Origin of the sequence: Sphaerospermopsis aphanizomenoides BCCUSP55 (assembly GCF_001586785.1) — a bacterium.
Taxonomy (GTDB): Bacteria; Cyanobacteriota; Cyanobacteriia; order Cyanobacteriales; family Nostocaceae; genus Sphaerospermopsis_A; species Sphaerospermopsis_A aphanizomenoides_A.
Genome location: NZ_LUFH02000005.1, coordinates 1 through 57,671, shown reverse-complemented (window position 1 = coordinate 57,671; position 57,671 = coordinate 1). Strand labels below are relative to the sequence as shown.

The 57,671-nt window shown below is 39.0% G+C and carries 51 protein-coding genes and 1 pseudogene; 22 read left to right on the top strand and 30 right to left on the bottom strand.

The genetic code is table 11. The annotated features are described in order from the left end of the window. Positions 1 to 5: 5 nt before the first annotated feature. Together A0J48_RS02320 and A0J48_RS02315 are read right to left on the bottom strand one after the other, a co-directional pair. Entirely contained in the window at positions 6 to 1,754 is a 1,749-nt protein-coding gene (locus tag A0J48_RS02320; RefSeq protein WP_200319953.1) for an FAD-dependent oxidoreductase, read from the bottom strand. 189 nt (positions 1,755 to 1,943) lie between these two features. Further along, complete coding sequence (locus A0J48_RS02315; protein WP_200319951.1) at positions 1,944 to 2,918, bottom strand: BPSS1187 family protein; 975 nt, start codon at positions 2,916 to 2,918, stop codon at positions 1,944 to 1,946. Between the two features lie 571 nt (positions 2,919 to 3,489). Here A0J48_RS02315 and A0J48_RS02310 point away from each other — a divergent pair. Continuing rightward, positions 3,490 to 4,158, top strand: coding sequence for an ATP-dependent Zn protease (locus A0J48_RS02310; protein ID WP_200319949.1), 669 nt, complete (start codon positions 3,490 to 3,492; stop codon positions 4,156 to 4,158). A 19-nt stretch (positions 4,159 to 4,177) separates the two neighbouring features. On the opposite strand, the gene A0J48_RS02305 is transcribed toward A0J48_RS02310, so the two are convergent. The 7 genes and pseudogenes from A0J48_RS02305 to A0J48_RS02275 all read right to left on the bottom strand — a co-directional run bounded on the left by A0J48_RS02305 (position 4,178) and on the right by A0J48_RS02275 (position 10,878). Beyond that, positions 4,178 to 4,672 (bottom strand): hypothetical protein, encoded by a 495-nt coding sequence (locus A0J48_RS02305; RefSeq protein WP_200319948.1) that lies wholly within the window; start codon positions 4,670 to 4,672, stop codon positions 4,178 to 4,180. A 50-nt stretch (positions 4,673 to 4,722) separates the two neighbouring features. Next, a complete protein-coding gene (locus A0J48_RS02300; RefSeq protein WP_200319946.1) occupies positions 4,723 to 5,892 on the bottom strand; it encodes a cysteine desulfurase family protein in 1,170 nt (389 codons plus the stop codon). Between the two features lie 211 nt (positions 5,893 to 6,103). Beyond that, positions 6,104 to 6,268, bottom strand: a pseudogene (locus tag A0J48_RS02295) (MarR family winged helix-turn-helix transcriptional regulator); the annotation flags it as partial. Further along, on the bottom strand, positions 6,235 to 7,089 hold the full coding sequence (locus A0J48_RS02290; RefSeq protein ID WP_200319944.1) for an ABC transporter permease: 855 nt from the start codon (positions 7,087 to 7,089) through the stop codon (positions 6,235 to 6,237). The gene A0J48_RS02290 and the pseudogene A0J48_RS02295, both read right to left, overlap by 34 nt. Then, a complete protein-coding gene (locus A0J48_RS02285; RefSeq protein WP_200319942.1) occupies positions 7,046 to 7,900 on the bottom strand; it encodes an ABC transporter ATP-binding protein in 855 nt (284 codons plus the stop codon). The genes A0J48_RS02290 and A0J48_RS02285 overlap by 44 nt, the downstream gene beginning before the upstream one ends. A 228-nt stretch (positions 7,901 to 8,128) precedes the next feature. Then, positions 8,129 to 10,303, bottom strand: a complete 2,175-nt coding sequence (locus A0J48_RS02280) for a sensor histidine kinase (RefSeq protein WP_200319940.1) — start codon at positions 10,301 to 10,303, stop codon at positions 8,129 to 8,131. Positions 10,304 to 10,347: 44 nt separating this feature from the next. Next, the gene (locus tag A0J48_RS02275) at positions 10,348 to 10,878 is read right to left on the bottom strand and encodes an MgtC/SapB family protein (RefSeq protein WP_200319939.1); all 531 of its coding nucleotides are present in this window, start codon (positions 10,876 to 10,878) and stop codon (positions 10,348 to 10,350) included. Positions 10,879 to 11,520: 642 nt separating this feature from the next. Here A0J48_RS02275 and A0J48_RS02270 point away from each other — a divergent pair. Next, positions 11,521 to 12,294: a sulfite exporter TauE/SafE family protein gene (locus A0J48_RS02270; RefSeq protein WP_200319937.1), complete on the top strand. Its 774-nt coding sequence runs from the start codon at positions 11,521 to 11,523 to the stop codon at positions 12,292 to 12,294. Positions 12,295 to 12,340: 46 nt separating this feature from the next. On the opposite strand, the gene bcp is transcribed toward A0J48_RS02270, so the two are convergent. Then, positions 12,341 to 12,823 (bottom strand): thioredoxin-dependent thiol peroxidase, encoded by a 483-nt coding sequence (gene bcp, locus A0J48_RS02265; protein ID WP_200319935.1) that lies wholly within the window; start codon positions 12,821 to 12,823, stop codon positions 12,341 to 12,343. 163 nt (positions 12,824 to 12,986) lie between these two features. On the opposite strand from bcp, the gene A0J48_RS02260 reads away from it, so the two are divergent. The 3 genes from A0J48_RS02260 (at position 12,987) to A0J48_RS02250 (ending at position 15,835) form a co-directional block, all read left to right on the top strand. Beyond that, on the top strand, positions 12,987 to 13,826 hold the full coding sequence (locus tag A0J48_RS02260; RefSeq protein WP_200319933.1) for an FAD-binding domain-containing protein: 840 nt from the start codon (positions 12,987 to 12,989) through the stop codon (positions 13,824 to 13,826). Positions 13,827 to 13,962: 136 nt separating this feature from the next. Next, positions 13,963 to 14,379 (top strand): hypothetical protein, encoded by a 417-nt coding sequence (locus tag A0J48_RS02255; protein WP_200319931.1) that lies wholly within the window; start codon positions 13,963 to 13,965, stop codon positions 14,377 to 14,379. A gap of 61 nt (positions 14,380 to 14,440) precedes the next feature. Beyond that, positions 14,441 to 15,835 carry a TldD/PmbA family protein gene (locus tag A0J48_RS02250; protein WP_200319929.1) on the top strand — a complete coding sequence of 465 codons (1,395 nt, stop codon included), beginning with the start codon at positions 14,441 to 14,443 and terminating at the stop codon, positions 15,833 to 15,835. Between the two features lie 166 nt (positions 15,836 to 16,001). Here the strand turns inward: A0J48_RS02250 and coaE are convergent, their stop codons facing one another. The 6 genes from coaE to A0J48_RS02220 all read right to left on the bottom strand — a co-directional run bounded on the left by coaE (position 16,002) and on the right by A0J48_RS02220 (position 20,881). Next, positions 16,002 to 16,586: a dephospho-CoA kinase gene (coaE, locus tag A0J48_RS02245; RefSeq protein WP_200319927.1), complete on the bottom strand. Its 585-nt coding sequence runs from the start codon at positions 16,584 to 16,586 to the stop codon at positions 16,002 to 16,004. 60 nt (positions 16,587 to 16,646) lie between these two features. After that, a complete protein-coding gene (locus tag A0J48_RS02240; protein WP_325078191.1) occupies positions 16,647 to 17,495 on the bottom strand; it encodes a uroporphyrinogen-III synthase in 849 nt (282 codons plus the stop codon). 157 nt (positions 17,496 to 17,652) lie between these two features. Further along, positions 17,653 to 18,363, bottom strand: coding sequence for a uroporphyrinogen-III C-methyltransferase (gene cobA, locus A0J48_RS02235; protein ID WP_200319925.1), 711 nt, complete (start codon positions 18,361 to 18,363; stop codon positions 17,653 to 17,655). A gap of 116 nt (positions 18,364 to 18,479) precedes the next feature. Then, positions 18,480 to 18,944, bottom strand: a complete 465-nt coding sequence (locus A0J48_RS02230) for a tetratricopeptide repeat protein (protein ID WP_200319923.1) — start codon at positions 18,942 to 18,944, stop codon at positions 18,480 to 18,482. A gap of 15 nt (positions 18,945 to 18,959) precedes the next feature. Continuing rightward, the gene (locus A0J48_RS02225; protein ID WP_200319921.1) at positions 18,960 to 19,901 is read right to left on the bottom strand and encodes a homogentisate phytyltransferase; all 942 of its coding nucleotides are present in this window, start codon (positions 19,899 to 19,901) and stop codon (positions 18,960 to 18,962) included. 137 nt (positions 19,902 to 20,038) lie between these two features. Then, positions 20,039 to 20,881 carry a methyltransferase domain-containing protein gene (locus A0J48_RS02220; RefSeq protein WP_200319919.1) on the bottom strand — a complete coding sequence of 281 codons (843 nt, stop codon included), beginning with the start codon at positions 20,879 to 20,881 and terminating at the stop codon, positions 20,039 to 20,041. A gap of 127 nt (positions 20,882 to 21,008) precedes the next feature. On the opposite strand from A0J48_RS02220, the gene A0J48_RS02215 reads away from it, so the two are divergent. Next, positions 21,009 to 22,343 (top strand): TrkH family potassium uptake protein, encoded by a 1,335-nt coding sequence (locus A0J48_RS02215; protein ID WP_200319917.1) that lies wholly within the window; start codon positions 21,009 to 21,011, stop codon positions 22,341 to 22,343. Between the two features lie 225 nt (positions 22,344 to 22,568). Beyond that, a complete protein-coding gene (locus A0J48_RS02210) occupies positions 22,569 to 23,264 on the top strand; it encodes a potassium channel family protein (RefSeq protein ID WP_200319915.1) in 696 nt (231 codons plus the stop codon). Between the two features lie 246 nt (positions 23,265 to 23,510). Here A0J48_RS02210 and A0J48_RS02205 read toward each other — a convergent pair whose 3' ends face one another. From A0J48_RS02205 to A0J48_RS02195, 3 genes are all read right to left on the bottom strand, one after another. Further along, positions 23,511 to 24,644 carry a tetratricopeptide repeat protein gene (locus tag A0J48_RS02205; RefSeq protein ID WP_200319913.1) on the bottom strand — a complete coding sequence of 378 codons (1,134 nt, stop codon included), beginning with the start codon at positions 24,642 to 24,644 and terminating at the stop codon, positions 23,511 to 23,513. Positions 24,645 to 24,824: 180 nt separating this feature from the next. Next, the gene (gene queA / locus A0J48_RS02200; RefSeq protein ID WP_200319911.1) at positions 24,825 to 25,940 is read right to left on the bottom strand and encodes a tRNA preQ1(34) S-adenosylmethionine ribosyltransferase-isomerase QueA; all 1,116 of its coding nucleotides are present in this window, start codon (positions 25,938 to 25,940) and stop codon (positions 24,825 to 24,827) included. Next, positions 25,928 to 26,356 carry a hypothetical protein gene (locus tag A0J48_RS02195; RefSeq protein WP_234300671.1) on the bottom strand — a complete coding sequence of 143 codons (429 nt, stop codon included), beginning with the start codon at positions 26,354 to 26,356 and terminating at the stop codon, positions 25,928 to 25,930. Before A0J48_RS02195 ends, queA begins: the two co-directional genes overlap by 13 nt. Positions 26,357 to 26,492: 136 nt before the next feature. On the opposite strand from A0J48_RS02195, the gene A0J48_RS02190 reads away from it, so the two are divergent. After that, a complete protein-coding gene (locus A0J48_RS02190) occupies positions 26,493 to 26,882 on the top strand; it encodes a hypothetical protein (RefSeq protein ID WP_200319909.1) in 390 nt (129 codons plus the stop codon). Positions 26,883 to 26,953: 71 nt separating this feature from the next. Here A0J48_RS02190 and A0J48_RS02185 read toward each other — a convergent pair whose 3' ends face one another. After that, positions 26,954 to 27,451, bottom strand: coding sequence for a YraN family protein (locus tag A0J48_RS02185; protein ID WP_200319907.1), 498 nt, complete (start codon positions 27,449 to 27,451; stop codon positions 26,954 to 26,956). A 23-nt stretch (positions 27,452 to 27,474) separates the two neighbouring features. Between A0J48_RS02185 and A0J48_RS02180 the strand changes: the two genes are divergently transcribed. Both A0J48_RS02180 and A0J48_RS02175 read left to right on the top strand, forming a co-directional pair. After that, positions 27,475 to 27,978: a pentapeptide repeat-containing protein gene (locus A0J48_RS02180; protein WP_200319906.1), complete on the top strand. Its 504-nt coding sequence runs from the start codon at positions 27,475 to 27,477 to the stop codon at positions 27,976 to 27,978. A gap of 609 nt (positions 27,979 to 28,587) precedes the next feature. Continuing rightward, positions 28,588 to 28,938, top strand: coding sequence for a hypothetical protein (locus tag A0J48_RS02175; protein WP_200319904.1), 351 nt, complete (start codon positions 28,588 to 28,590; stop codon positions 28,936 to 28,938). Between the two features lie 75 nt (positions 28,939 to 29,013). Here A0J48_RS02175 and A0J48_RS02170 read toward each other — a convergent pair whose 3' ends face one another. Continuing rightward, a complete protein-coding gene (locus A0J48_RS02170; RefSeq protein ID WP_200319902.1) occupies positions 29,014 to 30,000 on the bottom strand; it encodes a cyanophycin synthetase in 987 nt (328 codons plus the stop codon). 585 nt (positions 30,001 to 30,585) lie between these two features. On the opposite strand from A0J48_RS02170, the gene A0J48_RS02165 reads away from it, so the two are divergent. Then, positions 30,586 to 30,822 carry a hypothetical protein gene (locus A0J48_RS02165; RefSeq protein WP_200319900.1) on the top strand — a complete coding sequence of 79 codons (237 nt, stop codon included), beginning with the start codon at positions 30,586 to 30,588 and terminating at the stop codon, positions 30,820 to 30,822. A 74-nt stretch (positions 30,823 to 30,896) separates the two neighbouring features. On the opposite strand, the gene A0J48_RS02160 is transcribed toward A0J48_RS02165, so the two are convergent. Then, positions 30,897 to 31,571 carry a 5'-methylthioadenosine/S-adenosylhomocysteine nucleosidase family protein gene (locus A0J48_RS02160; protein ID WP_200319898.1) on the bottom strand — a complete coding sequence of 225 codons (675 nt, stop codon included), beginning with the start codon at positions 31,569 to 31,571 and terminating at the stop codon, positions 30,897 to 30,899. Between the two features lie 336 nt (positions 31,572 to 31,907). On the opposite strand from A0J48_RS02160, the gene A0J48_RS02155 reads away from it, so the two are divergent. Then, positions 31,908 to 33,623, top strand: a complete 1,716-nt coding sequence (locus A0J48_RS02155) for an asparagine synthetase B family protein (RefSeq protein WP_200319896.1) — start codon at positions 31,908 to 31,910, stop codon at positions 33,621 to 33,623. Positions 33,624 to 33,884: 261 nt separating this feature from the next. Here A0J48_RS02155 and A0J48_RS02150 read toward each other — a convergent pair whose 3' ends face one another. The 6 genes from A0J48_RS02150 to A0J48_RS02125 form a co-directional block, all read right to left on the bottom strand. Then, positions 33,885 to 36,122, bottom strand: coding sequence for a CHASE2 domain-containing protein (locus A0J48_RS02150; protein WP_200319894.1), 2,238 nt, complete (start codon positions 36,120 to 36,122; stop codon positions 33,885 to 33,887). Positions 36,123 to 36,127: 5 nt separating this feature from the next. After that, complete coding sequence (locus A0J48_RS02145) at positions 36,128 to 36,877, bottom strand: DUF928 domain-containing protein (RefSeq protein ID WP_200319892.1); 750 nt, start codon at positions 36,875 to 36,877, stop codon at positions 36,128 to 36,130. Positions 36,878 to 37,211: 334 nt separating this feature from the next. Beyond that, positions 37,212 to 38,357 (bottom strand): tetratricopeptide repeat protein, encoded by a 1,146-nt coding sequence (locus A0J48_RS02140; protein ID WP_200319890.1) that lies wholly within the window; start codon positions 38,355 to 38,357, stop codon positions 37,212 to 37,214. A gap of 92 nt (positions 38,358 to 38,449) precedes the next feature. Continuing rightward, entirely contained in the window at positions 38,450 to 41,527 is a 3,078-nt protein-coding gene (locus tag A0J48_RS02135; RefSeq protein ID WP_200319888.1) for a plasmid replication protein, CyRepA1 family, read from the bottom strand. A 345-nt stretch (positions 41,528 to 41,872) separates the two neighbouring features. Beyond that, positions 41,873 to 42,586 (bottom strand): rubrerythrin family protein, encoded by a 714-nt coding sequence (locus A0J48_RS02130; protein WP_200319886.1) that lies wholly within the window; start codon positions 42,584 to 42,586, stop codon positions 41,873 to 41,875. 224 nt (positions 42,587 to 42,810) lie between these two features. Beyond that, positions 42,811 to 43,896, bottom strand: coding sequence for an alkene reductase (locus A0J48_RS02125; protein ID WP_200319884.1), 1,086 nt, complete (start codon positions 43,894 to 43,896; stop codon positions 42,811 to 42,813). Between the two features lie 178 nt (positions 43,897 to 44,074). On the opposite strand from A0J48_RS02125, the gene A0J48_RS02120 reads away from it, so the two are divergent. The 3 genes from A0J48_RS02120 to A0J48_RS02110 are packed head-to-tail and all read left to right on the top strand — an operon-like array spanning position 44,075 to position 46,640. Continuing rightward, positions 44,075 to 45,076 carry a GDP-mannose 4,6-dehydratase gene (locus A0J48_RS02120; RefSeq protein ID WP_200319882.1) on the top strand — a complete coding sequence of 334 codons (1,002 nt, stop codon included), beginning with the start codon at positions 44,075 to 44,077 and terminating at the stop codon, positions 45,074 to 45,076. Positions 45,077 to 45,085: 9 nt separating this feature from the next. Next, positions 45,086 to 46,234: a glycosyltransferase gene (locus A0J48_RS02115; protein ID WP_200319881.1), complete on the top strand. Its 1,149-nt coding sequence runs from the start codon at positions 45,086 to 45,088 to the stop codon at positions 46,232 to 46,234. Between the two features lie 34 nt (positions 46,235 to 46,268). After that, the gene (locus tag A0J48_RS02110; protein ID WP_200319879.1) at positions 46,269 to 46,640 is read left to right on the top strand and encodes a hypothetical protein; all 372 of its coding nucleotides are present in this window, start codon (positions 46,269 to 46,271) and stop codon (positions 46,638 to 46,640) included. A gap of 76 nt (positions 46,641 to 46,716) precedes the next feature. Here the strand turns inward: A0J48_RS02110 and A0J48_RS02105 are convergent, their stop codons facing one another. Then, the gene (locus A0J48_RS02105) at positions 46,717 to 47,148 is read right to left on the bottom strand and encodes a hypothetical protein (protein ID WP_200319877.1); all 432 of its coding nucleotides are present in this window, start codon (positions 47,146 to 47,148) and stop codon (positions 46,717 to 46,719) included. Between the two features lie 399 nt (positions 47,149 to 47,547). Between A0J48_RS02105 and A0J48_RS02100 the strand changes: the two genes are divergently transcribed. The 5 genes from A0J48_RS02100 to A0J48_RS02080 all read left to right on the top strand — a co-directional run bounded on the left by A0J48_RS02100 (position 47,548) and on the right by A0J48_RS02080 (position 54,372). Next, on the top strand, positions 47,548 to 47,892 hold the full coding sequence (locus A0J48_RS02100) for a hypothetical protein (protein ID WP_200319875.1): 345 nt from the start codon (positions 47,548 to 47,550) through the stop codon (positions 47,890 to 47,892). Positions 47,893 to 48,059: 167 nt separating this feature from the next. Then, positions 48,060 to 50,177 (top strand): pentapeptide repeat-containing protein, encoded by a 2,118-nt coding sequence (locus A0J48_RS02095; protein ID WP_200319873.1) that lies wholly within the window; start codon positions 48,060 to 48,062, stop codon positions 50,175 to 50,177. Between the two features lie 249 nt (positions 50,178 to 50,426). Continuing rightward, on the top strand, positions 50,427 to 50,930 hold the full coding sequence (locus A0J48_RS02090) for a hypothetical protein (RefSeq protein ID WP_200319871.1): 504 nt from the start codon (positions 50,427 to 50,429) through the stop codon (positions 50,928 to 50,930). A 231-nt stretch (positions 50,931 to 51,161) separates the two neighbouring features. Next, positions 51,162 to 53,870, top strand: a complete 2,709-nt coding sequence (locus A0J48_RS02085) for a pentapeptide repeat-containing protein (RefSeq protein ID WP_200319869.1) — start codon at positions 51,162 to 51,164, stop codon at positions 53,868 to 53,870. A gap of 82 nt (positions 53,871 to 53,952) precedes the next feature. Continuing rightward, complete coding sequence (locus tag A0J48_RS02080) at positions 53,953 to 54,372, top strand: DUF1636 domain-containing protein (RefSeq protein WP_200319867.1); 420 nt, start codon at positions 53,953 to 53,955, stop codon at positions 54,370 to 54,372. 158 nt (positions 54,373 to 54,530) lie between these two features. Here the strand turns inward: A0J48_RS02080 and A0J48_RS02075 are convergent, their stop codons facing one another. Further along, positions 54,531 to 55,517, bottom strand: a complete 987-nt coding sequence (locus A0J48_RS02075) for a GntR family transcriptional regulator (RefSeq protein ID WP_200319865.1) — start codon at positions 55,515 to 55,517, stop codon at positions 54,531 to 54,533. A 290-nt stretch (positions 55,518 to 55,807) separates the two neighbouring features. Here A0J48_RS02075 and A0J48_RS02070 point away from each other — a divergent pair, with 290 nt between their 5' ends. Together A0J48_RS02070 and A0J48_RS02065 are read left to right on the top strand one after the other, a co-directional pair. Next, entirely contained in the window at positions 55,808 to 56,557 is a 750-nt protein-coding gene (locus A0J48_RS02070) for a dienelactone hydrolase family protein (RefSeq protein ID WP_200319863.1), read from the top strand. 138 nt (positions 56,558 to 56,695) lie between these two features. Beyond that, a complete protein-coding gene (locus A0J48_RS02065) occupies positions 56,696 to 57,598 on the top strand; it encodes a S1 RNA-binding domain-containing protein (protein WP_200319861.1) in 903 nt (300 codons plus the stop codon). Positions 57,599 to 57,671 lie beyond the last annotated feature (73 nt).

Below are 57,671 nucleotides of genomic sequence, written 5' to 3'. Positions count from 1 at the left end.
AAAAATTAATTTGATACTTCGTCGATATGTTCGACAAGTAGCCAGTTACCAGATGAATTGGCACGACCCCTGACAACAAGCTTTTGATTTTGGGTCAAGACTTGCAATTGCTCATCAGCAGATGATCCCAATGCGACTATCTGCCAAATTTTCGGTGATAATTCAGTTGAGTTTGTGATAGTAAATCTATAGTCTTGTTGGTCTAGGCGATTAAAAATGCCTATGAAACAATCAAGATGAGAGTAATCACACTGATCAACCGATAAACAAGGACAATTTCCACTGATGGGATAAGTTTCTGGATGATCTAAATAATGAATTTGCCAGTCTAACCACTGTGGATGATTAATTGGTAAATTGAACAAAGGAACAATTGCTGTGGGCGATTGCTCATCTGTTAATAAAGTTGTTTGCAACATCCTCACTGGCAAATCCCTGGGCTGACAGTTTAACTCACAACACAGAGCAGCTGCCATACCCGCTGCTTGACCAATACCCATGACTACAGGTTGTAGTCTAGTTGCTCCATTGGCAATGTGAGATACAGAAATATTCTTCTCACAAACTAGTAAACCATCTGTAGATTGAGGAATTAAACAGCGATAGGGAACAGTGAAGGGAGTTCCAGTCCAACGTCCCCCCCAGCGAATAGATTTAGGTTGCAGTGAGAACTTGACACCAGGATAATGATGGTCATTGGCATAGTTACCAATAGCGATCGCATCTTCAAACTTAGCTGCAACTTTACCACCTGCTAATGGTAGGATATCCTGCTCACAGACAGTAATGAGTCCCTCTAAGCGCCGACTTTCCCGATAATAGGGATGAAGTGCAAAAGCTGGAGAGAGACTAGGAAAAACTCCTTCTGCTAAACCGTAGCGTCTACCAAGTTGAGTTTGGATAAAATGGGCAAAGTTTTGACTATGCCAGAAACATTCTTGGTTAAACTCACGTCTTGGTATATCTGACTCTATCAAACGCTCGGCGTTTTGGCCGTAGTCATTGCCACAAATCGGCCAATTGATCATAAACCAATTTGCGGGTAATCGTCCATAGTTTAAAAATTGTTCTGCTCCATAATCATCCCAAGCCCCCGTAAATAAGGATGGATCATAATTAGGTGCTGGCGGAATTGCTGAGGCGGTACTTTCTCCGAAATCTTGCATTACCACCACCCAAGTTGGTGCTTGTACGGCATATTTGGCGGTGAGCGAATTAAAACTTTCCGGGGCGCTAGGTTCTTTCCACTCTGATTTTAGCTCCCAACCCCATCTGTAGGGGACTTCTCCTAAAGCCAACAAATCTCCTAATTCTGTACCATCAAGGATAATTTTGGCGTTGACAGTGAAATCTGCAAAGCGTACACCTGTAATGCAGTCTCCTGTCCGTAACACTTCTAACGGTACTTTCCCAGAAATCCATTGCAGATTCGGTAATTCCTTCACCCAGTCTGCAAAAATTTCTGCACCTATATGGGGTTGATAACTAAAAAAGCTCACCCAACTATGATCTAATCCTCCTGGTTGACGGTGGCGTAACTCTTGTAAAAAATCCCCCCATAAGCCAGTTTGAAAAGATTGTAATTCATTGCCATCCGGAGCAGATACACCAGCAGATGTTAACATTCCCCCTAACCAGGAAAATTCGCTGACGAGGATGGTTTTAGCACCTCTGCGTGCTGCTTGGATAGCGGCAGCAGTTCCGCCGGTTCCTCCTCCTACGACTAAAACATCGGTTGTATAGGTTTGATTCATTTGACACTCCCTGACCTAAAGGCTCTCACTCAAACAGGACTTACGCACAAAATTTATCATCCGGGCTGGGTGTAGGGTGTGGGGTGTAGGGTGTAGGGGTTTTTTTCTTTGATGAACCTATCCTCCGAAAACCTTATTTTTTCTTTCTTTTGCGTAAGTCCTATCAAATCAAAACCGCTACAAGTAGTTTCAAACATCAAGGAGGTACTGCCAAACCGACTTGAATACAGGTGTGCCATCAGAAAACTTGGGTGTTGGTCCGTCTGTAGCTACACTACCATGATACTTTTCAGGTCGAGCGGGCATCATATTTGTAACTAAGCGATGGGAATGTTTGTAAGGTGGTTGCTGTCCATCTACATTGACAATAGGTCCGTATTTATCCATTCCCAATAACTCCCACGCCTTTTGAATACGATCATATCCTTCATCTTTAATATGAGTAAAACCATAATACCGTTCCGCTGGTGTTTGTCCGGGAATTGATAACCAGGGGGCAGATTCACCTAATACCCAACTAAAATCAGCTGGAGCCGCCAACATGACAACTCTGGCAACGGAATGTTGCTTGCCTAGTAGGGCTGCGTGTCCCCCTCCTTGAGAATGACCGATGACGACAATTTGCTCCCAGTTAGGAAGGTTTTTATCTAAATATTGACCCCATTTTTGCTGCGGATACTTGAGGTTTAAATATGCTAATAACTTAATTAGTCGATTTTCGATTGAGTTATGCCGACTGATTTTGAGAACATCACAGTCGCCTCGTCCAAAAATAATTTCTAACCGTGCTTTTTCTAAGCAATGTGGATCATGGTTGTGTCTACATAGACTAGCAACTGTCCAGGTGTTAGGATAGCTGATATTGATGGTGTGATAGCCAAGATGAGCCAATTCCTGGATAATTAGCTGCTGCCGCGTTACTTTACCAAAAGAACCAGGAAAGAAAACAACCAGCTTGTTGCGAAGAGTAACAGACTGATCTAATGCGATATGATGTGGTTCTAACCAGTCATCAATTGCTGTGTCTGTATCTTGTGGTAAAACTTTGTAGATGTTGACAGACTGGTTTAAACGTATTTCCTCAGAGGAATTTTCTTCTGAAGTCATCATCTCATTTACGATTTCATGCCAGCGTCTCTTTCTTTCACCAGGAAATTGTCTCATAAAAACCCCTTATATATTTTAGTCATGGTTATCATATCAATGGGTCAATTGCCCACATTTCAAGTATCACCTATCCAATGTAAATGACTGATATTGACACATACAGGCTGAGAATTAGAGTAATTTATCTAAAAACTTATTATCCCATTGTTTGGGAATAGAGACAAGTTGTTAAATTACATCAGCAAGAAAACGAGCATGGACTCCCAGAGAACATTGTTGACATTTTTGCAAAAAAAATGACCTCTGTAAATAAAGACTGATATATTTAGTTATAGTTATTGTGGAAATTAAGCATTGACAAAAGATATTATAAATTGACAATTGTTTCATTCCCGGTTTAAAACTTCCCCTTTCAAAGGGGAAAAAAGAAAAAATTCCGATTTCTCAATCCTCTCGCTTTTAAGCAGAGGTAATTGTCAATTGTCCATTGTACATTATCCATTTTTGAACCATCTGTAATCTTCCATAACTAAAGTGAATAACTTCTTTTGCAATTCATCGTTATTGGCAATTATCTTTTCAGAAGCCCATAATAGATTAAAGACAAAACTGTATTCCCAAACCTGAAATGAATCAAACCGCTATCAATCTTATTGCTATATCTGTCTTCCTGATGACGCTTTCCACTTTGTTGGGACCATTAATACATCTTTCCCCAACAATACCAGCTTTAACTATGGTGGGGTTTTTGGGTATCGCTACTTTGGATAATTTCAGTTTTCAAGGGAAGGGAGGAACGATAGTATTAGATTGGTTAGCGGGATTTTCGCCAGCATATCGAGAACGGATTATACATCATGAAGCTGGTCATTTTCTCGTTGCTCACTTGTCGGGCATTCTTGTTACTGGTTATACTCTCAGCGCGTGGGAAGCTTGGAAGCAAGGACAACCAGGACAAGGTGGGGTAATTTTGGAGGATAGCGAAATTGCAGCACAATTGGAAAAGGGGAAGATTAGCGTTTCTATGTGCGATCGCTATTGTAATATTTGGATGGCGGGAATTGCGGCGGAAACTCTGGTTTTCAACTCTGCTGAGGGTGGTGGTGATGATAAAGCTCAGTTAAATCAGTTTTTGCAAGCTTTGGGTTTTGCCGAGAATGTTTTTGAACAAAAACAACGGTTTCACCTGCTACAAGCTAAAAATCTGATTCAGGAAAATTGGGATAGTTATCAAGCTTTGGTGGCAGCCATGAGACGAGGTGCTACGGTGATAGATTGTCAAACAGCTATCCGTTAGTAGCAGTACATATTCAAGATTATGTATTTTCTTTGAGAAATAAAATATAATCAATCATTTGTTGTTTACTACTGAAAAGACTTGTTTCATAATAAGTCAAGCGGCAATGTTCTCCAGAATTTAAAATAATCACAATCCAATATAACTGGCTGTCAATTTGGATTTTTTTACCAAAAGAGGTTTTAGTAGTAAAGGAAGAACTACTCGACTTAATTAGTGCCGTTTCAATCTCATGAAGTGGAATTTCCATCACCCCCTGAGAGAATATATTTTTCTGTCGTATAGTAATTCTACCAAATGTAGAATTAAAGTTGCAGGTAATTACTTCATAGCAATTATCAATATCTAAAATTAAAATACTAATAAATAACCCTAATATAAAACAAAACAGAATTATTTCCCAACCAGCAAAAATAGATAATATTATTCCCAAAGCGGGAGTTAAGGAATGATAGAATATATCGGGAGTGGAATATTCTTTAAGGCTGTAGACTTTTCTGATCTTTTGCTGCATATTTATTTCTCTGTACCCGACTTCTTAAAGAAATCGGGTATCTGGATTTACTAACAACTAACTATTGACGCACTTCTTAAACTTTTCACAGTATGAATGAAATGTTCTGCAACTTGGTCTATTTCTTCAGCAGTATTAAATCTACCAATCCCAAACCGCACGGAAGCATAAGCTAATTTATCGGGATGTCCTAAAGCTGTCAGCACATAGGAAGGTGCAACATTATTGGAGGAACAAGCAGAACCAGAAGATACTGCTACCATTGGTTGTAAACCTAAAGAAAGTGCAGCACCATCCACACCTTCAACACTAACATTTAAATTTCCTGCTAATCGTTTTTGGGGGTGTCCATTCAGATAAATTCCCTCTAAATTAGATAACTGTTTCCACAGTCTTTCTCGCAGTTCTTGTAGCCTCAAATTTTCTGGTTCTTGTGCTGCTAAAGCAATTTCTATCGCTGTTCCGAAACCAACGATTTGGGGTGTATATAAAGTTCCAGAACGCATTCCTCTTTCATGTCCTCCCCCATGTTGTTGTGCTGCAAGTTTAATTTTGGGGTTGCGTCTACGAACATATAAAGCCCCAATACCTTTTGGACCGTATACTTTATGAGCGGTTAAAGACATTAAATCAATATTTAATGCTTCTACATCCAAGGGAATTTTACCAATAGCTTGAGCTGCATCTGTATGAAATACAATTTCTTTGTGACGGCAAATTTTTCCGATTTCAGCTAAAGGTTGTAAAACACCAATTTCATTATTGGCAGCCATGACTGATACTAAAATTGTATCAGAACGTAAGGCTTTTTCTAATTGATCTACATCAATTAATCCATCGGCATCAACTGGGAGAACAGTAATTTCAAAACCCAAAGATTTCAAATATTCACAAGGGTCTAAAACTGCTTTGTGTTCTGTTGCAACTGTAACAATATGCTGACCTTTGGAAAAGTAAGCTTCTGCTACACCCTTAATGGCTAAATTATTCGCTTCTGTTGCACCACTGGTAAAGACAATTTCTTCGGAATTAGCGTTAATAGCAGTTGCTAAAAAGTCTCTGGTTTTTCTGACAGCAGCTTCTGATTCCCAACCGTAGACATGACTAATACTAGCTGCGTTACCAAACTTTTCTGTAAAGTAAGGAATCATAGCATTTAGTACCCGTTCATCTATGGGGGTAGTGGCATGACAATCAAGGTAGATAGGACGACTGGACATAACATAACTCAACAATCAACCTAAATTTTAACTCAATATTTGACCTATTTTTTTGAGAATTTGCAGAACTTGATACAGTTCGTTTTCACGTCTATGCAAAGTGAATCTATCCGACAAAGCATATTTAGGTTTATCTTTGTATGTGAGTTTGATCAATTGGAAATCTTCACCATTCATTACTAATGAACTTTGAATTGATGTTCTTCAATCATAAAGAATCAGCACTGTAAGTCCGCATTTCGGCTCGGATAGACCGCATCAATAAGGGGACTGTTTCCATCACCCTAGCGGCACATTCTTCAGAGGGTTTATCCAAACTGGTCATGACTATTTTTCTCCAGATTACATTACCACCCGTGGATAAAGTCGTCCACAGATGTAAGTCAAACCTATTAATGTTAGCAAGAGAATTGTACAGTCTAACCCAAACCCATAAATACTTGAGCCATGCGCCAACATTGTACCCCGTAAAGCATCGACTTCATAAGTCAAAGGATTCAAGTGAGAAATGAATTTTAACCAAGTTGGCATCAATGAAATAGGATAGATCGCATTACTAGCGAAAAACAACGGCATTGTTATCAACTGTCCAATACCCGTAAATCTTTCCCGCGATTTCACTAGACAACCAATCATCAAAGAAAACGTGCAGAAACAACCTGCACCTAAGAACACAATTAACACAACTTGTAAGAAAGCTACAGGATTGAAATTGAGTTTTACACCTAATAACAAAGCTAATAAGTAAATAAACACAACTTGGGAAAAACATCGCACACCAGAAGCCAAACTTTTACCTAAAACAATCGCCGCACGGGGTATGGGTGCAGCCAGGAACTTATGGAGTATTCCTAAATCACGTTCCCAGATTAATGCCATTCCCCCAGAAAAAATGGCGATGAACAGCGCACTTTGAGCCAAAATACCGGGAGTAATAAAATCTAAGTAAGGTAAATTACCGGTGGGTATAGCGCGAGTGCGGGTAAATACTTGCCCAAATATCAGCAGCCATAAAGACGGTTGTACAGCCCGAATCACTAAATTACTGGGATCATGGCGGAGTTTCCGTACTTCTAACTCAGTAATTACCAGGGTTTTGGTAAATAGTTCTTTAATGCTAGAAAAAAGCCCTTTGGCGCGATTATATTTTGGTTCAGCCCAACCGTTGACTGGTACGTCTGGTTCTTGCAGTTTCACGATAACTCACTCCTGATACTAATTGATTTCCTGCGTAATGGATAAACACATCATCTAAAGTTGCATCTGGTTTTTCTATAGCTGCTTTTAAGTCTGCTGGTGAACCAGTGATAATTTCTTGACCCTGGTTCATAATCACTACTTGGTTGCAAAGACTATCTGCTTCTTCTAAAAAGTGAGTGGTTAAAAAGATGGTTGTACCGTATTGAATCCGTAGTTGTTCCATCATCTGCCAAACTTGTGTTCTGGCAACGGGATCTAATCCGACTGTTGGCTCATCTAGAAATAATATTTGCGGTTGATGTAAAATGGCTTGGGCAATTTCCAGTTTCCGAATCATGCCCCCAGAGTAAGTTCTCACTAAGCGATGTGCTACATCTTCCAAACCCATGAATTCCAAGACTTCAGCGATTTGCTGTTTTCTCCTTCGAGCAGGAATATCATACAACTTGGAAAAGATTAAAAGATTTTCATACCCTGTCAAACTCCCATCTGCTGATAAAGCCTGGGGTACATAACCTATGACTCTTCTGACTGCTTCTGGTTGACGAGTCACATCATAACCTGCTAAATATGCTTTACCGCTACTGACTGGTAGCAAGGTAGTTAACATTTTAATTACTGTACTTTTACCAGCACCATTGGGACCTAGTAACCCAAAAACTTCTCCTGCTGTTACGGAGATATTTAAAGCATCAACAGCGGTAAATTTTTCAAAGCGGCGCGTCAGTTCCAAGGTTTGTAATATTACCGAATTTGGAACTTGTGCAGGTGTTTCCGCAGATTCTATTCTTCCCGTAAGTTTCGTCACAAGTAGGATTTATTTCCTGTTTCAAATATTTAGTTTATCTAAATATTAGTTTGACATATTTATTTTCAAAGTCAAGGCCAAGGATTGATGTTTTCACCACCTTGGCTGTTGCTATTACTATAGCATCTCAGTATTTAAACATACAGAAAAAATTGTAAATTTCTACAGGTACTCATTACTCATTACTCGGTACTCGGTACTCACTACTCGGTACTCAGTACTCCTGAATTATCGACCCACAGGAAGCTGAATCTGAAACTCTGTTCCCTGTCCAGGTTCTGAGAAAAAATCAAGTTTGCCACTATGCCGTTCAACCACAATTTGATAGCTAATTGCTAACCCTAATCCTGTTCCCTGACCAACTGGCTTAGTTGTAAAAAAGGGGTCAAATACTCTGAGCTTTGTCTCTTCTCCTATGCCTAAGCCATTGTCTGCAATGTGGATAAAAACCCACCTATCTATTACATTTGTTCTAATAGTAATTCTAGGAATAAAATTATTCGGCTTATTAACAATAGTTTCTTCCAAGGCATCTATAGCATTACTCAAAATATTCATAAATACCTGGTTCAATTGTCCGGGGGAGCATTCGATAACTGGTAAATCACCATATTCTTTATTAATAACAATAGTAGAGTTATGAGAATTACCCTTCAAGCGATGCTGCAAAATTAATAATGTATTTTCAATTCCTTCATGAATATCAACTGGTTTGATTTCTGCTTCATCCAAGCGCGAGAAATTTTTCAGAGAATGGACAATATCTCTAATTCTTTGGCTACCAACCCGCAGAGAATTGAGAAGTTGTGGCAGGTCATTACTAATAAATCCCAGTTCAAATTTTTCCATTGCTACTTGAACGGCATTGACTGGTTGAGGATAGGATTGCTGGAAAGTTTGAACGATATTTAATAGGCATTGAACATATTCTTCTAAATAGTTGAGATTGCCATAAATGAAATTCACAGGATTATTAATTTCGTGAGCAATTCCCGCTACTAATTGTCCTAAGCTGGACATTTTTTCACTGTGGATTAATTGCATTTGCGTTTGCTGTAACTCTTTCAATGCTTGTTGCAAATGCTGAGTTTGAGTTTTTAGCTGTAATTCAGATTGTCGTAATTCTTCCTCTGCCTGTTTGCGTCGGGTAATATCAGTGTGAGAACCTGCCATACGGTATGGTTTGTTCCAGACATCCCGCAAAAGTGTTCCTCGGCAAAGTACCCAGAGATAATTGCCGTTGCGATGTTGGAGGCGATATTCTTGTTCGTAAGTTGCAAGTTGCCCCTCAAAGTATTGCCGAAAAGTTGTCAAAACGCGATCGCAATCATCTGGATGTAATCGTTGTTTCCATTGTTGAAAGTGATTGGGTATCTCGGCTTCTGCATACCCCAACATTTCTTTCCAGCGAGTAGAAAAGAAGACTTCATTGGTTTCTAAATTCCAATCCCACAACCCATCATTTGATCCCTTGACTGCTAGTTGAAAGCTGGAAGTTGTTTTGCCGAAATCTTTATAAGGATGAACTTGTAGAACTTGAAAGCACTCATGAACAGGTTGATAATTGAGGGGAATTGTCCAACCTTCTGATTTTGCTGCTGTGGCGGCGGGATGATTTTTGGGTAATTTTAATAGAGCGATCGCTACTTGTTCTGCTAATTCACTTGGAGTTTTTGGAGTGACTGCAAACGGCCATTCTGGGTATAACCGGGTACTTAAAGCAAAGGGAAACTTTTCTGCATACTGCATCTGCTGATTGATAATTTTGAAGGTTTTCAGGTCAACTTTTCCTTCCAACGCCATTTGTTCTAATACATTCGTGGAAATAGTACCCGCATCAGCTTTACCTTCTTGAATGGCATAGACAACCGCATCATGACTATTAGTGAAATGCAAACTTTGGAAATCTCGGTCAGGATTGATCCCCGCTTCCACAATTTCCCGCCATGCTGATCGCCATCCCCCAAGGGAATTTTCAGCCGCAGCTACAAACCGTTTCCCTCGTAAATCAGTCAGAATTTGAATATCCTCACAATCAGCCTTACAGAAAATTACCCCACCAAACATGGTGTAAGCTTGTCCCATCCATAGATGCTTTAATGTTGCCAGACGATTTACTCCATAAAGGGCTTCAAATTCCACATATATCCCCGAACTCGTAATTACGAATTCCACCGCATTCTGTTGAATAGCTGCCTCTATCTGGGTGAAATCCAGGGGAACAATGACAAAGTGATATTCAGGCAATTCCGAGGACAGGTAATCCGCTGTTTTTTGCCAGGTTTGTAGCGTATGCTGTGTATCTCGATGTGCTAAAACACCAATTTGAATCAGGGGTTTCATATCTTGTTGTTTTTTATGCCAGGATGGGATTGAGCCTCCGGGAATGATGATTTTGCCCATACATTACCCTTCCTTCAACAGATAAATTTGCTATTTACTTAGTGCTAATCATCATCATCAGAGTTAGCATTTAACTGTGCAGCAGTTTCTTGATGATTCTGACCAGTTAATACCTTAAAAAAGCGGTTCAATCGCTTCATCCCACTCAGGGTAATTAAAGTCAACAAACCTCCCAATAATCCCATTTGCCACAAACCGCAACCAATAGCTGCACCCAACCCTGCCGCAGTCCAAACACAAGCAGCCGTAGTTAAACCCCGCACTCTTGGAATTTCAGATTTTCTAGGAGATTCTTGCAGAATCAATCCAGCACCAAGAAAACCTATGCCAGTAGCTACACCTTGTATCGTGCGACTTAGGGCATTTGTGGCAGCGTAGGGACTATCACCCTCAGCTTGCAAAGGAATCATAACAAATAGGGCTGCTCCCATACTTACCAACATAAATGTTCTCATCCCCGCTGGTCTGCCACCTTTTTGACGGTTTAATCCAATCATGCCACCCACCAGAAGCGCCAGCGTTAGTCTAAAACCTATATGCACCCAATCGTTGGCAGTCAGAAACATAGGCCCCATTAACTGATTCCTCACTGAAGATAGAACGGAATTTTGCGCCTATTACCAGTAGACTGGAAGATTACCCTATCGTTATGGGTATAAATTTCCAACTACGGTAAATTTATAGGCTTATAGTAGTTTATGGTTAATTTAACAGAAATTTCAAAATAAGTAAAATAAACTCAGTTCTTAGTTAGGAGGAAGAAAACAGAAGGCAGGGGAAGCAAATCTGATCATGATTTTCGTGAAATGAGATTAGACTTAACCGCAAAACCTAGAAAAAACAGCTATAAACAATAATACTGATATTACTGGTTTTCAGGGTAGTTGTCTTTACCAGCAATTGTACTGTCACTGCCAAAGGGATGCTGCCAATTAGCCTTAAATGACAGGCAAACACAGAAGCCTTTGTAGAGAAGCTTGATTTAACTTCCCTACTCTTGGTGTCAAATAAATAATTGGACTGGGAAGTATTTACGCCAGTCCAGATAAACTACGGTTTGTCGGTCAATTTACCGTATATATAGAATTATTTCATTGTCTTGCTGAAAAAACAAGTGTTTTTGCAAACATTTACTTTTTATACCTAAAGAGGTAAAAATGTTGCAAAACTTGATTTTTCAGCTATAGTTCCAATCAACCGCATTATTTACTCAATCAATGCCCCAAGATTTAACGATTTTTCACAGCTTGCTTTTGTTTACTACTGCCTTTATTGCTGGGGCTTTAAATGCTGTAGCAGGTGGTGGAAGTTTTATTACATTCCCCACTTTGATATTTACTGGCGTATCACCAATTACTGCTAATGCTACTAATAATACTGCTTTATGGATTGCAGCTATGGCAAGTGCAGGAGCATATCGTCATAATTTGCAAATCCCACGAAAACAGCTTTTGATACTATGTGTTACCAGTTTAATTGGGGGTGTAATTGGTTCTATTATTTTGTTATTTACATCAGCGGATGTGTTTAAAAAGCTACTTCCTTACCTTTTACTTTCAGCAACGCTGATATTTACATTTAGCGATCTTTTGAAGAAGTGGCTACAATTTCAAAGCCAAAATTCATCAGAATCTCCTCCTTTATTGATTCTCATTATTGCTCAGTTAGCAATATCTATCTATGGTGGTTTCTTTGGTGCAGGTTTAGGAATTTTAATGTTAGCAACTTTAAGCTTTTTAGGTATTAAAAATATTCACACTATGAATGCTTTTAAATCTTTTCTTGGGAGTTGTGTTAACGGCATCGCTATTTTTCCTTTTATGTTCGCTGGTGTAATTCTTTGGCATCAAGCTATTTTAATGGCTGTGGGTGGTTCTCTTGGTGGTTATTTATGCGCTCATTATGCGCGGAGATTAGAACCCCGTTTAGTGCGAATATTTGTAATAGTTGTTGGCTATAGTATGACTACTTACTTTTTTATTCGTGGATAAGACTGATAACTATTCTTCGTTATGATTGAAGTTCTGGTTCTGATAATTATTCTGACTTATCAGCCAATTCTTGCAATTTTTTCAATACTGCTTGAGCATGGCCTTTTGTTTTGACATTTGGCCAAGAGTAGGCAATCATCTTATCAGGTGAAATTAAGAAAGTTGAACGAGCAACGCCCATATATTCTTTACCCATAAACTTCTTTAAACGCCACGCACCATAGGCTTCTATTAGTTGATGTTCGGGGTCAGTTAATAGGGTAATTGATAGGTGATGTTTGTCGATAAATTTGCAATGGGATTTACCAGAATCTGGACTGACACCGATGATTTTAGCGCCTAAAGCAGTAAATTGTGATGATAAATCTGTAAAATCTTTGGCTTCTGTGGTGCATCCTGGTGTGTCGTCTTTGGGGTAGAAATAGAGGATTATCCACTCGTTGAAGTCAGTGAGGGAAACAAGTTTGTCGTTTTGGTCTGGGGTAGAAAAATCGGGTGCTGGTTGTCCAATTTGAGGAATGTTGGTCATGATGGAATTTTTCAAGCAAGAAAGGTTTGAGATTTGACACGGGAATTGTTAATTTGGAAAGGTAGATACTTTCAGTTTGCCGTCATTGCGTTTAAAATAGTATTACTATGGCAAAGGTTGTGATTGAAATTGTCACTAAAATTCAGCCTCAAGCAATAAATTTATGTTACGTGATTTTACCAGTCGAGAAGAATTAGTAACTTACCTACGAGAACAATTTCCCCAAGTTGCAGAACGAGATGCTCACGTGAGCGAAACTGTGGGAGGACATAAAGCCGCCGAACAATTATTACATAAAGTAGATCCTATTGCTTACACAAAAACACGAAATTCTTTAACAGGTGCTGTCACTAGATTATCACCTTATATTCGCTATGGGGTTTTGAGTTTACGAGAAATTAGAAACTATATCCTTGAGCGGGTGGAAAATCCAGAGGATGCCACTAAACTAATTAATGAATTAGGATGGCGTGACTATTGGCAAAGGTTATACACCAAGCTAGGAAATGGTATTTGGCAAAATCAAGAAGAATACAAAACCGGCTATAAACCAGCAGACTACGCAGCAAAGTTACCGGCAGATATCACGGAAGGGAAGACAGGACTGGTTTGTATTGATAGCTTTAGTCGAGAGTTACGAGAAACCGGCTATCTCCACAACCATCTTAGAATGTGGTTAGCTGCTTACATTATTCATTGGCGACGCATTCAATGGCAAGCCGGGGCAAAATGGTTTTTACAACATTTGCTGGATGGTGATCCTGCTAGTAATAATATGTCATGGCAATGGGTTGCAAGTACCTTTAGTCACAAACCTTATTTTTTTAATCGAGAAAATTTAGAACGTTACACTAAAGGGGTTTATTGTCGTCAATGTCCGCTTTATGGAAGTTGTGATTTTGAAGGTAGTTATGAGGAGTTAGAAACGCGACTTTTTCCGAAAGGGGAGTTTACTAAAAAGCCAAATAGTCAAAGTTGGCAGAAGGGGAAAAAAGCAAGGTAAAAATTTATTTTCAGAATCAGGATTTACAGGAGCTTGAATATCAATAATAATGGAACGCAGATGGACGCAGATGGACGCAGATGAAGATGTTGACAAGTCGAAGAATAATTTTTAATCATCAATTACTAATACTCAAATGACTAAATCAATTATTTGGATTAATGGAGATTGTTTAAGTCCTCAAAACCCAGCCTTAAAAGAATATCCCAACACTCCGGCTATTTGGGTTTGGGATGATGGGTTAATAGAAGAATGGCAACTCAGTTTAAAACGCCTGACTTTTATCTATGAATGTTTATTAGAATTACCTGTGGAAATTCGTCGTGGAAATGTGGCAGCAGAAATTATTCAATTTGCTAAAGAAAATGATGCTAATTTAGTAGTGACTACCGATAGTCCCAGTCCCAGGTTTGAAGAGATTTGTAATCAAATTGAAAAATCTTTAGAATTAGAAGTATTTGAAGTAGAACCGTTTTTCGATTATGATGGTTTTATTGACTTAAAGCGATTTTCACGTTATTGGAAAGTGGCTGAAAAATATGTTTTTGAATAAATAGGAAAATAAACCCGAATAGTTGCAAAATAAATACAGTTTGTGATCATCACTAACAAGAATGCCTAAATTACTTGCTGACGTACAAAATTTACTCTCTGATTTGATCTCCCGCTATTCCTCCAGGGTAGATTATCTGATGATTCGCTTGGAAGAAGCAGAAGGAACAGATATCTTGTTGCGTGGTGACAAGGTAGAAACTCTCAGCGAAGGTATTTCTATCGGTGGCCATGTTCGCGCTTGTTATAAAGGTGGCTGGGGCTTAAGTAGTTTCAACCAGTTAGCTACTATCCAAGAAAGAATAGAAGAAGCGATCGCAGCGGCTAGAATTGTGGGAGATGAGGAAACCATACTTGCACCCATTGATCCAGTCAAAGCCATCTGCGAGTTACCACTGATAGGTATCGACCCGCGTACAGTTCCCCTCAAACAGAAAAAAGAATTGTGCGATCGCTATACTGAATTATTAAAAAGTGTTGACTCCCGTATCACTACCACCTCAGTCCGCTATGGTGACAGCGCCCAAAAAGTAATTATTGCCACTTCGGAAGGAACTCTGATTGAGCAATCTTGGGTAGATATGGAAATGCGCTTTGCGGCTACTGCTAGAAATGGCGACACCGTACAAACAGGTAGAGAAACCATTGGTTCACGCAAAGCCTACGAAGATTTAGTAAATTTAGATACCCAAGTTCAAAGTTCTGCCCAAAGGGCTGTGACAGCCTTATCATTACCACCAGTTAAAGGCAATACTTATACCGTAGTTATTGATCCGATACTGACTGGTTTATTTGTGCATGAAGCATTTGGACATCTTTCCGAAGCAGACATGGCTTACGAAAACCCTGATTTATTGGAAGTTATGACCCTGGGAAGGCGCTTTGGGTCAGAGGAACTGCAAATTTTTGATGGTGCTGCACCCCAAGGACATCGTGGTAGTTATTTTTACGATGATGAAGGCACACCTGCGACAACTACGCAATTAATTCAAGATGGGGTTTTAGTCGGACGTTTGCATTCTCGTGAAACTGCGGGCAAATTAGCAGAAGCACCCACAGGTAATGCCCGTTGTCTCGATTATCACTTTTCACCCATTGTCCGGATGACAAATACCTGGATAGAAAGAGGTAAGACACCAGTAGCAGATTTATTCACAGATATCAAAGAAGGCGTATATGCACGTAACTGGTTAGGGGGGATGACCAACGGGGAAATGTTCACATTTAGCGCCGGGGAAGCTTGGATGATTAGAAATGGCAAAATAGCTGAACCTGTAAAAGATGTCACCCTTTCCGGTAACGTTTTCCAAACCCTCGCAGATATAGAAGCCATAGGTGATGATTTTTACTGGGATGAATCCGGTGGATGCGGTAAAGGTGGACAAAACGGTTTACCTGTGGGTTGCGGTGGTCCGAGTTTGCGTATTCGGGATGTAGTTGTGGGGGGAGAAAGTTAAATAATTGATAATTGATAATTGATAATTGATAATTGTTTAATTCAAGGTTTAAAACCTCTCCTTTCAAGGGTAAAAAAGCCAAAAATTTCGCTTTTTCAATCCTCTGACTTTAAGGGAGAGGTAATTGTTCATTGTTAATTGTCCTTTGTTGAATCATATTTCTATATTATTTTTTCATCGCCATATCTACTTGTTGTAAAAGAGATTCTAAACTAGAGGAATTATCTAAAACAACATCAGCACGGGCAATTTTTTCTGATATTGGTAACTGACTCTTAATTCTAGCTGCTGCTTGTTCATGAGTTAAATTATTCCGCTGAATTAATCTTTGCTGTTGCTGTTCTGCTGCACAAGATACCACCCAAATTTCACTAACTAAATTTTCTAAACCTACTTCAAATAATAGCGGAATAACTAACACTAAGGTATTTGCAGATGATGTATTAATCGCTTGAGAAAAACAATTTCTCACATAAGGATGAATAACATTTTCTATCCAATGTCTTTCTTCTGGTTGATTAAAAATAATTTCTCCCAACTTGGCACGATTTAAATTAGCATCTGCAAGTAAAATTTCTTGACCGTAACGTTGGGCAATTTGTGCGAGAATAGAAGAGCCTACAGATACAGCATCTCTCGCATAAATATCTGCATCTAAAATAGGTAAATTATAAGCAGTAGCTAAATAATCAGCCACTGTACTTTTACCTGTTGCAATACCTCCAGTTAAACCAATTAATCGTTTAGTCATTAGTCATTAGTCACTGGTTACTTTCTTCCCTGTCACCTGTCACCTGTCACCTGTCACCTGTCACCTGTCACCTGTCACCTGTCCCCTGTTTGCCCATTTAATAATTGCTTTGAGTAAACCGTCTACGGTATATTCTTCGGCTTCTATATCAACTCGACCGAATAAATCAAAACAAGTTTTGGAAGTTTGGGGACCGATGGACGCAATGCAAGTTTGGTTTAAATATTGTGTAATTCCTTCTGGAAATTTAGCTGCTGTTAATAGACAGAAAAATTGTACGGTTTTAGAACTAGCAAAGGTAATGACATCTAAAGTGTGATTTCGTAAAGCTATTTCTGCTGCTGGGGGAATAGCTTGGGGACAGCAAGATTCATAAGCAGGAACTTCAATGACTTCTGCACCTTTGTCAGTTAATTCTTTAACTAAAACTTGTCTTCCTCCACTTTCAACTCTGGGAAATAAAATCTTTTTACCTGTGAGGCTTTCAGGAAAGTTAATAGCTAAAGAGTCAGCAACAAAGTGGGGAGGAATAAAATCTGGCTGGATATTGTATTTTTTTAGAGTTCTGGCTGTTTTCTCACCTACAACAGCAATCTTGACATTAGCTAAGACGCTTTTATCTTTGCCTTTGGTCTTAAGTCTCTCAAAAAAGTATTCTACACCGTTGCTAGAAGTCAGAATTATCCAGTGGAAAGTGGATAAATTAGATATTGCTTGATCTAAAGGTTTCCAAGTCGAAGGGGGTACAATTTCTAAAGCGGGTAGTTCAATCACTGTAGCACCTGCGGCCGCAAGGCGATCGCTAAATTGGCTGGACTGTCCAACAGAACGGGTAACGAGAATGGTTTTACCTGCGAGGGGAGAGGAGGAGGTTTCAGGAGATGGGGATAGAGGAAGATGACTATGCACGATGTTATGGTTAGAGGAGTAATTAATAATAGTTTATAATTTTTGATGATATATACCAATACTAACCCATTTGTGATATCTGAGTTGTGGTATTAGCTAAATCCTAAAATACGCAACTTCTCAAAGATGTCGCGGATATTATTTTTTTATAAAAACTTTATAAAAACTTCCGCAACCCCACCACTTCCCCAACTACAATGACCGCAGGAGAGAGAGATAAACCCGCAGTCTGTGACAAAATATTACCCAGTTCACCTGTCCAGATTTGTTGATGCGGAGTTCCTGCCCAACGAATAATAGCTATAGGTGTGGAATGAGAACGCCCATATCGTAACAGTTGATGGACAATCTCCGCTAGATTTTTTCCCCCCATCAAAATGACTAAGGTTTCTAATCTGGATAACGCTTCCCAGTCTAAACCCTCTGGTTCATGTGCTGTCAAAACAGCAAAACAGCGACTGAGTACGGTATCTGTTAAAGGTATTCCTGCTAATAAAGGTGCTGCTAAAGCTGAAGAAATTCCTGGGATAACTTCAAATTCACAACCCGCAGCTTTTAAAGCTTCTATTTCAGAAATGCAGCGACCAAAAATAAATGGATCACCGGATTTAAGTCTAACAACTTGTTTTCCTTCCTGGCAATATCTGACCAATAAATTGTTAATTTCTACTTGGGGAGTGCTAGGTTTACCACCACGTTTCCCCACATCTAATTTTAAACAATCTGCTGGTACACAATCTAACAATTCGGCATCTACTAAAGCATCATAAACTAATACTTGAGCAGATGCTAAAAGACGATAGGCTTTAACAGTTAAATAGGCCACGTCTCCAGGCCCAGCACCAACAAGATAAACTTTTTTAGTCATTAGTTCAGAAGAAGGAGTATGGCTTACGCCACGCTTCGCTATCAGGAGTATGGCTTACGCCACGCTTCGCTATCAGAAGTAAGAAATAAGAAGAAAGATAAATATTTCTCTATTCCCTATTCCCTGTTCCCTATTTCTTTGAGAATTCTATCTATTGTTTCTGCTTTTTGAGGTTGACGTTGTTTTTGGAATAAATCTTTTGATGTTTGTAAATTTTTAATTGCTTCTTCCTGATTGTTTTGCAATAATAAAATATTTGCCAATCTTAGGTAAGCGTCGGCGTTTTTAGGACTGCGGTTAATGACATAGCTGAATAATTCTTTGGCTTCGTCAATTTGGCCTTGATGGCTTAAAATATCTCCCAATAATAACCGCACTACATCATTAGTAGAATTAATCGCAATTACTTGACGGAAAGCTGCTTCTGCACCTGCATAATTTTTCTCTTGAAACAGCTTAATACCTTTCTGGAATAAATTGGATGTGATTAATGTTTTCCAGGCAAAATAAATCAGAAAACCTAGACTTACAGATACTAAAGAAATGGCAAATACGTTACCTATTGGAGATGTTTCTAACATAATTTTAAGTACATTTTAAGCAAAAATACAAGCTAAGGGAAAAATGAAGTATTCGACAAAAAACAGTTTCCAGATAAATTGATAAAAACGAGCAAGATCATTTTTATCTTGTAAGTCTACTTTTCTGCTTTGTATCCACATCACAATCAAGGGTATGATATGGGTGATAAACAAAAAGATAGAGTTAACTTCTGCTAACCGTAAAACTCCAACAAAAATCATGCCCACATAGCAAACAGTTAACACCCAAAGCGCCAGATTAAATACTGCTTTTTGACCTAGTTGTAGAGTCAAAGTAGTAATATTATAAAGCTTATCGCCTTCCATATCAGGGATATCTTTAAAGATGGCAATGGCAAATGTAAACACCAAAATAAATACAGTCAAAACCCAAACAGCGGCGGGTATTCCTTGGCTTCTTTGAAATAACCAACTAAAATGCAAAAACAATCCTAAATTAACAATAGTACCCCGTACTGAAAAAATACACAAAGCCGCCCAAAAGGGAAACTGTTTCAAGCGCACAGGTGGTAAAGAATAAGCAGTACCGATGAACAAACTTATGGCTACCATTCCTAATAAAAAGGGACTGTTTAGCCAAGCTAAAACTAAAGCTAAAATCCCAGTAATAATAACAATTAAATTTCCCTGTTCTCTGGTAAATTCTCCTGAAGCTAAAGGTAAGTGAGGCTTATTGATTTTGTCAATTTCTACATCTTCCAACTGGTTCAAACCAACAATATAAATATTGCCAGATATGCAAGCTAACCAAGTTCCCAAAATTTGCCCAAGATGAACTACAGAAAAGCTTGTAGATGTAACACCAAGGGTTAATAAATATAAACCCAACACACTCAAACTGGTGCCAATAATTGTATGTGGTCGAGAAAACTTCCAAAAAGCATACAGCCAACTTCCTGGAAAACTAGGCGAATTTTGTTGAAAAAACTGATTCATTACTCGATTTTAGATTTTGGATTTTAGATTTTGGATTGATACCACGCATAAATCCGAAGGCTTGTATCATTAAGCAACTCTCGGAAAATTACAAATTATGAATTGTCAATTATCAATTATCAATTGTCAATTATCAATTATTTCTTCCCACACAACAAGCCAAACCGAATTAAACCCCGTTCATAACCCCGACGCATCAGCCCCAAAGAAAGCGCCCCTTGAATTGTACTCCAACCAGAAAACAGTAACCCAAAAAATGCTTGGGGAGTAAAAGCCGAGTCAATAACCACATTCCAAAAAGGAGCAACAGCCGTTGACCAATCAGCGGTGCGAATGTGGTTTAATGGTAATTGATGTGCGATCGCCTCATACTCTGGCAAAGAAATCACATAAGGTAAACAATAAACCCGATAGATATCCTGCAAATGCTTTTGTTCATCCGCTGTTAATGGTGAAATATTCGTAGGTCTATGACACCATGTCACCATAATCAAAGTACCACCGGGCTTTAACACTCGATAACACTCTTGTAAAAACTGAGTTTTATCTGGCATATGTTCACCGCTTTCTAGTGACCACACCAGGTCAAAAGAATCATCAGCAAAAGGCATTTCTTGAGCATTAGCCACCAGAAAATGACTTCTTTCACCTAAATTAGCCTCCAAAGCTCTTTGAGTCGCTCTAGCAGCTTGTACAGGACTAAGTGTAATCCCCGTTGACTGAGCATTAAACTTTTCAGCCAGGTATAAAGAACTGCCACCAATACCACAACCTACATCAAGGATATTGTCTGCATCCTTGACACCTGACCAGTTCAGCAGTTCTTCAATTAAATCAATTTGCGCTTGACGACGGTCTTTTTGCTGCTTACCATCTGCACCGTAGTAGCCGTGGTGCATATGTTCTCCCCAAATCTGTTCCCACAGATCAGAGGAAGCATCGTAAAATTGTTGAATTTGTTGATAAAGTGTTGTACTCATGAATCTATCCAGATGAAGACCAAGCCCAATAAAAAAGCCCAGTAAAAAAATATATTGTTAGGCTACCATCTGTGTAATTAATTAGATCAGGCAATTTTTCTTCCAGAGGAAGATTTGTAAATTACTTATGACTGTTGCTCGGAGTATCTGCTTGGGATTTTTGGCTGTCATCCTGCTAGGAACTCTCCTTTTAATGATGCCTTTCTCAACTAGCAATGGTATGTGGAATGACCCCATTGTAGCACTTTTTACTTCAACTTCCGCAGTTTGTGTGACTGGGTTATCAGTAGTTGATCCTGGTACTTTTTTTTCCTTTTGGGGTCAATTGTTTATCACACTATTGGCTCAAATTGGTGGTTTAGGATATATGACAACTACCACATTTTTGATTTTATTGATTGGACGGAGATTTGACTTGCGACAAAAAGTAGCAATTCAACAAGCTTTAGACCGTCCAGGAATGAGTGGTAGTACGCAAATTATCCGGTCAATTATAGCTACAACCATGATTTTTGAAATCACGGGAATCTTTTTATTAATGCCGGCTTTTGTGCCTGAGTATGGTTGGAATCAAGGAATTTGGTTAGCGATATTTCATAGTGTTAATGCTTGGAATAATGCTGGTTTTAGTTTATTCAAAGATAATTTAATCGGCTATCAAACCTCTGGTTTAGTTGTTTTCACCATCACCGGCTTAATTATTTTTGGAGGCATTGGTTATCAAGTAATTTTAGATATGTATCTTTGGTTGCGTGATAGATTTTTGAAAAAACCTAATGCCATTGTATTTTCTCTTGATTTTAAAGTAGCAACCAGTACGACTTTGTTATTGTTAGTGTTGGGAACAGTTGCCTTTCTTTGTATAGAAATCAGAAATCCTCAAACCTTTGGGAATTTTAGTTTTTCTGACCAATTATTATTAGCTTGGTTTCAATCTGTTACCCCCAGAACTGCTGGATTTAACACCATTGATATTGGGAAAATGACGGATGCTGGCTTATTTATTACCATTGCTTTAATGTTTATTGGTGCCAGTCCAGGTGGTACAGGAGGAGGTATAAAAACGACTACATTGAGAGTTCTGACCAGTTGTACAAAAACCATACTTCAAGGGAAAGAGGAAGTTTTACTCTATGACCGTAAAATAGCAATATCACTGATTTTGAAAGCTGTGGGTGTAGTTTTTGGTTCTCTAGCTACGGTGATAGGTGCAACAATCTTAATTAGTCTGACAGACCCTAAATTAGAGTTTATTCAAATTCTGTTTGAGGTTGTATCAGCATTTGGTACAGTAGGTTTATCTACAGGTATAACCGCTGGCGTTTCCCCAGCAGCAAAGCTAATTTTAATTATCACAATGTACATTGGACGAGTCGGTGTTTTATTATTAATGTCAGCTATATTAGGCGACCCTCGTCCTAGCAGAATTCACTATCCTGAAGAAAATTTACTGGTTGGATAATTAGTGATTCAATTTTAGATTTTAGATTTTAGATTTTGGATTTTGGATTGCATAGCTGTAGACAAGGCGCTTAGGACATTAACTAAAACTAAAACTTAGACACTCAAAGGCTTTTACCACTGTCACCTGTCACCTGTCACCTGTCACCTGCTATATTTAACCAACTCTAATCTAAAATATAAAAATTTATGCCCTATTCCCTATTCTCTAACAACTGACAAAATTATGAATCTAGCATCATTAAAATTCTTTAAAAGTTTACGCCAAGATAACCAACAATTTGCTGTAATTGGGTTAGGTCGGTTTGGCCGTTCTGTATGTTCTACATTGCACAATTTAGGTTATCAAGTTTTAGCAACTGACGTTGATGAAAAGCTGGTTGCGGAAGCATTAACGGAGGAAATTGTCAGTCATGCAGTACAATTAGATTCAACTGAACCTGCGGCACTCAAAGAAGCTGGTATTTTTGAATTTGATACCGTAATTGTGGCTATTGGTAACTATATTCAAGAAAGTATTATCACTACTCTCAACGTTAAAGAAGCTGGTGTACCTCATGTAGTTGCTAAAGCTTCTAGTGAAGTTCACCGCAAGCTGTTAAAAAGAGTGGGAGCAGATCATGTTGTTTTTCCAGAATATGAAGCTGGTTGTGCTTTAGCAAGAACACTAACTAAACCATCAATTTTAGATCGATTTGACCTCGATCCAGATAACAGTATTGTTGAAGTAATTGTTCCTGATGAATTTCATGGTAAAACTGTTGCAGAAATTCAACTGAGAAATCGTTATGGTTTAAATTTATTGGCAGTAAGTCAGGATGGTAAATTTAAGATTAATCCTGACTCTAACAAACGTTTAGAAAAGGGTTCCGCAATGGTAGTTATTGGCTGTAATAAAGATATTAATCGGTTGCCAATTTGAAGGTGACAGGTGACAGGTGACAGGTGACAGGTGACAGGTGACAGGTGACAGGTGACAGGTGACAGTGAACAGATTAATAACTGATAACTGATAACTGATAACTGTTCAACAATGGACAATTACTTCTCCCTAAAAGTGAGAGGATAGGGAAATAGGAACTTTTGGACTTTTTCGCCTTTCTAGGAGAGGTTGTAAACCTGGAATGAAACAATTGTCAATTATCAATTATCAATTGTCAATTTTCACCTACGGCTTTGGTTCAACTGGTTGAGGAACATCAGTAGAATTCTTTTCTGCTTCCGGTGTTTGCATTCCTGGTGTTTGCGTTTCTGGTGTTGGTAGAACCACATCACTGTTAGTAGGAGTAGGAGTGGTGGTGGGAGTTGCGGTTTGTGTGGGTTGAGGTTTTTTCGGTGTTAAATATTCGGTGATTTTCTGTGTCATATCGTCAATTTTGGCAGTTTGCTCAGTGTTTCCTTGTTCACCATATTCTTGACGAGCGCGTTTAAATGCTGAATTAGCTGCCTTTAAATCACCTTGATTATATAAAGTCACTCCTAAATTGTAGTAGGCTACAGCATTTTTGGAATTTTGGCGAATAGCTTGTTGATAAACTTTAATTGCCTCAGCAGATTGACCTTGAATGACTAACAAAGCACCTAAATTATTGTAGGCTACAGTATTTTGAGGATCTAACTTCAAGACTTGACGATAGTTAGAAATTGCTTGTTCTATTTGCCCTTCTTGTTGGAGTGCGATCGCTAAATTAAAGTAAGCATTAACATTGTTACCATCTAAATTTACAGCTTGCTGGTAAGCGGCGATCGCTTCTTGACGCTGTTCTTGTTCATACAATATTAAACCCAAATTATAATGAGCAGCCGCCATTGTCGGATTTGCTACTAAGGCTTGCCGATAAGCAGCAGTTGCCTGTTCTTTCTGTCCCTGTTTTTGCAGAGCTACCCCTAAATTGTAATAAGCCTCCCCAAAATTGGGAATCAGTCTAATCGCTTCCCCATATTCTTGTATAGCTAAATCTAAGCGATTTTGCTCCACCAAAATATTACCTAAATAATTCCGTGCTAACCCAATATTGCTATCTCGCTGTAAAGCTTGACGAAAGGCAGATTCTGCACCTTGTAAGTCTTGGCGTTGATAGCGTGTCACGCCTAGTTGGTAGAATATAGCTGCATCCAAATCCTGAGAAACTGCATTTTGTGCCAACAATTTACTACTAGGTAAATCAATAATTGTTGGTAAAGCCAATACTAAAAATGCCGAAGCAGCAAACAACAATCCTAATCTTTGTCCAGAAATTTTGTAAAAAGATGCTTTAACTTGACTGTGTAACCACTGATTAAATTGCAGTTTTTTAGACATAAAAGCAGCCCTGTATCTATAGCTGAGATCCTCACAACTTCAGAGTACCCATAACTACATCAAAAATTCACAATTCAATTCGTAATTCGTAAAGAAGGGAACAGGGAACTCTTAACAGGGAACAGGGAACAGGCAAGAGTTGATGAAGTTTCTAATACCCCACACCTTACACCCTACACCCTACACCCTTTCCCCTGCTTCTGGCAAAATTAGCATGGCATCACCAAAGGAATAGAAACGATATTGAGATGCGCTCGCTTGTTGATAAATTTTCAATAACCTTTCTCTACCAATTAAGGCACTTACCAGCATCAACAAACTAGAACGGGGTAAGTGAAAATTCGTAATCAAACCTTCTACTACCTGCCATTGATAACCAGGATAGATAAACAAATTTACCTTACCCACATAAGGCTGTAATTCTCCAGATTGGGCTGCACCTTCTAAAGCACGGACTACTGTAGTCCCAACAGCAATAATTCGCCCTCCAGCGGCTTTAGTAGCCCGGATTTTTTCTACTGTAACTTCGCTCACTTCAATCCATTCAGAGTGCATTTCGTGAGTGGTGACATCTTCCACTTCTACAGGACGAAATGTACCTACACCAACGTGCAACGTCAAAAAAGCTTGATGAATGCCGTGATCGCGCAATTTTTCTAAAAGTTCTGGTGTAAAGTGTAATCCTGCCGTTGGTGCTGCGATCGCCCCAGTTTGTTGAGCATATACAGTTTGATACTGTTCATCAGCCGCAGTAGAAGCAGTAATATAAGGAGGTAAAGGTATTTCGCCAAATTTCTCCAACACCTGCACCAAAGACACATTCTCCGGTAAATCAAACTGTAACAACCGTCCCCCAGTCGCATCATCCCTATCCACAACTGTAGCCGTCAGTTCAGTACCCAGGGCTAATTTGTCTCCATCAAAAATAATCTGAGTTCCCATCTGGAAATACTTTCCAGGCTTCACCAAAGCCAACCAACAGTTATGCTGTCTTTCTTCCAACAGCAACACTTCCACCTTTGCCCCTGTAGACTTGCGACCATACAACCTAGCGGGAATAACTTTTGTATTATTCATTACTAATAAATCTCCCGGTTGTAGGAGTTCAGGCAAATCCCGGAAAATATGATTTAAGGCTGGTATTTCTACACCTGTACGCGGAGAATTTACCACCAGTAAACGAGAACTATCTCTAGGAACAGCCGGATTTTGGGCAATCAGTTCCGGTGGAAGTTCATAATCATACCCAGATAATGAACGGTCTAAATTAATATCTTGTATCTCTAAGTCAGACATTTCCTTAAAAGATCGGTTAGAAACCGCATATACACAGCAAAAACAGCAATTAGTTCATGTACTAATTGTATGATATCCGCAAGGAACGGACTATTATTTGCTAGTGCTTCTAATTCTTCTACTGCTTGTCTTTGTACTTTCCCTTTTCCTAAAACTCTCAAAAACAGCGTTTCAGGTGTACTGGGTAGCTGATGAATCGCCACAACTACGGTTTTTAATACTTTTGGTAAAAAATAGATGCCCTTTCCCCAGTTTGTTTCATCCAGAGTACCATTACAACCCTCTAGTATCTCTACTGATACTGTAGGCGTAAAAATCCATAGTTGGGGTAATTCGGTTTCACCTATTCGCATCTCATTACGTTTGGCTTGCCGTTCTAAGTCTGCATGAATGTCAAACAATTTACCTCTTGCCAATGACTAATGACTAATGACTGATAACTAAAATTGGGTAAATCTCCCCATACAAAAACGGGGGCTTTTACCCTAGCAGGAACTATCCTTGATTCAGGAAGATAGAGATGTAGGATTGGATTTGATCCCAAACACCATCATGGAATACTTATATTACCTAGCAAATGCTAGTCTAACGCTCAGGGTCGTTCAACACCTGCACGGTAGACCCCAAATTCCTGTTTCCTTCATCACCGTAATTCATCAAATTGATGGTTGGGTAGTGAGAATCAAACTTAGAGATCCTATCTCAGCCCAAAACGATGGTGATTTTCGGGCTTTCTGCAATGAATTAGGTATTAGTTACGAGCCACCAATGCGGGTACAAATGGCACTTTGGAGCTTGGAGGCGGGACAGTATCCTGTGGATGTAATGCGTCGCTACCAAGTAGCAGTTGTATCTCATGGTAGCCCAGAAAAAGAGGAAATAGAAGCATTCCGACAACAATTCGTCAGAGGTTTGGGCTATTGCCCAGAAACACTAGCTTGAAAATATGTCACAAGTGACAGGTGACAGTGAACAGAGAACAGTAAACAGTGAATAGACTGATAACTGACCAATTAGCAATTATCAAAAGCTGCTGGAATGTAATCTTGCAGCTTAAACTCATATCCGGGAATTGACAAACTAGCTAAGGTTTTTGAAGTAACTATTCCCTGATCAAGATTTTTTGATAAACGTTGGCAAAAGACAATAGCCACATCAAAGCGGCATGGAAAATCAGCCTTTTCAGGATACTGGGCTAAAAACATTCCTGCTGTGTGACAGAGTTTTGCTTGCTTTTTTGCAGTAATGGCGCTTCTACCTCCTGCATCCCAATTCCCTGCACTGCGGGTTTTTACCTCTACAAATGCCAGTATTGAATCCTGATGATAGCTATTTTGATGCTTGGGTGCGACTTTATTGTCGTCAGACTGAGCAATAATATCAATCTCTCCCCAACGACAAGAAAAACGACGGTGTAGAATTTCCCAACCTGTAGATTGTAACCATTGTGCTACTAGGTCTTCTCCTATGTCACCGATATCTGGATAATTAGATGGAGGAGGTTTAGGCATTATCAACATCAATTAAAAATATCATGAATACTAAGTATCGAATCTTGTCTCTCATACTCAGTTTATTGCTGTGGGCAATTATTCCCATTACAGCATTAGTCGGTTTAGCATCAACGGCTTTGGCATTAGAATACAACAAAGAAATTTTGATTGAAGCTGATTTTTCTCACCGTGATTTAACAGATTCTAGTTTTACCAAAGCTAATCTTAAAAAGAGCAATTTCAGTGCTGCTAACTTGCGTGGTGTGAGCTTTTTTGCTGCAAATCTAGAGTCAGCAAACTTAACTGGGGCTGATCTCACTAATGCTACCTTGGATTCGGCGCGGTTGATTAAAGCAAATTTAACTAATGCCGTATTAGAAGGTGCTTTTGCCGCTAATGCTAAATTTGATGGTGCTATAATTGATGGTGCGGATTTTACTGATGTATTGCTGCGTCCAGATGAGCAAAAAAAATTATGCAAATTGGCCAACGGTACTAATCCTGTCACTGGTAGAGATACGCGGGAGACTTTGTTTTGCTCATAGTTGGTAATATTCAGCTATCAGTAGTCAGCAGTAACACCCTGTGAACAAAGATATCCCCAACTTTTTGAAGTAGTTGGGGATCAGAGTAGTTGAGCGACTGCCGAACTCGTAAGGGTGTAAACCTGTCGTCTAATGGCGAGTCTGTGAACTAAGAATCTCCTGCCTAAAGGCCAGGAGAGTGTCAACTATTTAACGTCAAGATGAGATGGGTGAAGTGATTGAGGCATTTAACCCCCTTTAAACAAATATTTCAAAGAGTGCGAAAAGAAATTAGCGATCGCAGTTGCTAAAATGGCGCTGGATATACAAAAGAATATTTCTCCATTTAAAACAGCAGGGAAACCATTTCATAATCCATCAAATAACTCGAACTAAATTAGCACTCTCAGCTGACAAGTGCTAAATTTTAAATAAATTTTAAAACCTGGAATTGAGGTAGTAATTCTGTGTTTTTGTAGTTATAGTTGAATATATAAGAATAATATTTGATTTTCATAGCTTGCGTGGCGCAGCCCTAATTATTCATCACTAAAGAGAAGAGGAAATAGGTGACAAGTGACAGTCAAGAGACTAAAAACTGATAGCTGATAACTGATGTGGAGGAATAAAATGAAATATACTTTTGATATTGTGGGAGTATCTCCAGTTTTATATTTTTTCAATCATCAACAACAGAGTGGGCAAAAACCCCAACCACAAGGGGTTGAATACGTGGGAACTCAAACTTGTACACTAGATGCGTTTCTGGAATCTGTGGAAACAGTTGCACCAACTGGAGGTTGGAATTTAGATCAAGTAGTAGATACAGTAATTCAGTTTTGGTTGAACAATGCAGAGACTATTCAATATTGGAAAACCAGATTACAAGATGCTGGTAGAGATAATTTACTAGTGGCTAGGGTGGCAGATATCAAAGCTTTACAAGCTGAATTTGAATCTCTACTGGGTAAAAATTGGTGAGTTATTCGACTTGAGATTTGGGATTTGGGATTGAATCCACTTCTTGATCTCCTGACTCCTGAATTCTTAGCAGATTTACTCTTTTTCTAATGCTTGCAGAATTTTGCGATATAAATTTTCTACTTTCTGTATTTGCTTCTCCCCAAGGGAAGCATAATGAGCTAAACCAGGGGCGCTGTTAATTTCTAACAGGGTATAATCTACCAATGGTTGAGTAATATCAGTAGTCAGAATATCTACACCGGCTAATCTCAAACCCATATCTTTAGTGATTTTAATCGCTAGTTGCTGAAAATCAGGATGAAGATTTTCGGTGAAATCTATGGAATCTCCTCCAGTAGACAGATTAGCATTATCTAAAAGATAAACTAAAGTATCCTTGGCAAGGATGCTATCAAAAGTGAGGTGTTGTTTTTGTAATTTTTGAATAATGCGGAAATCTTCTAAGTCTATTAATATCTTTTCACCTGTTTTGATTAATTGTTCCCGTTTGATTTCTAGTAATTTTAGAATAGTAGATTTACCATCACCAATTACAGATAAAGGAATTCTTTGATAAGCAGCAATTATTTCATTATCTAATACCAAAATTCTAAAGTCATTACCGCTGTAGAATCTTTCTACTATTAATCCAGAATTAATGTTAAAAATTCTGGCTGCTACTTCATAATATTCTGATTTGTCATATACTTTTGTAACTAGGATGCCTAAACTAAGATTTAATGGCTTAACAATTACAGGTAATCCTAATTCTTGGGCATAATCCCAACCATCATCGACATTTCTAGGGTTGGCTATTTTTGCACATATTTTTTCATTAAAAAATGTTTTACCTTCTGTAACTTTATAACCAAGTTGGTGCAAAAAATAATTAGAGAAGCCTTTATCTTGAGCTAAATGTGCAGATCCAAAACCATTAATATTTAGTCTAGTGTTATTAAAAACAGTTGTTTTTCCATTTTTAAAAGTAATGTGTCCAATTAGTTCCGATTCAGGTTCAATTAAAACACTAGCACCCATTTCTATGGCTAATTTTTGTAAAATTACTGTAATTAATCTCATATAGCATTCCTCGTAGATTTGTCAGCTTACTTATAAAATTAGGCAAGGGAGAATACGCAACAGATTCTCTCACATATTCTTGAGAAATGCTACAAGTATTTAGCAATTTATATTTAATGATATTTAAATACGGTGTGATTATTTTATCAGGAAAAGTGTGGTTTTATTTACAAACTATTCCGCACTGTTTTGGTGAACTTGGTTTTTGTATCGTCACAATGCTGTAAGATATATTGAGCGTAAGGATTTAGCCGTCAGCAGTCAGTAAGAAAGAAGAAAACCATCAATAATAGGTTGTATATTGCTCTCATTAACACTGGTGTAATTTGACCAAAGGAAGGGGAGCATCCTGATTATTAACTCAGTCTCACTCTAGATAATAGCTGATTACTGATTACTGATAGCTGAATACTTACTATTTATCTCAGTTTTATTGCCTAGTAAAAACAAGTGTGTTGCACTAAGTATTGACAATTCAAAAATTATGTAATAACAAGGTGGCATCGTCAATTAAAGGCGCTAGTGCTATCCCCCCTAAGAGACGCACTAACGCCATTTACTCAAGTTCATACGGATAATATAATCATGCCACAAAACACAGATTACAAAGATACCAATTCAGAAAATAAAGCAATTTCTTACAGAAATCGGCTGAATGGTTGGGCTATAGCTCGTGTGGCTGCAAATCAGGAGCGTGTGATTGTTGCCAGATTCCGCAGTCGATCAGACGCAGATGGTTATATTCAGCACTTACGGCAAATGGTACCGGATGGTTCTTTTGAGATTGTCTTTGATTCTCAACGGGAAGAAGTAACGATTTAAGTTTTGTATTGTTTAATATGCAGATCCCCGACTTGTTGGCAAGGTTGGGGATCTCATGCTTCAATGTGCAGTTCTTATTTGTTGGACAGGTATCTCAACCGATCAGCTACTCTTTCTAATACTTTGAGTCCTTGTAAAGAACCCCGAATTAAGCGAGTAGCAGCCAGGGGTTGACGAAGCAATGCTAAGGTGAGGGGTAAAGCTGACAGTGACCCATCGGCATTAATGGCTGTTGTCAGGTCAGGTATATCATGAAGAGCATCATCACTGACGACTCGTAACATGGCTATTGATACCCCATGCTGGAAAAATTCTAGGGCTGTGAATCCTTCCATATCGACGACATCAGCACCAGATTGTTCATGAAAATTACGTTTTTCCTTGGCCAAGGATATGATGCGATCGCTTGTTAATCCTTTCACTAAAGATACTTGCTCCCCAATGTGGTGATATATATCTGTGGTCAGGTTACTATCGCAATTGTGCCGATGGCTGTGATAAACACAATCTTGATAAAGAACAATATCACCAACTCTGTAACGCTGATTTAAGCTGCCACATAAACCCATCAGTAGCACTCGTTGATTTGGTTGATGGAAATGTTGGCAGTTTTTTTTCAGGAATTGATGTAGTGGTTGCATCCCGATGGGAACAGCTATTACCTGTGGTTGAATACCAGTTGCACGACTCAAACCACGACAGACGGCTTGGTATTCTGCTCCTTGGGGTACTAAAATTGTGTTAATCATATCATGTCCGTGGGAATACTTACGATATGTGTTGGGGCTATTAATAGGGAATAGGGAATAGGGAAAAGGTAAAGAATACAGACATTTTTGTTTTCAATCAATATGTACAATTAATTTTGCTTGGGTACTTATCTTAATCTGATAATGTTCCATTAGTGTTTTAATTAAACGAGCATGGCGAGATTCTTCTTGACCTTGGAGTGCCTTAGCGGTAGCTTACAGTTGGCAATATTATGATTTGAGAAAAAATCTGTCTACCTACTAGGTAAAAGCTGTTCGCGTAGCGTGGCGTAGCCACTTACTGATTCCTATAATTATGCCTTGTGAATTAATATTATGTTTTTTAATCTTTTAAAAACTCCTCGATCAACAATTTCCCATCTTGAAGTTACTTCTAGTTGGTGTGTAGTTTATGGCAATTTAGATAAATTAACAGTCAATGTTATTTGGCGGGATGATAAATTTGCAGTTATTTCTCCACCAGATAATTTTGCCATTAGTCCTTCACAAAGATTTATCGTAGTGGGTGATATATGGTTAAGTAATCGGTTAGAACTAATTCAAAAATTGGCAATTGATATTCATGATCATGTCAGTAATCAACAAATAATTGCACAGCTTTGGGAAAAATACAACTCTGAATCTTTAAGCCTCTTGGTGGGAATGTTTGGTTTAGTAGTTTGGGATCGAGAAAAGCAAGTATTATATTTAGGAAGAGATCCCATAGGTAGCCGGACTTTATATTACACTAACACTGGTTTAACGCGCTGGATTGCCCCAAAATTAAACACCCTTAACCCTTATCATTCCCATGATTTAGATGTAGTTGCATTGCGAGATTATCTCTGTTGTGCATTTGTTCCAGGAGAAAGAACACTGTGGCAAGATGTCCGAGAAATGCGTCCCGGAACATTTCTAGAAATGCCATTAAACAAAGTTTATTATTATTGGCAACTGCAAGAACAAATTACAGACGCACATCAGCCTTTAGAATGGTATGGTGAAAAACTGCGTTCTTTACTTGAGCAAATTGTCCAGGAATATTTACCCAAAAATCAACCTGTTGGGATATTCCTATCTGGTGGATTAGATTCTAGCAGCATTACCGCATTAGCAGCAAAATTGCATTATGCACCAGTTCACACCTATTCCATTCATTTTGGTACAGAAACACCCAATGAATTAGAATTTTCTAGCTTAGTTGCCCAACATTGTCAAACTCAACATCACATTTTAGAAATCACCTTTCGAGATATGTGGGAACGTCTACCAGAAACAATGATGTATCTAGATGATCCTATTGGTGATCCTTTGACAGTACCCAATTTATTAGTAGGAAAACTAGCAAGGGAAAACGTGCAGACTACCCTGAACGGAGAAGGTGGAGACCCTTGTTTTGGTGGACCCAAAAATCAACCGATGTTAATTAATAGTTTGTATAGTGCAATCAATAATCAAGCTGCACTGCCAGCCTATTTGATGGCTTTTCAGAAGTGCGCTTCCGATTTATCACAACTTTTAAAATCAGAAATTTACCAAAGTTTAAAAAACGAGTCATCTGTATTTGACCATGATTTAAATTCCCAGGCTAATTATTTAAATAGATTAATGGCATTGAATATTAAATTTAAAGGTGCAGATCAGATTTTAACAAAAGTGAATAACTTAACTCAAGCCGCAGGTTTACAGGGTTTATCACCGCTATTTGATCAGCGAGTAGTTGATTTGAGTATGCAAATTCCCCCCGAATATAAACTTTCTGGTGTGGAAGAAAAAGCAGTTTTGAAAAAAGCCGTGAGTGATATTTTACCAGATGCTATTATTCATCGTCCCAAAAGCGGAATGATGGTGCCTGTACAATTAGGATTTCGGAAATATTGGCAACGAGAAACAAGAAAGTTGTTGTTAAATAAAACAAGCGCAATTTCACCTTATATCAATCAGGAAATTGTCCGTAACTGGTTAGATTTTAAAGGAGATATTTGGGGCAGATATGGTGTGAAATTGTGGTTATTAGTAAGTTTAGAAATTTGGTTACAAGTAAATCGTTAACTTTGTGTCCTACCCTGCGGGAAGCCGCTCCGCGTCTATGCGTTCTTTGGGGTTAGTTCATATCAAGCCTTGGAGAAATTGCCTTTCTTTCCAAAAAATAAACTTACACATTTGGGATGCTCCCAGTCATTTTGCCAGTAGTCAGTAGTTGGATTTGGGAAATTATCAAAACAATCGGGTCTAAAACCGGACTTCGTCCAAAGTTTTTGGAGCAGGGTATAAATCCCCGTTACAACAACGGCCTTCTGCCTCCTGCCTTCGTTAAGATTGTGATTTTTGAGAATTAATCTGTTCAATTAAGGTTTTGAACTTGGTGATAATTCCTGGTGGTTTAGCGGTAAAACGAATACAAAAGTGACCTATTTGAGCAGGTTTGTCTAAGACTTTGGCATAGATATCTCCGGTTTCTTCTGGTTGATCTGGCTTGGATAAATTAAGTTTGATATTACTTAAGTAAGATGGCGGCTCGTGGAGTTCTTCATTTGCTAAATAAATCTCAGCTTCATGTTTTGAGAGTCTGATTAAGTTTCCCGTGAACAAAACGTTACCTATGTTTTTACCATCTACAACTGCGTATTCAATGGGAATGGGTTCAGTAAGGGTGCATAATTCTTCTTGGTTTTGGGGAAGAAAAAGATTGTATTCCCCAGCAATGCCAGCTATTTTATAGATGTTGATTGGTTCTTTAACTCCTTTTGGTGTGACTTGTAATTGCCGGTCAATTACTACCATTGACTCTACTTCTTTAAAAGTGGATTCAGAAATAATAATTTCGCCGCCTGTGGTGTAGCCTTCAATTCGGTAAGTTAAATTGACTTGACTGCCGACAATACCATACTTAGTACGTTTTTCAGAGCCAATATTACCTACTACCACAACACCTGTATTAATACCAATACCCATTTCTAGGGGTGGTAAACCCCATGCTGTCATTTGGGTGTTAACTTTGACCATTGCTAACTGCATGGCAACACCGCAAGCAACGGCTCTAACAGCATCGTCTTTTCTAGCAGTAGGAGCGCCAAAAAGAACTAAAATACCATCCCCCATGAATTCATCAATTGTTCCGTGATATTTAGTGATTTCATCGGCCATGCATTCCAGGTAAAAGTTGAGAATTTGCACTACTTGTTCTGGAGGTAGTCTTTCAGATGTGGCGGTGAATCCTCTTAAATCAGAGGTGAAGATGGTAATTTGTCGTCGTTCACCCCCTAATTTCAATCCTTCTGGACTTTCTAGTAAGGTGGCTACAACTTCATCATTGATGTAACGTCCGAATACCTTGCGGATATGTTCAGCAGTACGAGCAATGTAAGCTGTAATGGCAATGGCAGAACCTGTAAGTGCTAAAAATGCGGGAACCACAGGCAACCACCAACCCCAGATCAAAGCTGCGTAGGTGCTGCCTAGTAAAGCCCCTCCTGCTAGTAAAACAGTCAATATCCTCGGAAATGTCAGCAGGTTTTGGAATCGCAATTTCCAAGTCAGGAGAGCGCCAACCCCACTCCAGAATAGTATCCATAGCCATTCTTGGGGTTCTGACCAACTTTTAAACAGAGGTCGATTTCCCAAGGCGGCATTGATAATTTGGCTGGTGAGATGAGCATGAATTTCTACCCCAGTCATAGGTTCTGCGAGTCCGAGCAGTCCACTACTGTGGGGTGTAAAAAATGTGTCTCTAAAACTTTCTCCTGTATACCCAATCATGATGATGCGATCGCGTCCCCAATCTGCTGGTACTTTGTCGGTCAAAATATCAGTCATGGAAACGGTTGGAAAGCTACCCCTTTTGCCTCTGTAGTTAATTAATATTTGGTAGCCGCCATCGTCAGCACGCACATAGCCACCATCATTACTTCCAAAGGGAGTAAATTTGGCTTTCCCAATCTGGAAATCTGGGGTAGCGAGAATTCCTTCTTTTTCTAGATAATGCAAAGCTAAATACAAGCTGAAGCTGTAGACTGTTTCTCCCTTTTTAGGGTTCACATACATTAAACCACGCCGCACTTTGTTGTCTGCATCAACCACTAGGTCGTTCGCACCTACTTGATTTAAAGATTTAAGGATGGGCGGTGCCTTGACTCTTTCATACGTATTTTTGCCAACCGCTTTCTCAATCCCTAGGAGATTAGGTGTTGATTTAAATACTTGTTCTAATTCTGACGTACCAGGTGGTGAAGGTAAATCACGATAAATATCCAGTCCAATGGCTCTTGGTTGTTTGGCTTTTAGTTTCTGGAGTAATTTAGCTAAGACCTGATCTGTAATAACTGCTTGTTTCAGATTATGGTAGTCTTCTTCATTAATACCAACTATAACAAGGCGGCTGTCAGGAGGTGCTGGAGGTCGCCAACGCATATATTGATCAAAAACCCCCCATTCCCAAGACTGCAATAACCCAGCCCAACGTATCAATATGATACTTAAAGCGATTATTGGTGTGGTAATCCACAAACCTCGTTCTTGCCAAAGAATATTTTTCAGATTATTGGCATTCATTGATATTAAGGTTGAGGGTTTGGTTGGCAACACTCAAGCAGAGGTTCTTTGGCTATTACTTCTAACCCAACTGATTTCAACAGTTCTTCCCATTCCTTTGGCTGTTGGGTGCGTAACTGCGCCACCTTGGTGATGGTTTCTGGCCAAAGGTCATTCTTGGCGTAAATTTCTGCTTGTTTGAGAGGTTTAGCTTGCTGGAAGTATTTATTCAAGGATGAACTGATAGTTGTGCGTTCAATTATTCCTTCAGTATATTCATCGCTGCTTCTGTCTTCTGGATCACAAACAAGTAAAAAGTACCATTTATATGCTTTGCCTGTTTTCAGCTTGGCTGTAGGAGGTATTTTGATGTGAATGATTCCTGGTTTCTGAGGAAGTTCAAAGCTGATGTTGTAAATATCATTATTTTTGTCGTTTCTGAGTATAAATTCTCCAGTAGTTGCTGTAGTTTGTGGCACGTAAAAATATAATGTCGGACTATCGGAAATAGTTAGACTTTTATTATTCCGTTTGGGCATTAAGGCTGTGACAGAAGGTTTTCCTGTGGCCAAGTTGATGCAGGACACTCCTCTTCTTCCTCCTCCAATGGTAGATGCTGGTGTGCCTCTGGAATCTCCAGAGGGGAATTTAAGACTGATTTTGACTGGTGATGGTTGTGCCAGCAGCTGTGCAGGTAAGATAAATGCTATTAACAGTACTGGAGAAATGCAGCCCGTAAGTTTTCCCAGATACTGAATAAAAGTTGGACAATTCATGATATTTAAGATAAAGTTTATTACTTTCTAAGGTAGTGTACTGTATTGGATTAATACATAGTCTTAGGAAATTTTTACAATTACGGCTATTCAGGTGACAGGTGACAGGTGACAGTTAAGAGGGAATAGGGAATAGGGAATAGGAATAGGGAATAGGGAATAGGGAATAGGGAATAGGGAATAGGGAATAGGGAATAGGGAATAGGGAATAGGGAATAGGGAATAGGGAATAGGGAATGGGGAATAGGGAATAGGTAAGATTAATAGAAGACCCTCTACACCCGTACACCCGTACACCCGTACACCCGTACACCCCTACACCCCTACACCTCATTTATTGATGATTCAAAAAGGATGCTGGGGATTGCTGAATTTTGGTAATTACATTTACAATTTCTTGATGGTATATTTTGTTTCCTTGTTGGTAGAAGAGGTGAGCGGATTTTTGGAAATCTTTAATAGCTGCTTGAATGTCTCCCAGATGTAGGTAAATGTCTCCTCTAGCATAGTAAGCGTCTGCTAGGTTAGGATTTATTTGTAATGCTTGATTATAGTCTTTAATAGCTGCTTGATAGTCTCCTAAGAAGCGATGAGAAGCTGCGCGATCACAATATCCTTCTACCAGATGGGGATTAAGTTGTAGTAATCTATTGGTATCTGCAATTGCCCCTTGATAATCTCCTAGATGGCGACGTGCATTAGCCCGTAAGCCATAAACTGTAGGCATAGTCGGATTTATTTGCAATGCTTGATTATAGTCTTGAATGGCGTTTTTATAGTCTCCTAAAGTGCTATGAATTAAACCCCGTTGATAATAAGCTTGAACATCTTCAGAATTGCGTTGTATTGCTTCGGTAAAATCGGCGATCGCACTTTGATAGTCTTGAAGATGAGACATTATTAAACCGCGATTATAGTAGGCTTCAGCAAAGTTAGGATTAATTTTTAATGCTTGATTATAATCGGCGATCGCATCTTCATATTGTTGGAGGGCGTAGTGACTATTACCTCTATTATGGTAGGCTGCTGCTAGATTGGGATTTAATTGTATGGCTTGATTATAATCGTCAATAGCTTCTATATATTGACCAAGAATATGCCAAATATTACCTCTGTTACTATAGGCGGCGACAAAATCTGGAGAGAATTTTAAAGCTTGGTTGATATCTGCAATAGCAGCTTGATTATCTCCACGTTGAAAACAAGCTAAACCCCGATTATGAAATGCCTTAGCAATGTCTAAATTGATATTTTCGGGTGGTTGAAGAGAATTTTCTTTTACTTGTTTGATTACTTGTTGATAATCTGCGATCGCTTGGTCAAATTTTTCTAAGGACAAGTAGGAGTTACCACGGTTGTAATAAGCTGCAACCAAGTTGAAATTTAGTTGGATAGCTTGGTTAAAAAATGCGATTGCACCTTCATAATCTCCATGTAAATTTTTCTTTACTCCCAGTTGAATTAATTCTTCAGCATTCATATATGACAGGTGACAGGTGACAGGTGACAGAAGACAAACAACAGGAGTAAGAATTTATTTTTTTCTCCACACTCTTATACCCCTGCAAGTATTTAATGGTCAGTAGTCAATATGACCTCTAATGGCTGAATTCTCACTTCATCACTAATACCATGTAAATGGTTTAATCGTAAATCATCACGGTGCTGCCAGACTTTAAATATTTCATTTCTACCATCATCTAAAGTTTCTGGATCAATATGATAAACATCATTTACCTGCTGCAACTTCAAAGCTAATAGCTTTAAAAGTCTGCCCAGAATTTTCATCCCAGAAATAACTTCTTTTCCTTGTACCACATCAATACCTAATGCTCGTTTAATATGTTTATTACTCTGCACAGCAACATTCTTTAACCAAATTAAATCAGGATCACTTTCCCTAAATAACCTGCTTGTTTCCAAAAATTGTAGCATTCCTAATGCACGCATAGCTTCAACCTTGAGAGTATAAGTTTTTAAATCTGGTAAAAAAACCTTTCCACCACCCCAATGTAGTTGTTGATGCCATTCTTGTTGATCTCTGGTATGGAAATATTCACTTTCATGAGTGAGATAATAATGAATTAACAATTGTCCATAATACCCTTGATCATCACGCAACTTTAGCAGCGGAGTTACTTCCACACCATACAAATCTCTGAGAATATATTTATTGATTTGATGGCGTTCTTCATGACTGAGAGAGTGTTTAGCCAATAGCTGCTCATATTCTACATAATCAATATCCTTAGCTGTCGCTACAGCCTTTGCAGTTAATAATTGATTTTGTTGTTTAATTTCTTTGATTTTGCGTTTAATATCTTTAGCTTTATGACGACTTTGATTCCAATCTTTTTGGACTTTGACAATTTCCATAATTAAACGTTTGCGGGTTTCTGAGTCGCTGGAATCAGTAGCAAAAAAGGCCAAGCGTAAATCTCGAATGATATTATTATGAACCTCATTACTACGCATAATAATTTTATGTCCATCAGCAATCAAACCATCTTGTAGTGATTGACGGTATAACCGCATGGAAGCATTGACTCTAGCAGATAATTTCGCCCAAGTTCGTAAATGAATTGGATCATATACCGTAGGTAAATCTACATCTATTTTATGTAAAGGACTTAGCAAAGCTAAATTTTCTTTTTGATTTTCCTGATACCAATGAGATAGTAACTGATAACTTGTACTGCCACTACCAATTAAACCTATACCACGTTTTGCACACCAGACAACACGGGGGACATCATCCCTTACTCTTGCTAGTGCTTGACGTGCTTCTGCATCAGGAATTACACCTTGAAAAATCCCATAAACGCGGTCAAAATGTTGGACATCAATACTAATTCCCGTCCCCAAACTAGGGGTGACAAATACGGTATTATAATCAGTAATTTTTTGATTAATTGCCGAAATAAAATCAACTGCTGCATGACCAGGTGTATTAGTAGTTTGACTACTGACTACTAAAGTATCAGGAAATTTCTTTCTTAATTTCTGTAATCTTTCTTTGAGGTAATGTTCAATGGTTTCACAACTATAACGTCCTGTACGACTATCCGTAGTTACATAACATTTACGTCCAGCAATTAAATCTAATTCTAGTTGATGAATTAATGGTGTGGGGTTAGGTGAATCATAAAAAGTGACATCCCAACCTTGTTTGGGTTTCCATTGATTGACAAGTACCCAAGGTGTGGTTTTAATTCCTGCTAAACCTTGTAAATATTCTAGAGAAATATCTGTTAAATCCGCATCTTGAGCAATAACTAAACCTCCAGTTGTGAGAACTGTAGAAATCAATTCCCGAAAAAACCCCAAAATTTTTACTCGTTTATGTTTACAGGTATTACTATTAAGCAGATGCCATAGACATTGCTCAACTTCATCTAAAATAACTATCGCTCCTTGCCAGTCTTCTGGATGCAATTTCCAAAGAGAATCAATACACAAACCAAAGGATTTGGTAATTGCTAAATTTGCTTGTGTTTCTCCAGTCCATATCTCTTGATTAACTCCCCATTGAATGCCGATTTTTTCACATAAAAACCGTCCTAACAGAATGCGGTGCGTAATTAATAAAACAGGTTGATTACGACTTTTGGCTTGAGTCACAACGGCTTGTAGTCCAGTCGTTTTACCTGTACCTTTAGCTGATTTGACTCCCACTAAGCCAGAAGTAGGAAATGGTATTTTTTCTAAATAAGGTTGATTAACAGTTAATGCCGGATTAATGGTTAAATGACTATGGGGTTTAGTTTGAGCGAGGTAAATTTCTAAATCTACACTTTGACGATATATTTTTTCAAAATAAGTAGCACCTTTAGCAAGAATAAACTCATCAACTCCCTTTTCTGTGCCTGGTAATTCCACAACTTTCACCGGACAATCTTGTTGTTGAAATAAACAACCAAGTTGGGAAATAGCATTATTGACAGCAGCAATTTTTTGAGCTTGATTTTCAAAATCAAAACATATATAAATTCTCCGCTTCTTAGTAGCAAAAACTTCTAATTCAGGTATCAATTGACGACGGGAAACTTTACCAAAGTTATCTTTCAAAACTCGATAACCGCTAGTAATTCCAGGAATACCAACAGCCACATAACCTTGTGTTAATAAAGCTGCTGCTTTTTTTGCCCCTTCACAAATAATGATTGAGAGATTATATTCCATTACCCATTGCCAAAAACCCTCTGCTTCACCGTCATCAGCAATGGTGATATTGTGAGGCATGGGAATATTGTAACGCTGGGAAACTTGCTGCCAAATTTGCTGATTTACTCTCAGACAAAACACTCGCATTGGTGTGCTGGGAGGATGTTCATATTTAATCAACTTACCGTTTTGATTTTGTCGGGGTTGAGTTGGTTTAAAACATCCCCATTCCATCTTGTGCCAATTATTGAGGGGGTCTCTTCCAGAACACCACCAACCTCCTGCTGTAATATGGCTATAACGTTGTAACAACCCACTTTTAATCATGCCAGTATTAGTGCGAGGGAGTTGTTCAGATATGAGTAGATACTGATAGGCATTCACACCTTGAAGCGAGATAAAATTCATTCGCGCTAAGTGTAAATCTATACAGCTACTCTTGACTAATTCTTCAAGATGTTGGGGGAGTAAATAATGCAGATGCATGGTCTGAAGCACTAGGGGAAGACAACGGAATTAAAACCTTAACACGCATCTGCTGATTTTTTATCAAAGAATTTGTAATTTTATGATGATATTTTTATTACATAGTTTTGAGAAATACTTCGGTTAATACAGAAATAGCTAATCTTGCTTGTGGAATGGTAAAAATAATAATTTTGTATTGTAATTTTTGTACGTGATTAAGTTTTATTTATCAGTAAATTTTTTGGCAAGTGGGCATGGGGCATTGGGTAAGATCAAGTCAAAAGTCAAAAGTCAAAAGTCAAAATTAAATAACTCTTTTCTCCCCTGCTTTCCCCACACCCCACACCCTACACCCTGCCTTTTTTAAGCAGCAACTTTTTCCTCTAGCGGTTTAAAAGTCTTTTTAGTTGCACCACAAATAGGACAACTCCAGTCGTCGGGAATTTGTGCAAAAGGTGTACCAGGTGCAATTCCTGAATCTGGATCACCCACAACCGGATCGTAAATCATGCTGCATTGTCTACAAATCCATTTTTGAGTTTGAGGATCTTCACCTGCTACTCTGGTGACAGCTTGTCCTCCATTTAATACTTCCAACGCTTCAGCGTAACGATCTGCGTGGTAATTTTCGATGAATTTTAGTAACCCAAAGCGGTGGGCTGCGGCGCGGAATGTATTAGCGTGTTCGCTAGATTCTTGTGCTTGTTTGAGAAATTCTTCCGCTGCGGGATTGTCTCTGTCTTGTTGAGCAGCAGCAGCAAATTCAGGATACATTGTAGTGTATTCGTAGGTTTCGCCTTCAATTGCTAAAGACAAACAGCGAGAAACAATTTCCCGTTTTTGTTCATCAGTTAAACTAGTTGGATCTTTCACTACTAGTTCTGGATGTAATAACTCGAAATGTGCAAAGGCGTGTTCAGTTTCTTGATCTGCTGTTTCTTTAAAAAGTTTTGCTAAGTCTGAAAAACCCAGTTTCTTTGCTACATTGGCAAAAAACAGATATTTGCGATTTGCCATCGATTCACCACCGAAGGCAGATTCTAAGTTTTGGAGTGTAGTAAAGTTTGACAAATCCATAATTATTTGTGTGTGCCTGCGAAATGATTTTTAATGGGAAAAACAGACTTTTAAACTAGGATAGCTGAGTCGATATCTAAAAAGATATTAGATAGGTTTTATACAACCTTTTTCTGTCTATCTTTAATAACCCAGTTTTTTAGCTGCTCTCGACAATTATAAAACTGAAAACGGTGGTCAGTTTATTGATTTTCTACCGAAATTTAGATAATTTTGTGAAGATTCTAAGATTCTAAAAATGGGTAATCTGTATACCCTGTAGCATCTAGAGCGTAGAATGTTTTGGGATCTGGGGCATTCAATTCGGTATTAAGTTGTAAGCGTTTTGGTAGGTCTGGATTGGAGATAAATAACTTACCAAAAGAGACTAATTCTGCATTTCCATCACTGAGAATGCGATCGCCTGTAATCCGGTCATAGCCACCATTGGTAATGATAGTACCTGGATAAATAGGTCTAAATTCATTAATTACAGGATTGATCACTTCACGGGTACTTAAATCAAGTTCATTAGGCTCCATTAGGTGTAGATAAGCCAGTCCAAAGGAGTTCAGCGCCTGAATTACATAACCGAAAGTGGCTTGGGGATTGCTATCTTGCATTCCGTAAAATGTATTACTTGGTGAAAGTTTAATACCAACGCAATCGCCCCCCCAAACATCAGTGACAGCAGCCACCACTTCTAAGAGAAACCTACTGCGGTTCTCAATTGAACCACCATATTCATCAGTGCGCTGGTTTGAACCATCTTGTAAAAATTGGTCAATTAAATAACCAAAAGCGCCGTGCAGTTCCACACCATCAAAACCAGCAGCTAAAGCATTTTTTGCCCCTTGGCGGAATTGCTCAACGATGCCGGGAATTTCCTCAGTTTCCAAAGCACGGGGAGTTTCTAAAGACACCTTACCAACAGGTGTATGTAACGAACCAACTGCGGCGATCGCACTGGGAGCAACAGGTAACTCTCCTCCCAATAACGATGGATGGGAAACCCTGCCAGAGTGCCATATTTGCAGAAAAATTCTGCCCCCTTGTTCATGGACTGCATCTGTCACCAACCGCCATCCTGCCACCTGCTCCTCTGAGTAAATACCCGGACAGTTCATGTAGCCTAAACTTAGTGAAGACACCATTGTCGCTTCTGTGACAATTAGCCCTGCACTGGCACGTTGAGCGTAGTAAGTCGCCATCAACGAGTTAGGAATACTATCAATTGCTCTTAACCTGGTCATAGGAGCCATAACAATCCTATTAGGTAGGATATAGGGGCCAAGCTGAACAGGTGTGAAAAGATTGGGCTGGCTATCCATTTAATCAAATCTTTAAAAAAAACTGTCAAATTAAATATACTGATAAATCTTTAAGAAATGTTTAATAAATTTCCGAAATCTTACTAGTTGAAAAGCTAATTTGCCTGTAAAAATAATACTTAATATACTAGATACATAATTTCAGTAGACTAAAACTGTCATATCAAACACCATATCTATGACAAAAACAGCCCTAATCACAGGTATTACAGGCCAAGATGGCTACTATCTGAGCCATTTACTCCTTCACCAAAATTATCGAGTGGTCGGCTTAGTATCTCCCCACCGACAACCTAACTTGTCAAAATTAGGAAACCTAGCGGATAAAGTAGAAATTTACACCGTTGATTTAAGGGATTATGCAGGTTTATTAACTGCTGTTGAACAACTACAGCCCCAGGAAATTTATAATTTAGCTGCTCCTAGTTTCGTTCCTGATTCCTGGCATGATCCTTTAGGAACTCTCGATCTGATTACAGGTACTGCTACCAGATTATTAGACGCAATTCGGCAAGTTGGTTTATCTACAAGGTTTTATCAAGCCAGCAGTTCAGAAATGTTTGGTGATGTAACTACTGCTCCCCAAGATGAAGAAACCCCTTTCCGTCCTAAAAATCCCTACGCAGCAGCAAAATTACACGCTCACTGGACGATGGTACATCACCGACAGCGTTATGGTTTATTTGCTTGTAGTGGTATTTTATACAATCACGAATCTCCTTTACGTCCTCCTCAGTTTGTGACACGCAAAGTTTCTTTAGCCGCAGCATCAATTAAATTGGGTTTAGCTCAAACCTTGGAAATGGGCAACTTAGATGCTAAACGGGACTGGGGTTTTGCCGGAGATCATGTTAATGCTATGTGGCGAATGTTGCAAGTTGACGAACCGGAAGAATATGTCATTGGTACAGGTAAACTCCACAGTGTAAAAGAATTAATTAGCACAGCTTTTGATGCTGTCGGACTTGATTGGCAAAAATACGTAATTGTGAATACTAATTTATTGCGCTCAGACGAACATTTTCAACTTGTTGCTAACCCCGCTAAAGCCAAAACAAATCTGGGTTGGGAACCGCAAGTAAGTTTTGAGCAACTTTTGGAAAACATGGTAAAAACCGATTTGGAAAATTTAGAGAACGGTAAAATTAAGCCATTAATACAAGCTGAACAGAAAAAATAACATTACCAAATGCCAATTAATAAAGTGCCAAATAATCATTTATTTGTGTTTTTAGAAATTTTTACTTTGGAAGGTGGAATTCAATCCTATGTGAAGGATATTTTCCTTGCCTATCAAGGATTAAATCCAACTTGTAAAGCAGAAGTTTTTTTACTGCGGGATAGTCCAGATTGTGTTAATCCTTTTGAGTCAGAGAATTTAAAATTTCATTATTTTAAAAGTAAGTCTCCCACCATAGGTAGACTAAAATTAGCTTTAGCTTTGTTTAAATATCTATTGCAAAAACGACCCCAACAGGTTTTTTGTGGTCATATTAAGTTAGCAGGACTGATACAGATTTTATGTCAACCTTTGGGTATTCCCTATACTGTACTCACCTATGGGAAAGAAGTTTGGGAAACTCTCAAAAATACAGAAAGAAATGCTTTAGCTTCAGCCTCAGCAATTTGGACAATTAGCCGTTATAGTCGAGACAGAGCTTGTGCTGCTAATGGTATCAACCCCGAAAAAGTACAGATGCTACCTTGTGCTATTGATGGGGATAAATTTACTCCTGGAGACAAAGCACCAGAACTAATTGAGAAGTATGGTTTAAAAGATGCCAAGGTATTAATGACAGTAGCGCGGTTGTGGTCTGGAGATATTTACAAAGGTGTGGATGTGACAATTCGAGCCTTACCGCAAATTATTCAAGTGTTTCCAGAGGTAAAATATTTAGTGATTGGTCGTGGTGATGACCAACCAAGATTAGCTCAGTTAGCACAAGATTTAGGTGTGAGCGATCGCGTTATTTTTGCTGGTTTTGTGCCTACAGAAGCATTGATGTTACACTATCGTCTAGCCGATGCCTATATTATGCCTTCCCAAGAAGGATTTGGCATAGTTTATCTAGAAGCAATGGCTTGTGGTGTCCCAGTATTATCTGGTGATGATGATGGTTCAGCCGACCCCTTACAAGATGGTAAACTAGGATGGAGAGTACCACACCGCAACCCCGATACCGTGGCAGCAGCTTGTATTGAAATTCTCCAAGGTCAGGAGCAACGTTGTGATGGTAAATGGTTACGAGAGCAAGCGATCGCTATTTTCGGAATAGAAGCTTTTCAACAACGGTTACAACAAATGCTCCAATCAACCAACCAACTAACTAACGAATGACTAAGATAAAACTATAGTAAAAGAAATTTGAGAAATGAGCCTAAAAAACTTGCAATTTAATCTTGATAAACTCCGTCCTTGGCTCACTTTGTTAGCGGTGGCCTGGTTGTTAGCATCATTAGGTTTAGGTTGGTTGGTTAATTCCCTGCTAATTATTTTTGGGCTGTTGTTAGTAACACCAGTAATAGCATTTTTCGGGTTTCGTTGGTGGCTACAAAGTAATTTAGTTACAGGTCAGTGTCCCGTCTGCGGATTTGAATTAACAGGTTTAAACAACTCTCAATTGCAGTGTCCAAACTGTGGAGAACAACTATCAGTAACAAACAGTCAATTTAGCCGCTTCGCACCAGACGGTACAATTGATGTTACAGCCATTGAAGTCCCAGCTAAATCACTGGAAGATTAATGAGTTATCAGTTGTCAGTTGATAATGACTAATGACTAATGACTAATGACTAATGACTAATGACTAATGACCTTTACTATTTCTTTTCTTGGGAAATTGAAAGGGAATAATTATATTGTCCGGAAGATAAATTGCCTATATACAGTGAATATCGTCCAAGTTGCCAGAAACCAGCCATTTCTGGTTTATTATTAGTGTAATTATCTGCTAACACACAAAAGCGCCCCCCTGGACCGTCCACTAGTAATGTTGGTTTACCTTGACTCTCAACTGTTAATCGCAAGTAAGGTAGTGACTCTGTAACTTGAATCACTTGACTAGGTTGAGCAGGAATATTCCCGCAATTACTCTGCTGTGTTCCCGCCGAAGTACCATTGATAACCAGCGGGTCTTGAGGGAGGTTTTTATTAATTTGAATAACAGGAGTTTGAGCTACATTAGGCTGGTTAAATAGCAAACTCATTGTTAAAGTTGCGGGAACAAGGATCAATAACCTTAAAGTCTTCATTTTAATTAATGCTCCCGACTGCGATGGAGCAATATATTGATATATATTCTGATAATCTTCCTAGACAGAAACAATCCGTTTTTGTTCCCAAAGAAAAAGTATAAATTTTTATTGTCAAATTGAATGAGTTTGTGACTAAACATTAAAATATCCTGAAATCACAGGAAGTTAGCAGAAAAATCTGGCTGATACCCAAGTTACAGCATATTGCAGGTCAATAAGGTACAAATTTTTATGACAAAGCCTTGCACCAACAGGGTTTTACTGCTGACTGCTGACCGCTGACTGCTGAAAGCTGCTGTATAATCACCTTTTTAGCTAAAATCACTAACACAACTAGCAAATAAAAGATTTGGTTGTTTGGTTGTAAAACAAGTGTCCTAGCTGAGGTCAAAAATTATGAATCCTCTACCCGAAGAAGACTTGCAGCGTCGCCTCCAACAGCTAGAGGCTGAAATTAATTCATTTTCCCCAATTTCAACCCCAGGAGAGACGCAAAAACAGACACAACCGTCTGGGTTTGGCAAATTAAACCAATATTTAGAGCGATCGCAAATTTGGTTTCAGGGTTTATCAGGGATGAACAAGCTGGCAGTTGCAGGTGTAGCGATATTTGTAGGCTTGTTGATACTGCAAACAGTATTTAAACTGGTGGCATCCGTAATTAGTCTGGCACTGTTGGCATTGTTGGTGTATGTTGGATACAAATTTTTTGTGTCTAATAGCTTTCAACGTAAGCAATAGTCTAGTTAGTTACAGGATATTGCAGGTTGCTCCAAGTGCAAAATTGAATGACAAAGCCTTGAAGCAAGAGGGTTTTACTGCTGATAGCTGATAGCTGATAGCTGATAGCTGCTATATTTTAACCGCGCCGAGATTGGCGTAAACATAAAGTCAAAGGGAATTATGCAATGACGACCCCAACTGTCAGGAGAAATATCAATCAATCGAGTCAGTCCCAAAAACCAGAAAAAGTTAATTCCCTGCCTCTGGGAACAAGACGGTTAGCCGCTTGGGCAGTGGAAATCACATTAGTAGTTGCCAGTGGGTTAGTTCCCTTTGGCATAGGTGTTTATGCCAATTCTCGCAGCGATCTGAACCGAGTACCTTTAAATCCAGTGTTGGTAGTCACAGAAAGAGCGATCTCCAGACCTTTAGCTCTACCAGTTAGTTATGGTATTCATAATGTCGCTAGTCCCACTAATTTTTTATGGACAATTGCCCTATTAGCACCTATTACCCTTTCAGGGTGGCAGTTGTATTTACTGGGTAAAACGGGCAGCACCATTCCCAAGCGTTGGTTTGGTGTGCGCGTAGTTAATGAAGAAGGTCAAGCCCCTGGTTTTGGGGCTGTGGTTGTGCGTGAAGGTTTAGGACGCTGGACGGCTCCTGTTTCCGTTGCCTATCTGTTATGGCGTTACAGCTTTGCGTTTCCCAACTTAGGTTTATTTACATTTTTAGCTATATTGTTGGTGCTAGGAGAAGGAATGGGCTGGCCTGCCCAAAAGCGTCGTCGTGCCTTCCATGACCAGTTAGCAGGTACATACACTATAGATGCTAGAGACAGTAGCAAATCGGTAAAAACTCCTCCAGAAGCTACTGAACAGTCACAGCCAGAAAATCAACAGCAAGTAAACACCTCTAGTCAGCAGCCTATTTCCACAAACCTCATCCGCCGTAGCCCCAATTTCACCTTATTTGTGGTTGGGGTAACAAGCATGATTGCGGTATTATCAACTTTAGTAGGTACACAAATATACATTCAAAGTCAAGAAAGCCTACGAAAAACCGAGCAAATTAACAGCCAAAAGTTTCTGGAACTAGTAAAGGAACTGAATCCTAACTCTGGTGCCAGCAATGAAGAACGCCAGAGAGCAATTCTGGCATTAGGTGGTATAAACGATACACAATCAATCAAATTCCTGGTTGATTTACTAGTGAAGGAAACTGACCCCAGCATCATAGATACTCTCCAGCAAGCCTTAACCAATATTGGACCCAAAGCTATTCCTGAATTAAAACGCATGAATCAGTTTCTGGCTGGAGAAATAGAATCAGTCAGCACTTTCCGAGACATAAGAAAACAGCAGTTAAGTCTTAACCAACAGGCAATTAATAAAATTCTCTCTGTTTATACTGGCAAAATTCATGACATAGATTTGAGCAATGCCCAATTGGGTTCAAAAAGCTCAGAGGAAAATTCTTTATTTAAATTGGTACTAGACAATACTGATTTATCTGGAGTTATTTTTAAATCTGCCAATCTGAACCAAGCTAGTTTGAAAGCTAGTCGCTTCCGCAGTGTCGGTGAAGATGGACGTTGGGATACTTATGATGATGCGATCGCTGATTTGAGTAAAGTTCAATTAAAGCAAGCTAACCTCACCGAAGCTAATCTCAGCCGTGTGTTGATGAACCGCAGCGATTTAAGCCGTGCCATCCTCAATAAAGCTAACTTGTCTAATGCTCGTCTAGTAGGCACTAATCTGAGTAGTAGCCAACTGATTGGTAGCGATTTGCAAAAGGCAATGTTAGAAGACGCAATTCTTACAGGAGCAGACATCAGCGATGCAAAAATGATGGAAGCAAATTTGTATGCTGCTAATTTAGGTCGTGTTTCTGCTATTGGTACACAATTATCTCACGCCAACTTAACCAACACAGATTGGCAAGGAGCAGATTTATCGGAAGCTTATTTAGATAATGCCAATCTTAGCAATGCTAACTTTAGTGCAGCACGTCTATCTGGTGCGGTTTTGCGTTCTGCCAACATGAAAAACGCCAACCTGCGAAATGCTGATTTAAGTCGTGCAGATTTACGGGGGGCAAATTTGGAGGGGGCAGATTTTCAAGGTACGATTCTGTTTCCTGGTAAACAAGACCCAAACGATCAATTTGTCCAAACTTCCGATCTCGGTTCACAAGCAGCTATAGTCCAAGGTGTAGATTTTAGCGAAGCTAAAAATTTAGATGCCCAACAATTAGCTTTCATTTGTACTAAGGGCGGTATTCATTCCCGTTGTCCATAGTATTTAGGTGACAGGTGACAGGTGACAGGTGACAGGTGACAGGTGACAGGTGATAGAGGAGATGGGGAGATGGGGAGGCATCAAGTCAAAAATCAAAAATCAAAAGTCAAAATTAAAAAACTTTTGCTTCTTGCCTCTTGCCTCTTGCCTCTTGCCTTTTTCCTTCTTTCCCAGTCACCAATCACCAATTCAGATTAGGAGTAATATAGATAACATATCTATATCAATGGTGTCAGGAGTAGTAGGGTGATGAAGTCTCTTAAATATTTAGCTTCTGTAGCTTCAGTTCTGGGTACTGGTGCGATTTGTAGTTTGGTGATCAATAATCAACCTGCACAAGCTCAAGTCGCTTATGGTAGTTATGTGGGTATTGGTCCGACTGTGGGACTAAGTGAGGATACCCAATTGGGTGGAGTTTTGGCTTTTCGCTACAAATTGCTAGAAACTCCTGTTTCTTTCCGCGCTCAAGCTTTAATTGGTCAAGGTACGGCTATAGTACCGACTGTTTCTTATGATTTGCCTATCAATTGGCAAACTGATGTTTACCTGGGTGCTGGAATGGTATTAACCAGTGGTGATACTGCTTCCCCTGTGGGTAATAAAGTTAGTTTTGCTTTGCAACCAGGAATTGATTACGTTGTTCCTAATAGCAATACAGTGATTTTTGGTAACGCGATTATTGCTTTTGATGCCTATCGCAATGGTGGAGGTACAGCTTTATCTTTGCAAGGTGGTGTAGGTTTAAGATTTTGAGAAGAGGTAGGAGTCAGGAGTCAGGAGTAAAACTGTCTTAGTGTCTGGCTTTGAATTTAGATTCTCTACCTCATTGATTTGCAATGTTCTGTAATAAAAATATGAGAAGCAAAATCCCCGATTTATCAAAAGAGTTGGGGATTTATTGTATTATCAGCTTTAATATTGCTTTCTTTTAATTCAGTCCACCTAAATATTTATTTTTAGCTTTCACATCAAAAGTATTGAAATATGAGAGACACATCAGGAATTCTCATCAAAAAGCCAGTTGCATTATTAAATAGAAACATTAACTTTAACTTCGGAAGTTTTTTTACAGCAGTAACCAAAGCTGGTGCAAATGCGGCTGTGATGAATTTTGGTAATGTACCAGAAAATCTGGTGGAAGTTGCCGCAGCAGTTGGGTTAGGTAAAGAACCTGGAGAAGTTGCTTGGGTGTTAATTTTTCGGGCTTTAATTCAAGCAATGTGGACTTTAGCAGAAGAGAGAAAAGATTTATTACAAGATGCTGATAATAAAGATATTGAAATAATAGTTAATCATCGTTTAGAGGAATGTTTAAAAAAATTAGAATCACAAGAAATAACGATTGATATTAACTTTTTTGATCATCCTGAAAAATTGGTAATTGTTGAAGCAATTAAAACACCTTTTGCTCAATGGTTAGAAAGCTTTGGTATCAATTCAGCAGAAGCGAAAGTTATTAGTAATCAAATTCCCGGTCAGTTTGTCTATGCACTGCACAAAGAATGGTTAAAAAATAGTGATAAATATCAATCTTTAATCAATAACCTGAATAGTCCTTTTGTTAAAGCCAATGAACGACAACAAGCATGGAAAATTTATAGCGCGTGGCTGGAAAACCAAGTTAATGAAAGGATGTTTGATGAAGCCTTTGGTTTAAAACAGGTTTATGTGCCGTTGCGGGCTTATTATAAACGCAAAATTGAAGTTAAAAAAACAGATACCTTTAGCAGAGAAGAAGATAAATTTGATCAGGTTGTTGTTGATTTAGAAACAGAAGTAGAAAATTGGTTAAATAAAGCGGATTCTAAAGATGCGATGAGGGTGATTAGTGGTGGTCCCGGAAGTGGTAAATCTTCCTTTGCCAAAATATTTGCAGCTAACCAAGCCAGAAAGGGAGAAGTTAGAGTTTTATTTATTCCCTTACATCGCTTTGAAGTTACGGATAATTTAATTAATGCTGTTGGTGATTTTGTTGTAAGTAATGGTTTTATTAAAGAGAATCCTTTACAAGCAAATGATTTTGAATCACGATTATTAATTATCTTTGATGGCTTAGATGAATTAGCAATGCAGGGTAAACTTGGGGCAGAAGTCGCTAAAGAGTTTATTCAGAAGGTTGATAAAAATTTAGCTAATTTTAATCAACGGGAAACTCGGTTACAAGTTTTGATTACTGGACGTAATTTAACGATTCAAGCAAATAGTAGTTTATTGGATAACTCATCACAAGAAATATTGTATGTTCTGCCTTATTTTCTAGAAGAGAATGAGAAATATAATTACGTTGATGACCAAAAATTGTTAGAAACAGACCAAAGAAATTTATGGTGGCAGGGTTATGGTGAAGCAAAAGGCATAGAATATACTGGCTTACCATCTGAATTAAATCAAGGTAAGCTAGGAGAAATTACTGCTCAACCTTTGTTAAATTATTTGGTAGCTTTAAGTTTTGCTCGTGGGGAAGTAGATTTTTCCGCAGATAGTAATTTGAATAGTATTTATGCAGATTTACTCAAAGCAGTTTACAAACGTAAATGGGCTGATAAAAAACATCCTATAAATCAAGAATTTAAAATTAAAGATGAGGAAGAATTTGCAGAAGTTTTAGAAGAAATTGCTTTGGCTTGTTGGCACGGAGATGGAAGAACTACAACGGTTAGTAAAATTGAAAAAATTTGTAGTGATAATATTCATTTCCAAAATCTCTTTGCGGAATATCAGCAAGCAGCAGAAGCAGGTATCACTCGTTTATTAACTGCTTTTTATTTTCGTCAGAGTGGGGTGAGGGAACAGGAGAAAACCTTTGAATTTACTCATAAGAGTTTTGGTGAATATTTGACAGCTAGAAGGATAGTGCGAGAATTAGATTTTATTCATGAACAGTTAGCAGAACGTCAAAAAAATCGCCGTAAAGGCTGGGATGAAAAAGAGGCTTTAAAACAATGGGCTATTTTGTGTGGAACATCTCCTCTCAATGAGTACCTATTTAGCTTTATTTTTGATGAAATGCAGTTGCAATTACTAAAAAATGTTGAGAGATGGCAGCAAACTTTATGTAATTTGATTAGTTTTATGTTACGTGAGGGGATGCCGATGGAAGAATTGAAGTTAGCTAATTTTTATGAAGAAAATCGGCAAGCGCGAAATGCAGAAGAAGCATTATTAGTTGTGTTGAATGCTTGTGCTAGAGTGACCAAGAAAGTTTCCGAGATTAAATGGCATTCTCCTCAAGATTTTGGTGTGTGGATTTCTCGACTACGGGGACAAAGATTAGATTTTAAGAATCAAGTTTTTTGCTTAAATTATTTGAGTTTTTTAGATTTACAGAAGTGTATTTTGATTCATCAAGATTTTTATCAAGCTAATCTTCAATGGGCTAATCTTCAAGAGGCTAATTTTCAAGAGGCTAATCTTCAATGGGCTAATCTTCAACGGGTTAATTTTCAACGGGCTAATCTTCATGAGACGGATCTTCATGGGGCGGATCTTCAACGGGCTAATCTTCAACGGGCTAATCTTCAATGGGCTAATCTTCAACAGGTTAATTTTCAACGGGCTAATCTTCATGGGGCAGATCTTCATGGGGCGGATCTTCAACGGGCTAATCTTCTAGCGGCTAATCTTGTAGGAACTATTCTGGAAAGAAAAGATTTAACGAAATTGAATACAGACACAGATTCCAGCACGGTGTGACAACAACCAATATCATCAAAAACTGTGTGAATCAAAATGCTGGCAGTATAATTATAAATTGTGCAAATCTGCGAGGATACAGATGACTGCTGCTAACATTTCTCCCCTTTCCCCTACCAGTGAACCTGGTGTAGCTTCTCATAGTTTATTTGTGTGCAAAACCTGCGCCAGTGTTTGGCAAGATGGTAAGCGTGTCGGTGAAAGCGGCGGTCAAAAACTTCTACAAGCAATTCAGCAAGTCGCGCAAAATTGGGATTTACGGGATAAGTTCCCCATCAAAGAAGTTGAATGTATGAGTGCTTGTAACCGTTCCTGTGTCGTCGCTTTTGCTGGTCAAGGCAAGTTAACTTATCTATTCGGTGATTTGCCGGTTGAAGGTTGTGCTGAAGCAGTGTTGGAATGTGCCAGTAAATACTACTCTCAGCCTGATGGTGTCCTACCTTGGTCAGAACGCCCAGAACCTTTAAAAAAAGGCATTTTGGCAAGAATTCCCAGTTTATAGGTGACAGGTGACAGGTGACAGGTGACAGGTGACAGGTGACAGGTGACAGGTGACAGTGGTAAAAGTTTTCCATTGTCTACGGTTATCAATCCAAAATCTAAAATCCAAAATCTAAAATCTAAAATCCAAAATGGTATTACCTCTCAAAATGAAAACTGTCAGGTTAAACCCAGTTCTCGTTTCAGCAAATTAATGGACTGAGAACCGATGTAGTTTTCACAGCGGATGAGTTTGGGTGGACGAATGAGGTCGTCTACTAATGTTTGTATTGCTGCTTGTGCTGTTGAATAACTGATTTGATCTGTACAGAAGATGATTTCTGACCGCTTAACTATGGCATTGAGTTTGTAGGCATCTTTGGGTTGAGAAGTCATAACTAAAAGTTCATCTCCGCGTAAGCCGTGGAGAATAACATCTGTAGCTCTGAGAATGCCTGGACTGAGGCTAACTATGCCAATACAACTAGCTCTGGGTAAGCTTTTGACTACGTTAAGTTCCTTACCATAGTCATGAATATCTAGAGGAATGACGCGCACGGCTTTGGGTGCAGCGATCGCTTCCACTTCTCCAATAAAATATCGACTGGTAACTAATGTGGCGGAGGTAGTTTGTTCTAGTACCGCTGCTAATTCTTCCATTGCTACCAGTTGGACTGGAATTTGTAGGGATTCTTCCAATTCATCTACCATTAATTCCCCTGCACCAAGGTCTTGAGATGGTACTACTACCAGCACTCTAGCACTGCAACGCAAGCGCCAATCAACTTCTGCGAGAAATAACTCCCGTGCTTGATTGAGGGAACAGCCTTGATTGAGCAATTCATCCAATGTTTTTTGGACTACTTTGTAGGCTTCAGGATATTGTTTGAGAATTGGTAACTGTAGTCTACTCCCACCCTCGTGACCTTGAGCGCGGACGTAAATTCCTGAACCTGCCAGACTTTCAACAAATCCCTCGTCTTCCAACTGGCGGTAAACTTTGCTAATGGTATTACGATGTAGTCCGGTTTGCATAGCTAACGCCCGTGTGCTGGGCAATTTGTATCCGGGTGGATATTGACCAGATGCGATCGCAAATCGGATTTGATTAAACAGTTGGCTGGATGCAGGAATTTCACTGTCTGGCTGAATACGGAATTGAATCATTACCAATTCTCCTGATTACTGGTAGCTTCACCTCACCAGATGTGTATACTACCTATTAAATATATTACTTGTACTGCAAAGGGAAATTCAAAATATAGCAGATGACTCTTGACTGGAACAAAGACACTACGCGTGAACGTTCGCAAAGCGTGGCGTTAGACATAGTTCATCGGAAAAGAGGCACAAAATTCAAAGTTTAAAATTCACAATGAATATAGCGATTTGATTAACAACATCTTGAACATACTGGCATAGTTAGATCAAATCACGGAAGATTGGTAAAAATTCTTATGACAGACCTAACCATAGACACCGCCAAGGTTAAACTTTCCCAAGATGATTGTCAAATAGATGCTTATCTGGCAAAACCTACAACACCAGGTTTTTACCCAGGAATTGTGGTTTTACAAGAGATATTTGGGGTTAACGTTCATATTCGAGATGTGACAGAACGAATTGCTAAACTGGGATATGTGGCGATCGCTCCGGCACTCTTTCAACGTCAAGCCCCTGGTTTTGAAACTGGTTACACCCCTGAAGATGTGGCAGTGGGGAGAAAATACGCCTGGTCACAAACCACAGCCTCACAATTATTGAGCGATATTCAAGCAGCTATTAATTATCTCAAAACTTTACCCCAAGTCAAAAAAGACAGCTTTGGTTGTATAGGCTTTTGTTTTGGTGGTCATATAGCATATTTAGCCGCCACTCTCCCTGATATTAAAGCCACTGCGTCTTTTTACGGTGCGAGGATTACGACCCATACACCCGGAGGTGGAGAACCTACCATCACCCGCACGAGAGAAATTCCAGGCACTATTTACGCCTTTTTTGGGATGAACGATGCCAGTATTCCCCAAGCACAGGTAGACGAAATTGCCGCCGAGTTACAAAAACACAACATTTCTCATCGTGTGTTTCGCTACGATGGATCTGATCACGGATTTTTCTGTGACCGTCGCGCCAGCTATAATCCTATAGCTGCGGCTGATGCTTGGGAGCAAGTAAAACAACTTTTTGCCGCCACTCTAGGAGGTTAAACAGAGGTTGTCAGATTATTCTCAGTTACTATTTCTCCTTTTTGTGAGTTTGATCAAGAAAGAAGAACTCCTGTAACTTCTGTAACTCCTGTAACTCCTGCAACTCCTTCTGCTCATAACAATTTATCTTCAAAAATCATGAATTCCGAATCAAAACTTTCTCAAACAGCCAATTCGTCCTTTTCAATGGATGATTTTGCCAAAGCACTAGAAAAACACGATTACCAATTTCAAAAGGGACAAGTCGTACATGGCAAGGTGTTCCAGCTTGACCATGATGGCGCTTATGTTGATATTGGTGGCAAATCCTCTGCTTTTCTGCCCCGCGATGAGGCTGCGTTGAGAGTAGTGACTAATTTATCGGAAGTGCTGCCGATGAATGAGGAACTAGAGTTTTTGATTATCCGGGAACAGGATGCTGAAGGTCAAGTTACTCTTTCTCGTAAGCAGTTAGAAATTCAGCACATCTGGGAAAAACTCGCACAAATGCAGGAAAATTCCCAAACGGTACAAGCACGAGTAACTGGTGTCAATAAAGGCGGTGTGACTGTTGAAGTTCTTGCTCTGCGAGGATTTATTCCGCGATCGCACCTGGCCGAGCGTGATAACCTAGAAGCACTCAAAGGTCAAACTCTGTCTGTGGGGTTTTTGGAAGTAGACCGCAGCAATAAAAAACTGATCCTTTCCCAACGTTTAGCAGCTCGTTCTAGCAACTTAAGTCTATTAGAAGTTGGTCAGTTGGTAGAAGGGAAAGTAACTGGTATTAAACCTTTTGGTGTATTTGTAGATTTAGATGGTGTTAGCGCCTTGCTACACATCAAACAAGTCAGCCAGAAATTTATTGAATCTTTGGAAAAAGTCTTTCAAGTTGGTCAGTCAGTCAAAGCTGTAATTATTGACTTAGATGAAGGTAAAGGAAGAGTAGCTATTTCTACCAGAGTTTTGGAAAACTATCCTGGTGAATTGCTAGAAAATATGGCTGAAGTGATGAATTCCGCTGAAGCTCGTGCTAATCGCGCTGCTAACAAACCGGCAGAGTAGAGAGATAGGTGACAGGTGACAGGTGACAGGTGACAGTGAAGAAAGCAGGGGAGGCAGGGGAGGCAGGGGAGAC

Coding starts and splice junctions, on each gene's coding strand:
- A0J48_RS02320 (WP_200319953.1), bottom strand. CDS start 1,754: ATGAATCAAACCTATACAACCGATGTTTTAGTCGTAGGAGGAGGAACC.
- A0J48_RS02315 (WP_200319951.1), bottom strand. CDS start 2,918: ATGAGACAATTTCCTGGTGAAAGAAAGAGACGCTGGCATGAAATCGTA.
- A0J48_RS02310 (WP_200319949.1), top strand. CDS start 3,490: ATGAATCAAACCGCTATCAATCTTATTGCTATATCTGTCTTCCTGATG.
- A0J48_RS02305 (WP_200319948.1), bottom strand. CDS start 4,672: ATGCAGCAAAAGATCAGAAAAGTCTACAGCCTTAAAGAATATTCCACT.
- A0J48_RS02300 (WP_200319946.1), bottom strand. CDS start 5,892: ATGTCCAGTCGTCCTATCTACCTTGATTGTCATGCCACTACCCCCATA.
- A0J48_RS02280 (WP_200319940.1), bottom strand. CDS start 10,303: ATGGGCAAAATCATCATTCCCGGAGGCTCAATCCCATCCTGGCATAAA.
- A0J48_RS02275 (WP_200319939.1), bottom strand. CDS start 10,878: ATGGGGCCTATGTTTCTGACTGCCAACGATTGGGTGCATATAGGTTTT.
- A0J48_RS02270 (WP_200319937.1), top strand. CDS start 11,521: ATGCCCCAAGATTTAACGATTTTTCACAGCTTGCTTTTGTTTACTACT.
- bcp (WP_200319935.1), bottom strand. CDS start 12,823: ATGACCAACATTCCTCAAATTGGACAACCAGCACCCGATTTTTCTACC.
- A0J48_RS02260 (WP_200319933.1), top strand. CDS start 12,987: ATGTTACGTGATTTTACCAGTCGAGAAGAATTAGTAACTTACCTACGA.
- A0J48_RS02255 (WP_200319931.1), top strand. CDS start 13,963: ATGACTAAATCAATTATTTGGATTAATGGAGATTGTTTAAGTCCTCAA.
- A0J48_RS02250 (WP_200319929.1), top strand. CDS start 14,441: ATGCCTAAATTACTTGCTGACGTACAAAATTTACTCTCTGATTTGATC.
- coaE (WP_200319927.1), bottom strand. CDS start 16,586: ATGACTAAACGATTAATTGGTTTAACTGGAGGTATTGCAACAGGTAAA.
- cobA (WP_200319925.1), bottom strand. CDS start 18,363: ATGACTAAAAAAGTTTATCTTGTTGGTGCTGGGCCTGGAGACGTGGCC.
- A0J48_RS02230 (WP_200319923.1), bottom strand. CDS start 18,944: ATGTTAGAAACATCTCCAATAGGTAACGTATTTGCCATTTCTTTAGTA.
- A0J48_RS02225 (WP_200319921.1), bottom strand. CDS start 19,901: ATGAATCAGTTTTTTCAACAAAATTCGCCTAGTTTTCCAGGAAGTTGG.
- A0J48_RS02220 (WP_200319919.1), bottom strand. CDS start 20,881: ATGAGTACAACACTTTATCAACAAATTCAACAATTTTACGATGCTTCC.
- A0J48_RS02215 (WP_200319917.1), top strand. CDS start 21,009: ATGACTGTTGCTCGGAGTATCTGCTTGGGATTTTTGGCTGTCATCCTG.
- A0J48_RS02210 (WP_200319915.1), top strand. CDS start 22,569: ATGAATCTAGCATCATTAAAATTCTTTAAAAGTTTACGCCAAGATAAC.
- A0J48_RS02205 (WP_200319913.1), bottom strand. CDS start 24,644: ATGTCTAAAAAACTGCAATTTAATCAGTGGTTACACAGTCAAGTTAAA.
- queA (WP_200319911.1), bottom strand. CDS start 25,940: ATGTCTGACTTAGAGATACAAGATATTAATTTAGACCGTTCATTATCT.
- A0J48_RS02190 (WP_200319909.1), top strand. CDS start 26,493: ATGGAATACTTATATTACCTAGCAAATGCTAGTCTAACGCTCAGGGTC.
- A0J48_RS02185 (WP_200319907.1), bottom strand. CDS start 27,451: ATGCCTAAACCTCCTCCATCTAATTATCCAGATATCGGTGACATAGGA.
- A0J48_RS02180 (WP_200319906.1), top strand. CDS start 27,475: ATGAATACTAAGTATCGAATCTTGTCTCTCATACTCAGTTTATTGCTG.
- A0J48_RS02175 (WP_200319904.1), top strand. CDS start 28,588: ATGAAATATACTTTTGATATTGTGGGAGTATCTCCAGTTTTATATTTT.
- A0J48_RS02170 (WP_200319902.1), bottom strand. CDS start 30,000: ATGAGATTAATTACAGTAATTTTACAAAAATTAGCCATAGAAATGGGT.
- A0J48_RS02165 (WP_200319900.1), top strand. CDS start 30,586: ATGCCACAAAACACAGATTACAAAGATACCAATTCAGAAAATAAAGCA.
- A0J48_RS02160 (WP_200319898.1), bottom strand. CDS start 31,571: ATGATTAACACAATTTTAGTACCCCAAGGAGCAGAATACCAAGCCGTC.
- A0J48_RS02155 (WP_200319896.1), top strand. CDS start 31,908: ATGTTTTTTAATCTTTTAAAAACTCCTCGATCAACAATTTCCCATCTT.
- A0J48_RS02150 (WP_200319894.1), bottom strand. CDS start 36,122: ATGAATGCCAATAATCTGAAAAATATTCTTTGGCAAGAACGAGGTTTG.
- A0J48_RS02145 (WP_200319892.1), bottom strand. CDS start 36,877: ATGAATTGTCCAACTTTTATTCAGTATCTGGGAAAACTTACGGGCTGC.
- A0J48_RS02140 (WP_200319890.1), bottom strand. CDS start 38,357: ATGAATGCTGAAGAATTAATTCAACTGGGAGTAAAGAAAAATTTACAT.
- A0J48_RS02135 (WP_200319888.1), bottom strand. CDS start 41,527: ATGCATCTGCATTATTTACTCCCCCAACATCTTGAAGAATTAGTCAAG.
- A0J48_RS02130 (WP_200319886.1), bottom strand. CDS start 42,586: ATGGATTTGTCAAACTTTACTACACTCCAAAACTTAGAATCTGCCTTC.
- A0J48_RS02125 (WP_200319884.1), bottom strand. CDS start 43,896: ATGGATAGCCAGCCCAATCTTTTCACACCTGTTCAGCTTGGCCCCTAT.
- A0J48_RS02120 (WP_200319882.1), top strand. CDS start 44,075: ATGACAAAAACAGCCCTAATCACAGGTATTACAGGCCAAGATGGCTAC.
- A0J48_RS02115 (WP_200319881.1), top strand. CDS start 45,086: ATGCCAATTAATAAAGTGCCAAATAATCATTTATTTGTGTTTTTAGAA.
- A0J48_RS02110 (WP_200319879.1), top strand. CDS start 46,269: ATGAGCCTAAAAAACTTGCAATTTAATCTTGATAAACTCCGTCCTTGG.
- A0J48_RS02105 (WP_200319877.1), bottom strand. CDS start 47,148: ATGAAGACTTTAAGGTTATTGATCCTTGTTCCCGCAACTTTAACAATG.
- A0J48_RS02100 (WP_200319875.1), top strand. CDS start 47,548: ATGAATCCTCTACCCGAAGAAGACTTGCAGCGTCGCCTCCAACAGCTA.
- A0J48_RS02095 (WP_200319873.1), top strand. CDS start 48,060: ATGACGACCCCAACTGTCAGGAGAAATATCAATCAATCGAGTCAGTCC.
- A0J48_RS02090 (WP_200319871.1), top strand. CDS start 50,427: ATGAAGTCTCTTAAATATTTAGCTTCTGTAGCTTCAGTTCTGGGTACT.
- A0J48_RS02085 (WP_200319869.1), top strand. CDS start 51,162: ATGAGAGACACATCAGGAATTCTCATCAAAAAGCCAGTTGCATTATTA.
- A0J48_RS02080 (WP_200319867.1), top strand. CDS start 53,953: ATGACTGCTGCTAACATTTCTCCCCTTTCCCCTACCAGTGAACCTGGT.
- A0J48_RS02075 (WP_200319865.1), bottom strand. CDS start 55,517: ATGATTCAATTCCGTATTCAGCCAGACAGTGAAATTCCTGCATCCAGC.
- A0J48_RS02070 (WP_200319863.1), top strand. CDS start 55,808: ATGACAGACCTAACCATAGACACCGCCAAGGTTAAACTTTCCCAAGAT.
- A0J48_RS02065 (WP_200319861.1), top strand. CDS start 56,696: ATGAATTCCGAATCAAAACTTTCTCAAACAGCCAATTCGTCCTTTTCA.